Consider the following 56,918-nt stretch of genomic DNA (forward strand, 5'->3'; position numbering starts at 1 on the left):
CTTAGCCCGGCCCGGCGACGCCCGGCGTATGCCATTGGGGCTGCCCGGCGGCACTGTCGCAGCGGGTCGCGGGACGCCGGCCGACTGTCCACAGTCGGCGCGGGCCGGCGGGCGTTCGCGGTCGTCGAAGTGGCGCGGTCGCGGCCTGCGCCGCTCCTACAGGGGCGCCGTGCAGTCCGCGAGGTCCGACTGTAGGAGCGGCGCAAGCCGCGACCGCGAAATCACGCCAACCACGAACCCACCCTACCGCCACGACCCCCGCACCCCGCGGCTTGGCCACCCCACCCGTCGTGCGGCCGCCATACCCGCCGCGATATACTGGCCGCTCAGCCCGCCGAGGGGCGCTGCGACCGTGTATGCCACGGCCAGGCTCGGCGAGGTGTAGGCAGCAACGGCGCCCGGTTTGAGTCCAACGACTCGCCGGACCCGGCATTCCCGCCGGCTCCCCAAAGAACTGGAGCTCCTCCCGATGAACGCAGTACCCAAAACCTTCTCGACCGAAGGCGATTACAAGGTCGCCGACATTTCCCTGGCCGACTGGGGCCGCAAGGAAATCGACATCGCCGAGCACGAGATGCCGGGCCTGATGTCGATCCGCAAGAAGTACGCCGCCGCGCAGTCGCTCAAGGGCGTGCGCGTGACCGGCTCGCTGCACATGACCATCCAGACCGCGGTGCTGATCGAGACCCTGCGCGACCTCGGCGCCGACGTGCGCTGGGCCTCGTGCAACATCTTCTCGACCCAGGACCACGCCGCCGCGGCGATCGCCGTCAGCGGCACCCCGGTGTTCGCCTGGAAGGGCGAATCGCTGGAGGAATACTGGGACTGCACGCTCGAAGCGTTGACCTTCCCGGGCAGCGGCGCGGACAAGCACCTGGGCCCGCAGTTGGTCGTCGACGACGGCGGCGACGTGACCCTGCTGATCCACAAGGGCTATGAGCTCGAAAACGGCGACGGCTGGGTCAACACCCCGTCGGGCAACCACGAAGAACAGGTGATCAAGAACCTGCTCAAGCGCGTGCACGCCGAGCGTCCGGGCTTCTGGCACACCGTCGTGCGCGATTGGAAGGGCGTCTCGGAAGAGACCACCACCGGCGTGCACCGTCTGTATCAGCTGGCCGAGGCCGGCGGCCTGCTGGTCCCGGCGATCAACGTCAACGACTCGGTCACCAAGTCCAAGTTCGACAACCTCTACGGCTGCCGCGAGTCGCTGGCCGATGGCCTCAAGCGCGCGATGGACGTGATGCTGGCCGGCAAGGTCGCGGTCGTGTGCGGTTACGGCGACGTCGGCAAGGGCTCGGCCCATTCGCTGCGCGCCTACGGCGCCCGCGTCGTGGTCACCGAAATCGACCCGATCAACGCCCTGCAGGCGGCGATGGAAGGCTTCGAAGTCAACACTGTCGAGAGCACCCTCGGCCGCGGCGACATCTACGTCACCACCACCGGCAACAAGGACGTGCTGACCCTGGCGCATATGTCGCAGATGAAGGATCAGGCGATCGTCTGCAACATCGGCCACTTCGACAACGAGATCCAAGTCGACGCGCTGGTCGCTTCCGGCGCCAAGCACCTCAACATCAAGCCGCAGGTCGACAAGTACACCTTCCCCGCTTCCAACGGCGCGCCCGGCAACTCGATCTTCCTGCTGGCCGAAGGCCGCTTGGTCAACCTGGGCTGCGCCACCGGCCACCCGAGCTTCGTGATGTCGAACTCGTTCTCCAACCAGACCCTCGCGCAGATCGACCTGTGGGCGAACAAGGACAGCTACGAGCCCAAGGTCTACATCCTGCCGAAGAAGCTCGACGAAGAAGTCGCGCGCCTGCACCTGGAAAAGATCGGGGTGAAGCTGACCACCCTGACCGACGACCAGGCCAAGTACCTGGGCGTGTCGGTGGACGGTCCGTACAAGCCGGATCATTACCGCTACTGATCGGTTCGCCTTCGGGCGATGCGGGTTAAGAAAACGGGCGCCTTCGGGCGCCCGTTTTGTTTGATGGGGCACAGAACCAAGACTTCGCATTGCGTCGGCCGCCGATTGACCGCGTCGCGGCTCGCGCCGCTCCTACAGTCTGCCTTCGATGCTACGACCGCCTCTTGTAGGAGCGGCGCAAGCCGCGACCGCGCCAACCCGAACCACTGCGCAACCGCGATCGTCGACCACAGCCCAACCAGGCGAACACCGTCTCCGCACAACCTCTCTACAACGCCAACCGCTCGCGCAACTCCCGCGACTGCCGCCGCGAGACTTCGATCCGACTGCCGTCCTTGAGTTCCAGTTCGAAGCCGTCGTTGACCGCCAGATCGACCGCCTTGATCGCGCGCAGATTCACCAGGGTGTTGCGGTTGGCGCGGAAGAACAGCGCCGGGTCCAGTCGCGCTTCCAGTGCGCTCAGGCTGCGCGCGAGCAAGGCGCATTCGCCGCGGAACCAGACCCGGACGTAATTGCCGTCGACGACGATGCGGCTGATCTCACGCAAGGCGACGAACCAGCAGCGCTCGCCATCGCGCAAAAACACTTGATCGTCCGCGCCGAGCAGGGCGCGCGGCGCGGCGTTACTCCAGGCGCTTTCGGACAGGCGCGCGCGGGCGCGCTGCAAGGCCTCGGCCAGGCGCGCGGGGTCGACCGGCTTGACCAGGTAATCGAGCGCATTGGATTCGAACGCGCGCACCGCGTACTGGTCGTAGGCGGTGGTGAACACCACCAGCGGCGCGCTGTCCAGGCCCTCGATCACCTCGAAGCCGTTGCCCGACGGCATCTGGATGTCCAGCAGCACCAGGTCAGGACGCAGCCGCTCGATCGCCGCCTGCGCCGCGGGCACGTCGTCGGCCTCGCCCAGCAGTTCGATGTCCGGCAGCGCGCCCAGCAAGGTACGCAATTCCTGCCGCGCCAGACGGGTATCGTCGACGATCAGCACGCGCAACGGCCTACCACTCATTGCGGTATTTCCAAGCGCGCCACGACCCGTCGACCGTGCTGCTTGAGTTCGAAATGTCCGGCGCCGTCACCGCGGGCCAGACGGGCGCGCAGATACGCCAGGCCGACTCCGCGCCGCGCCGGTTCGGGATCGATGCGCCCAGGATTGCCGACCTCGATGCACAAGCGCCCGTCCCGGCTGTGGACCTGCAAGCTCAGTTCGCCGCCGCCGGGCGTGCGCGCGATGCCGTGCTTGACCGCGTTCTCGACCAACAGCTGCAGTGCCATCGGCGGCAACCGCGCGCCGAACGCCGCTTCCTCGATGTCGCGCCGCACGCGCAGGCGATCTTCGTAATGCACCGCTTCCACCGCCAGATAATCCTCCACCACCACCAGTTCCTCGGCCACGCTGGCCTGCTCGCGCTGACTGTGGTCCAGGGCGTGGCGCAAGATGTTCGACAACCGGCTGACTAGTTCGCGCGCGCGCTCGGTGTCCTCATTGATCAGCGCGCGCACGTTGTTGAGCGCGTTGAACACGAAATGCGGGTTCAGGCGCGCGCGCAGCGCATCGAGTTCGAAGGCGTTGCGCAGCGATTCGGCGTTGAGCCGGGCGATCTCGCCCTCGCGATAGCGCTGCATCGCCATGGTCCAGCTCCACAACGCCACCCACAGGCCCAGCATGAAGGCGGTGTTGGCCCAATACACGAACAGCATCGCCGGGCGGAATCCGGTGGAGTTCGGCAGCGAGACCCAACCCTGGCTCAACGCCAATTTCACCGTCGGACTCAGCACCAGTTGCGTCAGCGTCGCGCCGACCAGGATGCACAACAACAGACGCCACGCCAGCCGCACCGGCCCCAGTTCGAACCAGTACCGCCGCAACGCGATGTACCGTATTCCCACGCCGGACAACCACAGCGCCAGCGACAGCATCACGAAGATCAGCACCGTGCCCGAACTCAGACCGCCGAACGCCACGCTCACGCTCAGGTTGAACACGGCCATGCCGGTCCAGAACACGGCGTCGAACAGGACAGTTCGCAATTGAGTTCGCGACATGCAGCGGTCTTCCGTTGGAGAAACTACTGGGCCGCGGCCGTGGTTCAACATCGCCCTGCCGTCGGCTTCAACCGCCGTCGCCGGCTTTGGCGCCGATGAAGCCGCGCACTTGATCCTGCAGCCACGTGGGGTCGTCCCACATCAGGAAATGGTAACCGGCCTGGCTCACTTCGATCGCCACGCCGTTCAATCCGGCGTACTGGGTCTTGAAGATCGCGGTCGTGGTCTCCTTAGTGGCGCCGTAGGTCGCATAGGCCGCCCACGAACCCAACACCAAGGTCGGCGTCTGGATCTTGGTCAGTTGCGGGCGCAGATCGGTGCTCATCATCTCGTACATCGCCTGCGCGGTGGTGGCGCGATCGCTGGCTTTGCCCCATTCGATCAACGTGGCCACGCGCTTTTCGTCCAGGGTCATGCCCTTGACCGCGTTGGCGACACCGCGGTGGTAGCTCTCGGCATCCTGTTCGGTCATCTGCTTGCGCATGGCCTCGGTCCTGGGCCGCATCGACTCGGCGGTCGCGGCCGGGTTCTGCAACGCGCCCAGGAAGGCCAGCGCATCGACGATCACCAGCCGATCGATCGCCTGGGGCTGGGCGATCGCCATTTCCAGCCCGATGAAGCCGCCCAGGCTGTGGCCCATCACCACCGGCCTGGCGAGCTTGCGCGCCTTGATGTAGGCCAGCAGGCGGTCGCGCATCGACTCGCAGAAGTTCTCGGTCTTGATCGGCGCCGCGCCGGCGAAACCGGGGAACTGCACGATATGGCATTGCACCTTGTCGGCCTGCAAAGCCGCGCAGGTCTCGCGCCAGGTTTCGCCGGCGCTGTTGAGGCCGGGAATCATCAGCACCGGCCGGCCGCTGCCGACGACCTCGATCGTCAAGTCCTGGAACTGCTCGGTCTTGGCCTGGGCGGCGCCGGCGGCGACCATCACGACGGCGGCAAGCGCGATACGACGCAGAAAACGCGAGTGGGACAACGGGTTCATGGCGGCTCCGGGCCTGGGTGGTGAACCCACCTTGCCCGGCCGCGGGCGGGCCGCCGGCGGATAAATGACGAGCGGCCGCGGACGATCGCGAGCGGCGCCGTATCGAGAGGAACGGCGCGCTGACGCCGCCGATCGCGACGCCGGCCCGGAACCTAATCGCCGGCGCGGCGCAGCGACCAGAACGCGATGTCCCGGCGCAACCGATAGCCGTTGCGCTCGTACAGTTCCACCGCGCGCGGATTCTCGTGGCTCACGTGCAGGAACGGAACCCGGCCACGGGCGTGGTTATCGTTGGACAGAAAGATCAGCAGCCGGCGCGCGTAGCCGCGTCCGAGAAAATCGGGATGCGTGCAGATCGCGCTGAGTTCGGTGTAGTCGTGCGTGCCCATGCGCTCGCCGGCCATCGCCGCCAGTCGTCCGTCCTGGCAGATGCCGAAGTAACGGCCCAGGTCCATGGTGCGCGCGCGGAAATAATGCGGGTAGACCAGCGCGGTCAGCGCCAGCACCTCCTCGCGCCGGTCGGGGCCGAGTTCGACGATATCGGCGGTGTCGACGGCCGCGACCGGCTCGGGACAGATCATCTGCGCCAGATCGGTCATGTGGCGCAGTTCCCACTGCGGACCGACGCTCGGCGCACGGCCGAGCAGCAAAGCCGTGTCGCCATCCGGGACCAGGGTTCGCAAGGCCGTGTCCATCGCCGCGCCGTGTTCGCGTACGCCCAGGAACGGCGCGATCGGCGCCGGATAACGCGCCGCGTCGTCGTGTTCCATCGCCAGATCGCGATGACGGCTGCGCAGCGATTGCCAGATCGGATTATCGAGGACGTGTTCGTGCATGGATACGCGAGTTGGGGAAGACCGCGCATCTATAACCCAGTCGCGGCGGTTGCGCAGCCATGCCGTCGGCGCGGCCCGAAGCCCGCCCCCGCGGCCCGGCGCAGGAGCCGCGAATCGGCCGCCTTCGGCCGCGTCGCCGGGTATTTTAATTCATCGCGATAAAGAGATATTATCGCCTCACCACCGCCGCGGCCCCGCCCATGCTGCCCATCAGCTTCGAGTTCTACCCGCCCAAGACCGACGACCAGCGCAGCCAGCTCGACAAGACCGCGGCCAAGCTCAAGTCCTATTCGCCCAACTATGTCTCCTGCACCTTCGGCGCCGGCGGCTCGACCTTGAGCTACACGCCCGAGACCATTCGCCGGCTGCGCACCAAGCACAAGCTCGACGCCGCGCCGCATTTGTCCTGCGTCGGCGGCACCCGCAGCGAGATCCGCGAACTGCTGCAGCTCTATCGCGAGATCGGCTGCCGGCGCCTGGTCACCTTGCGCGGCGACCTGCCCTCGGGCATGGCCAGCGCCGGCGATCTGCGCTACGCCAACGAACTGGTCGAATTCATCCGCGCCGAAACCGACGACCACTTCCATATCGAAGTCGCGGCCTACCCGGAAACCCATCCGCAGGCGCGCGACGCGCATTCGGATCTGGAGAATTTCAAGCGCAAGGTCCGCGCCGGCGCGAACGGCGCGATCACCCAATACTTCTACAACCCCGACGCCTACTTCCGTTTCGTCGACGACGTGCGCGCCGCCGGCATCGATATCCCGATCGTGCCCGGCATCATGCCGATCTCCAACTTCAGCCAACTGCGCCGCTTCTCCGACATGTGCGGCGCGGAGATTCCGCGCTGGATCGCCCAGCGCATGCAGGCCTACGGCGACGATGCCGACAGCATCCGCGAATTCGGCGCCGACGTGGTCGCGCAGTTGTGCAGCCGCCTGATCGAGGGCGGCGCGCCGGGCCTGCATTTCTACACGCTCAACCTGGCCAAGCCGACCTTGACGGTGCTGTCCAGAATCGCTTGAGCGGCACCGTCCGAGCCTCGCGAAAAGACCGTTCATGTACATTTGAACTGAAGCCGTTCGTCACAAAATTTGTAACTTTCGTCCACTACTTACGACGAACTGCTAAGCCAGTTCTCACCTTCGGCTTGCCCTCGGACAATTTCGGTCTTGAGCCCTGAGACCGCGCGGTAGCCCACTGCTCACAGGATGCATCGCCGCGACGAGCGATGCCCTCGCGACCGCCGTCGCGCGCCCAGGCCACGGGCGCGCGACGCGCTGCGGTCCTCTAAGGAGAGTGAGTCTCATGTCCGCACGCAATAAATTGCTGCCGCTGAACTTCGCCATTGCTCTGTCGCTCGGCCTCGCCGGCGCCGCCTCGGCCGCCGAACCGGCCCCGCTGTTCTCCTCGCCCGCCAACGCCGTGGTGCGTAGCGCCAACACCGACACCGCCTACAAAGCGGTCAAGGCCGACCGCGCCGCGGTCAAGGTCGATCTGGTCCGCGCCGACGCCGCGCAGATCAGCCAGGACCGCGATGAGCTGCTGCTCAACCTCGCGCCAGGCGTCAATCTCAAGGCCCATAAGCTGCAGGCGGAGAGCAAAGCCGACGGTGTGGTGATCTGGCAGGGCCTGGTCGGCGATCCGAAGACCCAGCTCAAGCGCATCAACCAATTCACCGGCGCCGAGTTGATCAGCGATCCGGAGGAATCGGCCACCATCGTGCGCCAAGGCGACCAGATGTCCGGCACCGTGCGCAGCGGCGGCAAGCTGTATCGCATCGATCCGCTCAAGAACGGCGGCCACACCGTCAGCCTGATCGACGAAGCGCTGATGCCGCCCGATCACCCGGCCGCGGCCTACACCGCCAAGCCGATCGTGCCGTTCCTCAACGATCCCAAGTTCGACGAAGCCGCGGCCAACGAGAAAGCGCCGGTCGTCGTACGGGTCATGGTGGTGTATACCCAGGCTGCCGCGAACGCGGTCGGCAACATCACCACCAAGTCCAATCTGGCGATCACCGAGAGCAACCAGAGCTTCGCCAACAGCGCGGTCAACGTGCAATTCCAGCTGGCCGGCAACTACACCAACAGCTATGTCACCGCCGGCTTCGACACCGACCTGAGCCGCTTCCGCGGCACCACCGACGGTTATCTGGACAACTATCACGCCACCCGCAACTCGATCACGGCCGACGTCAACGTCCTGGTCATCACCGATCCGGCGTACTGCGGCCTGGGCTATCTGAACTCGAACGCCGCCAGCGCCTTCAGCGTGGTCGGCGCCAGCTGCATGACCGGTTACTACAGCTTCGCCCATGAGATCGGCCATAACTTCGGCGCGCACCACGATCCCAGCAACGGCAACAACACCACGTATCCGTACGGCCACGGCTACTGGGGTCCGGGCAACGCCTGGCGCACCATCATGGCCTACAACTGCGGCAGCAACTGTCCGCGCCTGAACTACTGGTCCAACCCCAACGTCACCTACAACGGTGCGCCGATGGGTACCGCGGCCAAGAGCAACAATGCGCGCGTGTTGAACGAACGCGCGGCGACGGTGGGAGCTTTCCGCTAACAGTCGCGATTGCACCCGACGCGGCTGCGGTGGCCGCGTCGGGCGCGATATCGCCGAACCCTGCTCGCCACCGCGATCGCGGTGGCGAGTTCGTTTTGGTGTTCGTATGAGCGGATGCTTTCGCAAGAACTGATAGGAAAGCGTCGGGCCTGAAGGCCCTCCCACAAAAAACCTCGAAGTCGCGAAGTCTATTGTGGGAGGGCCTTCAGGCCCGACGCTTTTCTTTCAGATCGCCATAGACTTCAACAACACACCCGCGCCAAAAACCGATCAGCCCACGACCCTCGCCGCTCACCCGGCCACACCTAAGCGCAAATCCGCACCTTCCGCACTGTCCACGACCGATCCTCGGCGCTAGTCTTCGCCGATGCCTTCGCTCGTCCGACTCTGCCTGTCCCTGCTGCCGCCGCTCGCGTTGACCGCGGCCGCCTTGCATCCCGCCGCCGCCCAGGCGCAGATCCGGCGCTGCACCGATGCGCGCGGCAACTCGGTCTATACCGATCGCGACTGCGCCCAGGTCGGTGGCGTCGACCGCCTGCCGCGCGGCGCCGCGCAGACTCAGAAGCCGCCCTACACCGGCGGTTGCGCGCGCAACCTGCGCGATCTGGTCGGCCAGATCACCAACGCCATCGACGCGCGCGACGGCAACAAACTCGCCGCGGTCTATCACTGGGCCGGCATGTCCGACGATCAGGCCTACTCGGTGATCGAGCGTCTGGACGCGATCGCCCAGCGTCCGCTGCTCGATATCGCGCCGGTGTTGCCGGCCGCCGCGCCAGCCGTCGAACCCGCGCCCGGCGCCTGGACCACGCTGCCGCCGGCCGCGCCGAACGCCGCGCTCGCACCGCTGCCGCCGACCACACCGCCCGCGCCCGCCACCGGCCTGGGCCGCCCCGCCGGCATGGAGGCGCAGGCAGAGGCGGAGGACGCCGCACCTGCTGCTGCGGCCGCACCCACGCCCACACCCGCGCCGGTAGCGCATCGGCGCGCCCCGGTCGCGCTGCGGCTGGAGCAAACCCTGGGCAACGGCATCACGCCTTCGCGCACCGTGTTCGGCCTGACCCGGCATTTCGGCTGCTGGTGGATTAAAGGCTGAACAGGCCCAACCGACGGGCACCGCAAGCTCACCGCTTCCGTGCGGATTGGGACGGAGCCATCGCGCAGGGCACAATAGCGGTTTCCCCACCCGACCATGGAAGCCGACGATGCAATACCCCGAATGGATCTGGCACAACGGTGCGATCAAGCGCTGGGCCGAAGCGACCACCCACGTCATGTCGCACGCGTTGCATTACGGCTCGTCCGTATTCGAGGGCATTCGCACCTACGACACGCCGAGCGGCCCGATCATCTTCCGCTTGAACGACCACAACACGCGTCTGTTCGCCTCGGCCAAGATCTACGACATGGGCATTCCGTATTCGCTCGCGCAGATCAACGACGCCTGCCATGAAGTGATCAAGGCCAACGGCAACACCACCGACTATCTGCGTCCGGTCGCCTACCGCGGTTTGGGCGGTTTCGGTTTGTCGGCCGATACGCCGACCGACGTCGCCGTGGCGACCTGGAAGATGGGCCAGTACCTGGGCGCCAGCGTGCTCGAAGAAGGCATCGACGCCTGCGTATCGAGCTGGCAGCGTTTCGCGCCCAACACCATTCCGGCCGGCGCCAAGGCCGGCGGCAATTACCTGTCGGGCCAGCTGGTCGCGCGCGAAGCGCGTCGCCTGGGCTTCGGCGAAGGCATCGCGCTGGCCTCCACCGGCCTGTTGTCGGAAGGCGCGGGCGAAAACCTGTTCCTGGTCTTCAACGGCACGCTGCACACCACGCCGGTGAGCGCGGCGCTGCTCAACGGCCTGACCCGCAACACCATCATTACCCTGGCGCGCGACGCCGGCATCGAAGTGGTCGAACGCGATCTGCCGCGCGAGTACCTGTATCTGTGCGATGAGCTGTTCATGTGCGGCACCGCCGCCGAGATCACCCCGATCCGTTCGGTCGACGGTCGTCAGGTCGGCACCGGCCGCCGCGGCGCGGTGACCGAACGCATCCAGGAGATGTTCTTCGGTCTGTTCAACGGCAAGACCACCGACAAGTACGGCTGGCTCGAACCGGTCAAGTAAGCACCGCGATGCGTCCAAAACGAGTCCCCTCTTTTTCGGAAGAGGGGATTTTTTTTGTATGGTTCGGAAGCGAGGGGGTTTTCGGCGGGAAGAATATACGTGAAGGACGTTTACATCCCGCCAGAACCAGGACCATGGCCGCTCCGACCCCGCAGGGGCGGAGCCAGGAAAGCGTCCACCGACGACGGCTCCAGCCTGCTACGCCGACACCTGCGAGAACGTCAGCGTCGCCACCACGCCGCGCTCCTCGCCAGGCTTCACCCGCACATCCCAGCCGTACAGCTCGCACAGCCGGCGCACGATCGACAAGCCGATGCCGCCGCCCTGCGAATGCCCGGCATGGGTGCCGCGGTAGCCGCGTTCGAACAGCTTGGCCGCATCCTCCGCGCTCAGGCCGGGGCCGGAATCGATCACTTCCACGTAATTCGGATGCAGCCGCACCACCACCTCGCCTTCGGTGGTGTACTTGACCGCATTACCGATCAGATTGCCCAGCGCCACCGCCACCGCGGCTTCCGGCGCGTCCACCGTCAGGCCGCGCTCGCCCTGCACGCGCAGGGCCAGGTTCTTGTTGCCCAGCTGCGCGCGATGCGCGTCGAGCAATTGTTCCGAGAGTTTGGCGATGTCGGTCGAGCCATGGCCGCGCTCGTTGCGCGAGAGCAACAACAAGGCGCTGATCAGGTCGGTGCACTGCTGTTCGGCGCGCTGGATACGCAACAACCGGTTGCGAGTCTTGTCTTCCAGCTCCGGCCGCGACAGCAGCAGCTCGACCGCGCCCTTGATCACCGCCAGCGGCGTGCGCAGCTCATGGCTGACGTCGGCGTTGAATTCGCGATCGCGCTGGACCACGTCGGTCAACCGTTCGGCGTAATCGTCGAGGGCCTCGGCCAACTGGCCCACTTCGTCATCGGGGAAGTGCGAGGCCAAGGCCTCGGCCTGCGCGCTGCGGCCGGAACGCTTGATCCGCAGGGCCAGCTCCGACACCGGGCTCATCACCCGCGACGCCGCCCACAAACCCACCAGCAACGAGAACAGGGTGAACACCAGCACCGACAGATACAGCGCACGGTTGAATTGCGCTTCGCTGCGCGCCGAGGGGGTCATCTCGTAGGCGAGGAAGAACCACGCGCCCGGCGTCTTGCGCACGGCCAGCTTGTAGGCGAACGGCTTGCCGTCCTCGCCGATGCCGTTCATGCCGACGATGCCGTCCTTCAGGCCGTACCACTCCGGCCGGTTGATCCGCACCGATTCGAACTTGTCCGGCGTGTAGACGAAGGCGCGCACCTGATCGAAAGCGAACTGCGGATTGCTCTGGTCCACTTCGAACTGGCGCGCGGCCTTGTCGATGTTGCGGTTCATCACGTCCTCGACCAACTGGTTTTCCACCCGCGTGCGGGTCCAGTTGGTGGCGAAGGCGAACATCGCGGTCAGGCCGAAGCCCAACAATACGAAGGACAGGATGATGCGGCTGCGCAACCGCCGGCGGAAGCGCTTCTTCTTTCTCAGCCGCGATGCGGACGGGTCCCCTGAGGCCACGCGATCAACCGTTTTCGGGCGCTGCGATGCGATAGCCGATGCCGTGACGGGTCTGGATCAGCGGCGTATCGAAAGGCTTGTCGACCACCGCGCGCAAACCGTGGATGTGCACGCGCAGACTGTCGGAGTCGGGCAGTTCCTCGCCCCACACGCGGGTTTCCAGTTCCTGGCGCGTGACCACCGCCGGCGAGGCTTCCATCAGCGCCTGCAGAATCTTCAGCGCGGTCGGGTTGAGCTGCAGCAGCTTGCCCTGGCGCCGCACTTCCAGCGTATCGAGGTTGTATTCCAGATCGGCGGCGTTGAGCACGCGGGTCTGCACGCCGCGGCCGCGACGCGACAGCGCGTTGAGCCGCACTTCCACTTCCTGCAGCGCGAACGGCTTGATCAGGTAATCGTCGGCGCCGGAATCGAATCCGGCCAGCTTGTTGTCGAGGCTGTCGCGCGCGGTCAGCATCAGCACCGGCGTCTGCTTGCGCGCTTCGTTGCGCAGCTTGCGGCAGACCTCCAGGCCGTCGAGGCCGGGCAGGTTCAGATCCAGCACGATGGCGTCGAAGTCGTGCACGACCGCCAGATGCAGGCCGGTGATGCCGTCGGCGGCGAAATCCACCGTGTGGCCTCGGTCCTCGAGAAAATCGCCGAGATTGGCGGCGATGTCCTGGTTGTCTTCGATCACGAGTATGCGCATGTGCTCATCCCATTAGGTGGGCGTTCGACCGCGATCGCGCGCCTGGGTTCCATCGGGCCGCTGCGCGAGAGCGCAACGGCGGCAAGCGGAGGATTCTGCCAGAGCGTTTGTAAAATGAACGGGAAGTGGGAAGTTCGGATAAGCGGCGTTCAACGCGCGCGCCGGCGAATAGGCCGGAAGTCATGGGTGAAGTCATGGGCGCCGCGAACGGCTTATCCAGGCCTGCGAGCAGTGTCGCATCGCTTCGGCGCCGCCTGGTCCCGGGCCGGCCGCGCACCCGCGGCCCGATTCGCGCCCGGCCGCGACGGCGATCGCCGGAAACGGCGCAAACCCCTCAAAAACAAGGGCCCAGACGCGGGGCCACCGCGCCTGGGCCAAAAGGGTATTGCCCCGATTACCGTAACCTGCGTTCCACCAGATCCCTATCCATAACGTTCTGACGAGGAGCGTGACTTGGAAGATCGACAGTGCTTCGGTCCGGGTAACGCTACGCGGATTTCGATTAAACCGTCGTTAAAAACGATGTTAAATAAAAGTTAACAGCAACTGGAAATTGCGATACGACCGGCCCAGCCCTTCCGCGCCGGGAACCTGCCGTTCGGCGGGTCGCCGGCAGATGACCTGCCCGGCTTGCCATTTGCCGGAAATCGGGCAAGCCCGGACCCCGTCGAGGGCCCCGTTCAGCGTCTCGCGGCGGTCCGACGCGCCGGTTTTTGCTTCACCCGGCCGGCCACGTAATCGATGATTTCCCCGGCCACGTCCACTCCGCTGGCCTCCTCGATGCCCTCCAGGCCCGGCGAGGCGTTGACCTCCAGGACCAGGGGGCCGCGGGCCGAGCGGATCAGGTCCACGCCGGCCACGCCCAGGCCCAGCACCTGGGCGGCGTGGACGGCGACCTCCTGCTCGGCGGCGCTGGCGCGCACGCCTTTGGCGGTGCCGCCGCGGTGCAGGTTGGAACGGAAATCGCCCTTGGGGGCCTGGCGCTTCATCGCCGCCACCACCCGGCCGCCGACCACGAAGCAGCGCAGGTCCGCGCCCTTGGCTTCGGCGACGAACTCCTGCACCAGGAAATTCGCGTACAGCCCGCGCAGCGCCTCGATCACGCCCTTCGACGCGGACAGCTTCTCGGTCAGCATCACCCCGGCGCCCTGGGTGCCTTCGTTGAGCTTGATCACGTGCGGCGGCGGGCCGAGCATCGACAACAGGTCGGCGGTGTCGTCGGGGTTGTCGCCGAACACCGTCGCCGGCAAACCGATGCCGTCGGCGGCCAGCAACTGATGGCTGCGCAGCTTGTCGCGCGCGCGCAAGATCGCGTCGGAGGTGTTCGGCGTGTAGGTGTTCATCAGCTCGAACTGGCGCAGCACCGCCGAGCCGTAACGGGTGACCGATGCGCCGATGCGCGGAATCACCGCTTGATAACCGGCGATTTCGCGGCCCTTGTAGTGCATCTGGAAACCGTCGGAGGCGATGCGCATGTAGCAGCGCAGCGGATCGAGCACGCGCACGCTGTGGCCGTGTTCGCGCGCGGCCTCCACCAGCCGGCGTGTCGAGTAGAGCTTGGTGTTGCGCGACAGGATCGCGAGCTTCATGAGGGCGGTCGGCTGGAAAGTGGAAGGTGGCGACGCGCGGGATCGCTGCGCGCCGGCTCAGCTGCGGTGGGTCCGTCGTCGCGCGCGTCCATGCAGGAACGAGCGCGCGGGGTCGATCGTGAATGCGTGCGCCACCGCTGTGCGGCCCAGCAACATCGGGAAACGCATCCCGCGACGATCCGACAGGTTTATTTCAATTTCGCGTTCGCTGCCGGCCAGACTCAGCACGGTCCGGATGAACACGCGCCGGGTGCGGTGGCCGCCGGAGTCGGTGACCTCGCGTTCGTCGAACACCGGTGCGGCCGCTTCGATCGCGCCGGCGCCGACCGCGCCGGGACTGAGGCGAAAACCGACCCAGTCCTGGCCATCCTGCATGTAGCGCCAATACGCGTCTACGTGCAGCGCCGAACTGCGCGCGCCGGTGTCGATCTTGGCGCGGATCGCGACGATGCCCAGCGCCGGCAGCACCGCCAGCTCGCGCCAGCCCAGGAGGATCTTGGATGACATCGCACCTCCGTTGTAGCGACCGCTGATGGCGTGGCTGCGACCCGGCCTTGGACCGCGCCACGCGAACGCGGTTCCGTCCAGGCCGTCGCCGTGGCGACGAAAAACGGCGACCTCGCGGCCGCCGTACGTATCGAGTCGCGGCGGGGCGCGGATCGATCCGGCCCGAGGCGGCGATGCGATACGCGACGGTCCGCGCGGAACCGGGCGCGCAGTCTAACTCGCTGACGGCGCGAGCGTCGATGCATCCGCGGCGATGTGCGTATCCGGCCTGGAACAATGATTTTTTTACATCGCGACCGATGCTTTTCCGGCGGCATGTTCGCGGCCCGCAGCGCCCGTGAAGGATTCAGATTCGCAGCGGCGAGGAACGCGCGGCGCGCGCTCAATTGCCGCAGTTGCGCCGCTCCTCTTCCACTTCCTGCGCGACCGCTTCGGCGCCGAGCACGGCCAGGTCGCGGATGTTCTTGCGGGTTTCCTCGCAATCGTTCGGACCGCCGCCGCCGAACATGCGGCCGATCCGCCGCACGGTCGAGGCGATCGAACTCGGCGGCTGCATCTTGAAGCGTTGCGCGCCCTGCCCCGGCAACACCGGCTTGCGGCTGGCGAAGGCCTTGCCGACCGGTGCATCCCACGGAGTGAGCGGCGGCGCGGCCGGATCGGGCAGCGAGCGATCGACGACGATCGCGCTCAAACCTTCGGCCGGAGATTCCGTCGCCGCGCGCGGCGCGGCCGACGCGACTTCGGGTTGCGGCGCGACGATCGCGGGCGCGGCTTCGGATCTCGCAGCCTGGCGTCGCTCGCGCGGCAACGGACGCAGCGGTTCGCGTGGCCGCTCGGACACTAGCGGGGTTTCGACTCGCGCCGGCAGCCACACCAGAACCGGATCGTCGTCGACTTCCGATTCGCGCGACGACGGCACCAGCAAGCGCGCGCCGAACCAACCGAAGCCAGCGTGCAGCGCGAACACCAAGACCACGGCGAGTACGCGCTCAATGCCTTCATCCCCAGCAGACCTGCGCTGCGCCACGGGCAACCCAGCCTGCGATAGCACGCCATGCGCGCGCCTTCCCTGCCTCATCCTGTGCGTCCTTACCGAACTTAGGCGCGGCGAGTGTGCGCACAAATCGCGCATGCAGCGAGCCCCTGCGTGACGCGGCACGCGGCGGCGGTCGGCTCGCGTTCAAGCAACTCCGGTCGCGCCGGTTCGGACTAACGAAGCGCTAACGAAATGGCCCGATCCTCACGGATCGGGCCATCGTCGAATCGGATCAGCGCAGCTCGCGGCGGCGCTTGGGAATGTGGAGCGGGTGATGGGAATCGAACCCACGCTAGCAGCTTGGGAAGCTGCAGTTCTACCATTGAACTACACCCGCGTGCCGGGAAGTCTATGCGTCCGGATGGCGGCTTGGCAACGCGTGCCTCGCTCAGGCGCTCGGATCAGCGCCGGCCCGCGCCTGGGCAGTTCGGCGCGGCGGTCATCAACGCCGGCCTGATCGACACGCTGCGCCTGCTGGAAGGCAAGAACGGCGCCAACCAGATCGCCGAACTGGGCGATCCGCGCACTGCCGAGGGGCTCAAGCAATTGGCCGCGATGGATGCTCACCAGAATATCGTCGACGGCAAGCGTTACCCGGCGACGATGTTGACCGTGGGTCTCAACGATCAGCGCGTGGTGCGCTGGCACAGCGGCAAGTTCGGCGCTCGCCTGGCCGCCGCGGGCGAAGGCAGGATGCCGTCTGGTTCCGCACCGATGCGGGCAGCGGCCACTTCGCCACCTCGATGGACGAAGGTGCGTTGCTGTGGTCGGACATCTATGCGTTCTTCGAATCGCAGTTGCGGCCGGCGACCGGGGCTGGCGCGCCGAGTCCGTGAATCGAATGGTGTTGCCCCGGATACGCGCACGGCGATCGGCGGGGCCTTCGGGCCCGACGCTATTGCCTCAAGGCGCGGCGACCTGATCGGAAAGCGTCGGGGCTGAAGCTCCCTCCCACAAAAAACCTCGCACGCTTCGAAGTCTTTTGCGGGAGGGAGCTTCAGCCCCGACGACTTTCGCTCAAACAGCCGGGGCGCTATCACCGCCCCAAACAGTCAGCCTCGAAGGCCCTCCCACAAAAAACCTCGCACGCTTCGAAGTCTTTTGTGGGAGGGAGCTTCAGCCCCGACGCCTTTCGCTCAAACAGCCGGGGCGCTATCACCGCCCCAAACAGTCAGCCTTGAAGGCCCTCCCACAAAAAACCTCGCCGCTTCGAAGTCTTTTGTGGGACGGAGCTTCAGCCCCGACGCCTTTCGCTCAGACAGCCGGGGCGCTATCACCGTCCCAAACAGTCAGCCTCGAAGGCCCTGCCACAAAAAACCTCGCCGCTTCGAAGTCTTTTGTGGGAGGGAGCTTCAGCCCCGACGCCTTTCGATCAAACAGCCACACGCCATCACCACTCCAAATCGTAGACCTTGAAGGTCATCCCACAAAAAACGCGGCGATCGCTCGCCGCGTTTTTCGCTTACATCGCAACGTTGAATCAAGCGGCCACAGCGCGAACGCGGCGGCCGCGACGGCTCAGAAACCGCTGCCGATCTGCGCGAACACCGTGGTGTTGTTGCCCGAGCCCTGGCCGACGGTGACGCTGGCGCCCATGTTGGCGTCCAGGCCGAACAGCTTGGTGCGCACGCCGAGCAGCGCAGTGCCGTAGTTCTGGTCGAACTCGCGGCCTTTGACCGCGTAGTAGCCCAGGCCCGGCACGGTCTGCAGACGCGCGTAGGCGCTCTTCGGCGCGTCCTCGAACTCGCGGTCGACGGTCAAGCGCGCGTACGGACGGAAGCTCTCGCTGTGGGTGTAGTTGACCTGCCAGCCCACGCTGCCGATCAGCGAATCGAAGCTTTGGTCCGGATAGGCCAGCGAGGTCGCCAGGTTCGCATCGCTTTCGGCGAAGCCGTCCACGTCGATGCGCTGGGCCAACACGCCGATCACCGGGCCGTGGCGCAAGGCTTCGCCGAACTCCCAACCGCCGTTGATCGCGGCGGTGACGTTCTTGCCGTCGGCCGATCCGCTGTGCACGCGGGTCGCCGGGCCCAGATTGGCCTTGCGGTCGATATCGAAGTCCAGCTTGGTGTAGCTCAGCTGGCCGTTGACCCAGGCGCGCTCGCCGTACCAGCCGATGAACCCGCCGATGCTGGCGTCCTTCTGCTCGAACTCGCCGTTGCGCAGGCCGAAGTCCTGCTTCTGCTGGCCGTAGCCCAGGAACGCGCCGAACACCAGCTTGCCGCGGGTCCAGTCGACGCCGCCGGTCAGCGCCGGACCGGCGCCGTCGTACAGATCACCGTGGCCGTAGCGCTGGAAGTCACCGCGCACGCTGCCCCACCAGCGCATGCCTTCGCCGTCCGGACGGTCGCCGACGTGAGCGGCGACCTGGTCGGCGCGGGCGCGGCCGGTCATCGATGCCGAATTCGGTAGTACCGCGATCAGGCGCGGCGCTTCCAGCACCGACAACGCATAGTCGGCCAGGATGCGATGCGAGCGGCTCGACGGATGCACGCCATCGGCGAAGGCGTAGCTGTCTGCAGCGCCCGGTATCGTGTTGGTCGGGCTGCAGGTCACCGACGAGGCGGTGATCTGCGGATTGCAGGCGGTGCCGGTGACGTTGCTGATGCCGTACGGCGCCGGGTTGGCGGTGATTTCGCGCAGCAGGTTGAAGGTGTCCAACGGAATCACCCGCAAACCGGCCGAGGCCAGGCCGCCGTACAAGGCGTTGTTGTAGGTGGTGGCCAATTGGGTGCCCGCCGCCTGCTGAGCCGCGCCGCCGGCGCGGAACTGCGGGGTCACGCCCAGATCGGGAACGGTCGGCACCAGGATGTACTCGGCGCCGGCGTTGCGCAGCGCGCCGACGACGCCGATCTGCGCAGTCACCGCGCTGCCGATGGTGGCCTGCGCCGGAGCGCCGGCAGCGACCGCGAACAGATCGTTGGCGCCGCCCCATACGGTGTACAGCGCATTGGGATCGGCGCGGCCGCCGTTGGCGGCGAGATAACTGGTGGTCTGCGTGGCCAGCGAGGGAATCGCGCCCAGCGCGCCGCTGGTGTTGGTGCCGGTGCGCGCACCGCCGACGGCGTAGTTGGTGCCGCCCTGGTTGGCGCTGGTGGCGTTGGTGCCGTAGTACTCGGCCACCCATTCCGACCAGACCAGGCCCGGGTTGGTGGTGAAGCGGCCGATCAGCGCGCCGCTCGGGCCGACCGCCTGGACCAGCGCCGGACGGAAGTGACCCGAGTCGGTGAGGCTGTCGCCGATGAAGACGGTCTGCGAATAGGTGTCGCCGGCGAAGGCCGGGGCGGCGGCCAGCGCCAGGGCGGCGGCTAGCACGGTACGAACGGGTTTCATCATGAACTTCCCTGCTTTGAAGTAACGGTGGCGGCGGCCGCAAGGCCCGCTGGGCGGGACTTCGAGCGCCGATTGAAGAATGCCGTCCGACGACATACGCCGGCGGATGGCCGAATCGAAACACGCGCCCGGCAAGCAAGCAAGGCGCAGCGCGGCAAACGCGGGTGGCCGCCGAGCGGCCGCGGCGGCCCGCGACCGCGCGATTATCGCCGCCATGGGGCCGCGGCGCCGGGGCCAGACGTCACAGGTCGCGGGAGGCGACGCGGGCGCGGCGGCGTGATGGCCGGTCGGGAGGTGACGCGATCCTGAGGTGTCGACATCGCGTTTGCCGCCGTCCGCGCGCAGGCGGCGCAGAATCGTCGCCGCGATAGGCCATATCCGCGCAGCCCGCCCCACATCGCGCAGCGACTGGCCGCGCGACATCGCAGCGGCGACAATGGCGGCATGAATATTCTGCTCAACGGCGAACCGCGCGCACTCGCGGCGCCCACCAATCTGATCGAGCTGCTGGATGCCGAAGGCCTGGGCGAACGCCGGGTCGCGGTGGAGATCAACGGCGAGATCGTGCCGCGCGGCCGACACGCCGATACCGCGTTGAACGAAGGCGACAAGGTCGAGATCGTGCACGCGCTGGGCGGCGGCTGAAGCGCCTTTCGCAGTATCGCTCGGCCGGTCGGAGCAAGAACCCGCTGCGCGTCGCGCTGCGCGAGGTCCGAGGTCTCTTGTGGGAGGAAGCTTCAGCCCCGACGCCTTCCGGCCGGTTCGCTGCGGCATAACGAAAAACGTCGGGGCTGAAGCCCCTGCCACAAAAGACCTCGCCGCCTCAACGCGGGTTGAAGTAGATCGGGTTGCCGACCAGCGCCAGACGTCCTTGCGCGTCACGCACGTCCACGCGCAGCCAATGGCGCGCGCCGTCGCTGCGCCAGCGGAAGTCGAAACGCTGCTGGGCGCTCGCGACCGCCGGCTGCGCGATCAACGCGACCGGCAAACCGTCGACGACGACCTCGATGCGTCCGCCCGCGACGTTCCCGACCTTGGCCGACACCTCCACGTCCGCGCCGGCCCGCACTTCGAGTTCGCCGCCCATCGCGACCTCGCGACCCCCGTAACGGGCCCACAGCTCCAAAGCGCGATCCTTCGAACCGCGCACATCGACGAACACATTGCCCGCGCGCAATCCGTCCAGGATGGCGGGCATCGACAGTTCGCGCGCGTGCACGGCCGTGGTCGGCCGGCCGATGCGGCTGGCGCCGAACGGCTCTTCGGCCTGGGTCGGCGCATCGTGATTGTCGCTGCCGCCGACGCCGGTCAGGCGATGTCCGGCGTTGAGTTCACGCTGCCAGAACGCGATACCCGAGCCGGGCGTGTCGGCGTCGCCGCCGTTGACGACTTCGACCATCTGCACCCGCGACAGATCCGCGGCCGGACTCGGCGTCCAACCGCAGCCCATGCAGCGCTCATCGGACGGGCGGATCGGGTGATTGATCGACACCAACGGACCACCGGCCGGAGTGCCGCGCGCCTGAATCGCGCGCAGCACCGCATTCCAGTCCGGCACGGCGGCGCTGCCGACGCGGAAATCCACCGGCGCATAGGTTCCGAACACGTTGGCGTGGCCTTGGAAGGTGGTGATCTCGATTCCCGGCATCAACAACAAGCGATCGAAATGCGGTTGCAGCGCGCGCAGTTCGGGCAGATGCGAGACGGTGTTGTGCTCGGTCACCGCGATGAAATCCAGCCCTTGCCGGCTGGCCGCTTGCGCGGTCAGAAACAACGGACACGGCGCTTTCGCGCCCGACTGGGTGGCGCAACTGCCGTCGCTGTGGCCGCTGTGCATATGCAGGTCGCCGCGATACCAGCCCGCTTGCGCGCGCAGCGGTTTGCCGGCTAGCGCCTCGGGAATCGCATCGGGCGCATCGTTTCGACCGAGGCGAATGCGCGCGGTGTAAGCCGCGCTGCTGTCGGCGCGGATGTTGGGGATGCCCAACAGCAATTTCCATTCGCCCGCCGGCAACGCGCCGGGTAAGTACGACGCGGTGGCGTCGTTCGCGCTGACGGTGAATACGCGCTTGTTGCCGCCGCTCCAACCGCGGAAGCCGTCGGGCGCGAGGAAATCGCCCGGACCGATCAGGCCCAGGTCGATGGTGGTTTTGTCGGCGCGGTCGTAATCGAACTCGACGGTGATGCGCGCCGTACCGGCGGGGACTTGGAACGGAAGTTCGCGATAGCTGCGGTTATCGCGGCCGGTGATGCGGCCTTGCAGGACGATGTCGGCTGGGTCGGTGGAGGGCGCCGCGGTGGCGATGGGCGCTCGGGCGCTGGCCGTGACGGGCGTGGATTGGGCGGACGCGGCCAAGGGGATGACCAGCAGGATCAGGGGCCATATCCATCTGCGCAAGCGCGAGCTGCTGGATGAGGTTACTCCATGCGCAGGACGTGTCCGCTTTTGCTCGTCATCCCCGCGAAGGCGGGCTCTGCCTTTAATCGGCGGTAGCCGAGCATCCAGCGCCTTTCGTGCGAAAACACATGAAGTCGCCGGATTCCCGCCTTCGCGGGAATGACGAGCAAAAAGAGAATCATCGGACGTCATGAAATTACCTCAGCGAATCCTGGATTCGAGCCGCTCAATCGTGTTTCTCCGGCGCCTCAACAGCCCGCTGATCGCACCGCTCCGGCGCGCGCAACGGGTTGCAGCGCACCACTTCGCTGCGCGGAAACGTCACCCGATAGCGGCTCAGGCGCAGGTCGGGCTTGAGGTAATCGGTGGAGATGTACTGAGCGCCGCTGGCGAAGGCCGCTTCGCGCCTGCGCGAGTCGTTGTGCCGGGCTTCGACGGTGTCGGCATCGGCGCGGGTGCGCACCAGCAGCCCGGCCGCGACCGCGCGGGCGATGCGTTCATCCTGCGCGAGCGGGTCGTTGAGCGTCAGATACGCCGCATCCGGCGCGTTCTCATCGCCGTTGACGAACATCGCCCGGCCTTCCAGCGACTTCCGCTTGCCGCGGTACAACGCGACTTTGCGCGGGTCTTCGTCCAGGGCGAACAGCAGCTTGCCGCGAGACTGACCGATGCTGGGCCAACCGCCGGCCAGCACCGCATCGCGCAAGGTCTTGGCGCCGCCGCGCACGCGATCGGGCGTGATCAATTCCTCGTCGCCGAACACCGAGCGCACTTCGGCGTCGAGCGCGTCGAAGGCCGCCGCATCGAACGCCAACGGCGCGGTCGCGCCGGGGCCGCCCGGGCCATCCTTGGCATTGATCAGGATCAGAATCGGCGCGTGCTCGCGATGATTCCGCGACCAGCCGCGGATCTGCCGCAGGCATTGCACGAAGACCATGCACTGGCTGCGGAAATCGATATCGGCCAAGTGCATGACCTTGAATCCCGGCTGCGCCATCTGCGCGGCGATCGCCGGTGACCACGGGCCCGCATCGCCATAGCCCTGGCGCAAGGCGCCCGGCGGATGCGCATAACGACCGCCCTTGGGGTCGTAGTACACGTCCAGTTCCAGCACCCGCGCGCCGAACTCCAGTTGCTGCTGCAAAGGCTCGTGCGCGTAGTCGAGCGAATCCGCGCCGGCCGGGTCGCGGGCGCGGTGCGCGGCCAGTTCCTCGGCCGGAATCGCCAGTTTGTAGCTGTTGTGGGTACCGATGGCCTGCACATCGTTGAGGTGCAGGTTGCGATCGATCCAGGCCGCGGCGCAGTCCGGTCCAGCCTGCGCCGCGGCGGCGTCGTCGAGCTTGCATGCGCTGTCGGCCGGCCGCGGCGGCGCGGGCGCGTCGTGCGCGCCCGCCGCACCGGCGAAGGCCGCCGACAACAATCCCAGCACCCACCACACATTGCGCATAGTCATCGCCCTGCTCCGCGTCGAATCCACCACGATACGCTCAGAACCGATACATCAGCGCGGCGCGGAACGCCCGGCCCAGCAACGGACGGGCGATGAAGGTGTTGTTGCCCGCATCGGCATTCTGCAACTCGCCGGCGCGCGGATTGCCTTCGGTCAGGCCGCGCGAGTTGGTCAGGTTGTCGGCATACAGGAACAGGCTCAGGCCCGGGGTGAACTCGTAGCGCGCGCTGGCATTGAGTACGTCGTAGGACGGCAGCCGCACCGAATTGGCGGTGTCGACGAAACGTTCGCCCTGGTACTCGTAGGCCAGTTGCAGACGCAGACGGTCGTCGAGCAGATTCAGCCCCGGCACGATGCGGAAGCTGTTCTTGGGCACCCGGATCAGCTGATTGCCGACGAAATCGCGCAACACCGGCGCCCCGTTGACGTTCTCGAGGTAGCGCAACCCCTTGTATTGCGGGTCCTGCACCGTCGCGGTCAGCTGCACGTCGAACCAGCGCACCGGGAACCACGAGGCCTCCAGTTCCAGGCCGGTGGTCTTGGTGTCGGCGTAACCTTGCTGCACGGTCGAGGTGTTGCCGTTGAGGTTGAACACCGCATTGCTGAAGCCGACATTTTCGTACTTGGTGTAGAACACGGTCGCGAACACATCGAAGGTTTCGTTGCTGAACTTGTAACCCACCTCGCCGAGCTGCATGGTCTGGATCACCGGTTGCGCGGCGGTATCCTTGCTCACGCAGTCCTGGGCCACGGCCTGGGTGCAGTTGGAATAACGAGTGATGAAGCTCGACAGGTTCGGCAGTCGGAACGTCGGAGTCCAGCGCGCGAACAGTCCCGAGTGTTTGTCGAATTGCCAGTTGGCGCCGACGGTCCAGCCGAGCTTGTCGTAATCGCGGTCGTAGCTGACGAACCGGCCCGAGCCGGTCAGGATCTGGGAATTGGCCGGATTGCCGCCCAGATTCACCTGCTTGCGGATCTCGGTCCAGCCCTTGGCGTTGACCTTCTCCCAGCGCACGCCAGCGTCGATGCGCAAGCGCTCGTTGACCTGCCATTCGTCCGACAGATACACGGCCTGGGTGGTGGAACGGCCGCTGGCGTTTTCCCACTCGTAGCCAAAACGATAGACGCCATTGTCCGTCAGCGTCGCCAATGGGAGTCCAGCGGCATTGACCGCAACCAAGTCCAGCAACCGCGCGTTGTCGCGAACGTCCAGCAATACATTGGACGAGTAACGATCGAAGTCCTGATCGAAGCGCGCGTAGTAATAGCCCAGGGTGACGTCGTGGCTTTGCCCGCCGAAATCGAAACGCCGCATCAGCCGGGTGTCGCTGATGAGTTCATCGACCGGCATGGTCACGCCGCGCAGACCGCCGACCGTCATCAGGCCGTTGCCGTTCTGATTGGCGTTGTCGAATACCTGCCCCGGCGAATTGACGTACTGCAGCTGCGCGCGGGTCGCGCCGGGAACGGCGGCGAGCAATTTCTGCACGTCGGCCGAGGCCAGGAACTTGTTCGCGCTTTGCAACACCAGCGGGAACATGCCGTTGCGCTGGGTTTCGGTACGGTCGTAGCGCAGCGATTGGGCCAGCTTGAAGCCGGCGCCCAGGTCGTAATCGAACTTGGCCGTGTACTGGTTGCGCTTGACCTCGGTGCCGCGCGCGTTGTCGAAGTCGTAGTAGCTGCCGTCGCCCATGCGCATCCGCGAGTAACGCGTTTCCGGGCCGGCCAGGGTGCCGTAATTATCGTCGAAGCCGGGCACGCCGCGGATCTCGCCGTCGGGGTAGCTGCGCATCGGGATGCCCAGGTACAACGCGACGTTGTCGTCGAGGTGCTTGAAGTCGAAGGAGAAATTGCCGCGTTCGAAGGCCTTGCTCAGATTGATCCGATACTGGCCGCCGTCGTTGGCCTGAAAACCGGGATCGCGGATGCCGTCGTCGAAGCGGTAGAAGCCGCCCAGGCCGAGCTTCCAACCGGCGCCGATCGGGGTGCCGAAGAAGAAGTCGTAACGGTTCAGGCCGTAATCGCCGGCGGTGTACTTGATCACGCCCTCGGCGCTGTCGCCGACCACGCGCGGGATGAAGTTGATCGCGCCGGCCGGCGCGTTGGAATAGAACACCGACGACGGGCCGCCGCGCACCACTTCGATGCGTTCGATGGTTTCGTCCAGGCGGAAGGCCTGGTCGCCGTTGAGGAAGCCCAGGGCCGGATCGTGCTGCACCGGGATGCCGTCTTCGAGCAGGGTCACCGAACCGAACCCGTCGACCGGAATGCCGCGCGCGCGGATGTTGCCGCTGGCTTCGCCGCCGGTGGCCTCGACCCAGAAACCCGGCACCGACTTCATCGCCTCGGTGACCGAGGTCGGCGCCTGCATGCGCAGCCGGTCTTCGTCGATGGCGGTGATCGAGTAGCTGGTCTCGGCCTTGCTGCGCTGGCGGGTGCCGGAGCGGCCGGTGACGATCACGGTATCCAGGTTGGTGGCTTTCGCGGCGGCGGCTTCGCCGGTCTGGGCGGCGGCGGGCGTGGCGTCCTGGGCGTGGGCCTGGGCGGCGGCGAGCAGGCTGGCGGCCAGGGCGATACGGATCGCCCGGCTGAGCTGGCGGGAACAAAGGGTCATGGCGGTGTCGTTCGGAAGGAAGGGATCGCTGCCGTCGGTTCCGTCCGAAGCCGTGCATGGCGCCCGGCAGCCGCAACGAATGCTGAACGTTATCGCTTAAAGATTCGTGACAACCGACCACAAATCGCCCGCCAAGCCCCTGTGGGAGCGGCGCGAGCCGCGAAGGCCCGGAGCGAGGTACGCAAGCGCCCGCTCAGAAACCCGTACACCCGAGCCGGTTCCCGGCATCGGCCCAATGGCCACCCACCGCTGGCCACTACGCTCACGCACACCGCTTCGGGCTGTCGCGGCTCGCGCCGCTCCTACAGAGGGCCTGCGGCGTCAGAGCACGAAACGCCAGCCCCGGCATGAAGCCGAACACCCGCGCCGCCCCACGCGTCGGCCCCATCGTCCATAATTGCGCGATGACTGATACCGCCCTCTCCGACCCGCTGGTCATCGCCGGCAAGACCTATCGTTCCCGCCTGTTGACCGGCACCGGCAAGTTCAAGGACCTGGACGAAACCCGCCGCGCCACCGAGGCCGCGGGGGCGCAAATCGTCACCGTCGCGATCCGCCGCACCCCGCTCTTCACAAACGCGGGCGGGCAAAACCCGGGCGAGCCGAACCTGCTCGACGTGCTGCCGCCGGACCGCTACACCCTGCTGCCCAACACCGCCGGCTGCTACACCGCCGACGATGCGGTGCGCACCTGCCGGCTGGCGCGCGAGCTGCTCGACGGCCACAAGCTGGTCAAGCTGGAGGTGCTCGGCGACCAGCGCACTCTGTTCCCCGACGTGGTCCAGACCCTGGCCGCGGCCGAAATCCTGGTCAAGGACGGCTTCGACGTGATGGTCTACACCTCCGACGACCCGATCCTGGCCAAGCGCCTGGAGGAAATCGGCTGCGTGGCGGTGATGCCGCTGGCCGCGCCGATCGGCTCGGGCCTGGGCGTGCAGAACAAGTACAACCTGCTGGAAATCATCGAAAACGCCAAGGTGCCGATCCTGGTCGACGCCGGCGTGGGCACCGCTTCCGACGCCGCCATCGCCATGGAACTGGGCTGCGACGGCGTGCTGATGAACACCGCCATCGCCGGCGCGCGCGATCCGATCCTGATGGCGCACGCGATGAAGCTGGCGATCGAAGCCGGCCGCGCCGCGTTCAAGGCCGGGCGGATTCCGCGCAAGCGCTACGCCAGTGCGTCTTCGCCCGTGGACGGATTGATCGGCTGAAATGACCGATCCGTTCTCCAGCGACGGCCACAAGGCCCCGCCCAAACCGTTCACGGTCGAAGAAGGCCGTCGGCAAGTGCGCAGCTTCGTGCTGCGCCAGGGCCGCTTCACCCCGGCCCAGCAGCGCGCCTTCGACGAGCTGTGGCCGCGCTTCGGTATCGACTATCAAGGCTCGCCGCGCGACTACGACGCGGTCTTCGGACGCAGCGCCAAACGCGTGCTTGAAATCGGTTTCGGCAACGGCGAGGCCTTGCGTTTCGCCGCCCAGAACGACAAAGACCGCGACCTGATCGGCATCGAAGTGCACGCGCCCGGCGTGGGCCGGCTGCTGAACGCCTTGGCCGAAGACGGCAGCGACCATGTGCGCCTGTACCACCACGACGCGGTGGAGGTGCTCAACAACGAAGTCGCCGACGGCTCGCTCGACGAGGTCCGTATCTACTTCCCCGATCCGTGGCATAAGAAGCGCCATAACAAGCGCCGGCTGGTCCAGCCCGCGTTCGCCGATCTGCTGGTCCGCAAGCTCGCCGAAAATGGCCGGTTGCACTTGGCCACCGATTGGCAGGACTATGCCGAACAGATGTGGGACGTCCTGGACGCAACAGGGGGCATCGTCAACCGCGCGGGCAAGCGCGGCAGCGTGCCGCGTCCGGATTGGCGCCCGCAGACGCATTTCGAGACGCGCGGCCAGAAACTCGGCCACGGCGTCTGGGATTTGCTGTACGACAAGAACCGGGATTAGGGATTCGGGATCAGGGATGCGAGCCACCGGACATCCGCGACACGTTGCTGACGCCGAATCCGGTAGTGATGCCTTACCGCGCTCGCGCTGTTCCCGATCCCCAATTCCCAATCCCCAATCCCGGCCCTGATGGACACCGCCCTCGCGCTCACCACCGACATGAAGCTCGTTCTCGGGCTGGTGGTCTTCACGATGGCGATGTTCCTGTTCGAGCGCATCCGCGCCGACGTGGTCGCCCTGGTGGTGCTGGTGCTGCTGGGCTTGTCGGGCCTGGTCGAACCGGACGAATTGTTCAACGGCTTCTCCGGCAACGCGGTCATCAGCATCATCGCGACCATGATCCTCGGCGCCGGCCTGGACCGCACCGGCGCGCTCAATCGCCTGGCCGGCTGGTTGCTGCGGCGCGCGCACGGCATCGAGCAGCGATTGCTGCTGCTGACCACCGCGGTGGCGGGCCTCAATTCCTCGTTCATGCAGAACCCCTCGGTGATGGCGCTGTACATGCCGGTCGCCGCGCGTCTGTCCTCGCGCACCGGTTTGTCGCTGCCGCGGTTGCTGCTGCCGATCGCCGCGGCCATCGTGATGGGCGGCGCGCTGACCATGGTCGGCAACTCGCCGCTGATCCTGCTCAACGACTTGCTGCTCAACGCCAACAGCAACCTGCCCTCGGGCGCGGCGACCATCGAGCCGTTGAAGATGTTCGCGCCGCTGCCGATCGGCGTGGCCTTGCTCGCCGCGTCGCTGGCCTACTTCCATTTTTTCGGCGACAAGCTGCTCAAGGACGACACCGAGAAAGGCGCCACGCCGGCGCGCACGCAGAGTTACTTCGCTAAGGCCTACGGCATCGACGGCGACGTTTACGAACTCACCGTGACCGCCGACAGCCCGCTGGTCGGCATGTCGCTGGGCGAGGCCGAAGCGCTGCGCGGCGCGCCGCTGCTGTTGGCGCTCAAGAGCGACAACGATTCGCGCCTGGCGCCGCCGGCCGACACCCGCATCTGGGTCGGCAGCGTGCTCGGCGCGATGGGGCCCAAGCAGCAGGTCGCCGATTTCGCCCAGAACCACTTCTTGCGTCTGTCCTCGCGGCTGCGCAACTTCGCCGATCTGTTCAATCCCAGCCGCGCCGGCATTTCCGAAGCGGTGGTGCCGGCGACCTCCGGCTACATCGGCAAGACCGCCGGCGACCTGCACCTGCGCAAGCAATCCGGCCTGAGCCTGCTGGCGATCAACCGCGACAAGAGCGTGCTGCGCGAGAACGTGCGCAGCGTTCCGATGCGCGCCGGCGACATGCTGGTGTTCCACAGCATCTGGACCGATCTGGCCAGCGCCGCGGCGAGCAAGGACCTGGTCGTGGTCACCGACTATCCCAAGGGCGAGCAACGCCCGCACAAGCTCAAGATCGCACTGGCGATTTTCGCCGTGGCGATGCTGCTGGCGCTGTCTTCGCGCCTGCCGGTGTCGATCGCGCTGATGACCGGCGTGGCCGGCATGCTGATCGCCGGGGTGATCAACATCGACGAAGCCTATTCGGCGATCAACTGGAAAACCGTGTTCCTGATGGCCTGCCTGATTCCGCTGGGCTGGGCGATGGATTCCAGCGGCGCTGCGGCGTGGATCGCCGGGCATACGATCGAGCGATTGCCACGCGGGACGCCGGTGTGGTTGCTGGAAATATTCGTCGGACTTCTGACGACTGCCTTTTCCTTGGTCATCAGCCACGTCGGCGCGACCATCGTGGTGGTGCCGCTCGCGGTCAACCTGGCGCTGGCGGCCGGCGGCAATCCGACCGCGTTCGCACTGATCGTGGCGCTGTCGGCGTCGAACAATTTCATGACCGCGTCCAACCCGGTCATCTCGATGATCACCGGCCCGGCCGGTTACAGCGGCAAGGACCTGTGGAAGATCGGCGGGCCGTTGTCGCTGATCTACACCGTGGTGACGGTGTTGATGGTCAACATCCTGTTCTGGGGAAAGTGAACTCGCAGAAGAAGCAAAGGCGAGGCATCCATCAGAAGCCCGAAAACAGCCCCTGTGGGAGCGGCGCAAGCCGCGACCGCGAAACCGCAGTTACGTCGTATGTGCGATGCCGCGATCGCGGCTCGCGCCGGCTCCTACAGGGGCGATTGAAAACCCGCCGAAACCGGTAAGAGATCGCAAGAATGTCGGATACCTTTCACTCCACGCTCGACGTGTTCCACAAGGCTTTCATAACCAATCGCCTGGGCGATGAAGTCAGCGAACTTTTGACGGGGGAAAAGGTTCCCCGCGCCCCACAGATCAAGGACGGCGCGAGTGGCACATACAGAATGCTGCTCATCGCCACGAGAAACGAGTGGTTGTATCTGCGGCTGAAGGAACTGCTTCATATATCTGGCATACAAGGCCTGCAATTCCTGTCCGGTGAGATTTGCACCCATCAACACAAGAGAGTCACGGAACACAACGGCGAAGTGGTATGGGAAGAGACGGACGCGTTCACCGTGCTTAGCCCTCATTACGACGAAGTGATCTCGTCCATCGATCGACTGCAGCAATGGTGCCTTTCCAACCCGGACCTTGCAGCTCCAATCCTGGGCACCCACCCCGAGGACCTGGGAAAATCAATCGAATCGGCGTTTTTCACGCTGAATACAAGCGATGACGGGTTCGATGGAGGAGAGGGCGCAGACTTCATGTTCTGCGTGCTGAGGACCATCGGGGATTTGATGCGCCATGCCAAATCCCAGCAATGCTTCGCGGTGTATCGGTCCACTGTGTACGACTTTGCCATGGTCAAGCCACAGTGCCTCGCCGGATAGCCGCACGCGGCATGACGCTTGGATGAAGTACGGGAGGAAGGCGACGACTTGCCGACTTGCCGATACGAACACGAAAGAAATCGAACATTCCGCGTTCGCTTCCGAGTCTTTCCTGCGCCGTCGCCGAAGCGCTGCAACTTCCTGCCAGTATCGCCTTGCCATCGCATCCACGGCGATCTCAATAACGACTGTGTGCGAATCGGAGTTGAACTTGCCGCCCCCATGTGTCGCTCAGGCCAGCCAGACCGACCCGTCGCGCACGCTCACCGGCACCGCGCGCAAGGCTTCGCCGCGACACGGCCCGGCCACGCATTCGCCGCCGACCAGCTCGAAGCTGGCGCCGTGCGCCGCACACACCAGCAGCCCGTCCTTGCTCTTGAGAAATTGGCCCGGGGCCCAATCTAATCGGCGTCCGGCGTGCGGGCAGATGTTGAGCCAGGCGCGTACCGCGTCGCCGTCGCGGTAAAGCAACAGCGACTCGGCGTCGCCGTCGATGGTCGCTTCGACCTCGGCGAAGGCGCCGTCGACCAAGCCTTTGAGTTCGATCAAAGGTTGACCGGCCACGTCGCCGCCACCCGGGTGATTTAACGAAGTTCTCACACCCTCGTCCATGCCTGGAACGATACTCATGTGTCCGGCTCAGGCCACATTGTCTCACGACACCTGAAATGTTTGCTCAGACCTTTCGATTCACCGATCACCGTTCGCAATGGAATGCATTCCAGTCGCGCGTGCGCAACGCTTTCGAGCCGCGCAAGCCGCGTCACCGCCTCCTGCGTTTCGTGCTCGGCGTGGTCGGGCTGGGCCTGCTCGCGCTGCTGGTGTTCTTCAGCGTGTTCGTCGGCGCGGCGATGATCGTCGTCGGCCTGGCGTACAAGCTGTGGCAGCGCCGCGGCAAGCCGATGACGCGCGCAGCGCGCGCCAAGCATCGGCCCGAAGTGGTCGAGGGCGAGTTCCGCGTCGTCGAGCCGTCGACGATCGAACACCGTTCGACCTCGGCGCGCTGAACGCATGGGCGACGTGATCGAGGCCGCGCAGGCCACCCGCATTCCGGTTCGCGGCCGAAATCTCGCCGCGGAAGCCACCTTCCCCGTCCGCCGCGTCTACTGCGTCGGCCGCAACTTCGCCGAACACGCGCGCGAAATGGGCGCGGCGTTGCCGACCTCCAACGCCGACCGCGGCCGGCCGGTGTTCTTCCTCAAGCCCGCCGACGCGCTGGCGCTGGGCGAAGCGGTCCCCTACCCACCGGGCACGACCGACCTGCACCATGAGGTCGAACTCGTAGTAGCCATCGGCCGCGACGCGCCCGCCGGCGAGCTGCCGGTCGAAGCCGCCTCCGCGCTGATCTACGGCTACGCGGTCGGCCTGGACCTGACCCGCCGCGACCTGCAGGCGCAGGCCAAGGCCAAGGGCCTGCCCTGGGATACCGGTAAGTCCTTCGATTTCGCCGCGCCGATCAGCGCGATCGTGCCGGTCGCCGAGGTCGGCGAATTGGGTTCGCGCGCGCTGAGCCTGGAGGTCAACGGCGAGGTTCGCCAGAAGGGCTCGCTCGACGACCTGGTCTGGAACGTGCCGGAAATCCTGCACGAACTCTCGCGTCTGTACGCCTTGCGCGCCGGCGATCTGGTCTATATGGGCACGCCTTCGGGCGTGGGCCCGCTGCAGCCGGGCGACCGCTACCGCGCGGTGCTCGAAGGCGTGGCCGAACTGCACGGACACATCACCTCGGCGTCGGTATAGTCCGGCTCCGGCGCGCTGCCAAGCGCGTCCAAGGCCCGGTCCGTACCGGTCGTCGACAACCAGGGAGAGCATGCGATGGGCATGATCAGCGAGTTCAAAGAGTTCATTGCGCGCGGCAACGTGGTCGATCTGGCCGTCGGTGTCGTGATCGGCGCCGCGTTCGGCAAGATCGTCACCGCTCTGGTCGACGGCATCGTCATGCCGGTGATCGGCTACTTTTCCGGCGGGGTCAGCGTCAGCGACTGGAAGTACGTGCTCAAGCCTTCGCAGCTCGACGCGGCGGGCAAGGAAGTGGCCGCCGAGGTCGCGGTCAAGTACGGCATGTTCCTGCAGACCGCGATCGATTTCGTGCTGATCGCCTTCGTGATCTTCATCGTCCTCAAGGGCTACAACAAGCTGCGCAAGCCCGCCGATGCCGCGCCCGCCGCGACGCCGGAAGACGTGCTGCTGCTGCGCGAGATTCGCGATTCGCTGAAGAAGTAAGCGCGCTTGCTTGAGCCCTGGAACGGCCGCCTCGCGCGGCCGTTCCTTTTTGAAGCCGCCAGTTGAAGCGATCGTTGCAGCGTCTTCCTTGTAGGAGCGGCGCAAGCCGCGACCGCGGCATCCGGCTTATGTCGTATACGCGATGTCGCGGTCGCGGCTTGCGCCGCTCCTACAGGGAGCACCAAACCACCGGAACAGCAAAGTCGCCGCCTCAAGCCCCGCGATAGCCAGCAACAAAAAACACGCAAGGCCGGTATGACTTTTCTCAGGTAGCAGCCCGGTTGCGGGTTGCTAAGCTCGCTGCCTCGCCTTCGCCGCCGACCTCCCGCGCGGCAGGCTCGCTTGAGGAGATGGGGAATGCGCGCACGGTTAGGGGCAGCGATGGCTGCCGTATTGTTCACCGGCTCGAGCTTGGTCGGTTCGATCCTGGCCGGACCGGCCTCGGCCGCCACGCGCGAAACCCGCATCCCCGATGCGGCGATCCAGGCCGCCGCCGAGCTGCGCGAACGCGCGCTGGCCAGCGACCTGGGCTACAAGATCACCGAATCGCTGACCACCGAAGTCGGCCCGCGCCTGGCCGGCAGCGAGGCCGACGCGCGCGCGGTGGCCTGGGCGGAAGCGAAATTCCGCAGCCTGGGCTTCGACAAGGTCTGGCTGGAACCGGTCAGCTTTCCCAAGTGGGAACGCCGCAGCGAACACGCCCAGGTGCTCGGCGCGCACGCGCAGCCGTTGACGCTGACCGCACTCGGCGGCAGCCCGGGCGGCACGGTCGAGGGCGAGGTCGTGCGCTTCGCCGATCTGGCTGCGCTGGAAGCCGCGCCGGCCGGTTCGCTGGCCGGCAAGATCGCCTTCGTCGATTTCGCCATGCCGCGGGCGAAGGACGGCGCCGGTTACGGCCCGGGCGGCCGCGTGCGCAGCCGCGGTCCGTCGGCGGCGATCCGCGCCGGCGCGGTCGCATTCCTGATGCGCTCGGCCGGCACCGACTCGCACCGCATGCCGCACACCGGCATCACCCGCTTCGACGACGGCCTCAAGCCGGTGCCGTCGGCGGCGCTGGCGGCGCCCGATGCCGCGCAGCTCGCGCGCCTGGTCGCCGCCACCGCCAACGGCGGCGCGCCGGTGCGCGTGCGGCTGGCGCTGGATTGCGGCTGGGACGGCCAAGCGAGCTCGCACAACGTGATCGGCGAAATCCGCGGCAAGAGCAAGCCCGATGAAGTGGTCGTCATCGGCGGCCATCTGGATTCCTGGGATCTGGGCACCGGCGCGATCGACGACGGCGCCGGCGTCGGCCTGACCATGGCCGCGGCCAAGCTGATCGGGCAGACCAAACTGCGTCCGGCGCGCACGATCCGGGTGATCGCTTTCGCCAACGAAGAACAGGGGCTGTACGGCGGCAGGGCGTACGCGGCCAAGCACGCGGCCGATGTGCGCAAGCATCAGATCGGCGCCGAGAGCGATTTCGGCGCGGGCCGCATCTACGCCTATTCCAGTTCCGCGCCCGACTACGCCAAGACCGCCGATCAGCAGATCGCGCAGGCATTGGCGCCGCTGGGCATCGAACACACGCCCGGCAAGGGCGGCCCAGGCCCGGACATTTCGCCGTTCGCCGCCGGCGGTCTGGCCTGGGCGCGCCTGGCCCAGGACGGTACCGACTACTTCGATTACCACCACACGCCCGACGACACGCTCGACAAGATCGATCCCAAGGCGCTCGCGCAGAACGTCGCCGCCTACGCGGTGTTCGCCTATCTGGCCGCGTCGGCCGACGGCGATTTCGGCAGCGCGCCCAAGCAGGTCACGCCGCCGGAGGAGTGAGGCCGGCGCGATCCGGCGCGGGATGGCCGGATCGGAGCGTAAGCGTCGAGCCGAACGGATCGGGAGCCACTCCCGATCCGTTTTTCGTTCGTGCGCCGAGCGCGGCGCTCTTGTGGGGGCTTGAGTCGCGATATTTTTCGAACGGATCGCTGCGAGCGGAACGCAAAGCGTCGGGGCTCAAGCCCCTCCCACAAAAAACCTCGCATATCCGGTCCGGCCAGGCAGTCGGCCTCGCTCGCTCATCGCCTCGCGCAAGACACGAGGCCGCGCCGCACCTCGGCCGCCGACTCCTTGATCGATCGGACGGACAAGCCACAGCGCAAGGCCATCGACTTTTGTGGGAGGGGCTTCAGCCCCGACCCTTTTCGGACCGATCGCTGCCAACTGAAGGAACAGCGTCGGGGCTCAAGCCCCTCCCACAAAAGACCTCGCGCATCCGGTCCGGTCAGGCAGTCGGCCAAGCTCGTTCACCACCTCGCGCAAGACACGACGCCGCGCCGCACCTCGGCCGCCGACTGCTTGATCGATCGGACAGGCAAGCCACAGCGCAAGGCCATCGACTTTTGTCGGAGGGGCTTCAGCCCCGACGCTTTTCGGACCGGTCGCTGCCAACTGAAGGAACAGCGTCGGGGCTCAAGCCCCTCCCACAAAAAACCTCGCGCATCCGGCCCGGCCGGGCGTTGCACAAGTCCCCTCGCCAATGAACCGAACCTCGCCCTGTTTTGGCCGCCGATTGCGTTATTCCGTGGACGGACTGGGCAACCTGCCGCGTCGCTGGCCGGAAGCTCCCATGCCCGACGACACGAGCTGTTGCCGGCGATCAAGCGCCTGGTCTGAAACAACCCGCGCCTCAGCGTCGCGCGCGCCAGGCCGCCAGCAACACCGCGGTCGCCGCGGCGACGTTGAGGCTTTCGACCTTGCCGCTACCGGGAATCGACAGGCGCAGATCGCAGGCCGCGGCCAGATCACGGTCCATCCCCGCGCCTTCTGCGCCGAGCACGTAGATCAAGCGCTGCGGCAGGGTCGCGGCGAACACGTCCTCGCCGCCGCCGACGACGGTCGCCGCGAGGGTGAAGCCGGAGCCGCGCAACTGCGCCAGGGCGTTGTCGGTGCGGCCCATGCGCACCATCGGCACGGCCTCGGCGCCGCCCTCGGCCACGCGCGCGGCGGCGCCGGACAAGGCCAGGTTGGAATCCTTGGTCAGCAGCACCGCGCTTACGCCGAAATGCGCCGATGAACGCAGGATCGCGCCGAGGTTGTGCGGATTGCCGACGCCGTCGAGCCAGATCGCCAGTTGCGGGCCCGGCGCCAGATCGCGCAGCCATTCCGACAACGACACAGGTTCTTCGCGCAGCACATCGGCGACCACGCCTTCGTGATGGCCGCTGGCGGCGAGCTTGTCCAGATCCTGCGGCTCGACCACGCGATAGCCGACCCGATTGGCCACGCACCAGGCCAACATCGGCTGCAGTTGCGGAATGCGCGGCGCATCCAGGTACAGCTTGCGAATCGCCTCGGGGCGGCGCGCGAACACCGCGCGGATCGCGTTGATGCCGTACAGGCGCACCTCCGCGTCGCGGCGCGCGCGCTGCGGCGACGGTGCGTCGAAGCCCGCGTCGTCGAAACCTGCCTGACCTACGCCGGCCTGACCTAAGCCGGCCTGATCGAAGCCGCCCGCCAGTTCGTCGTCGCGTTCGCGGTGCGCGCGCACCGGACGTTCGCCGCGCTCGCGTTCACGCAGATCGCGCGCGTCGTCGCCGTGACGATGACGCTGCTCGCGCCGTTCCGATCGCGAATGCGGGTGCGAATGACCGCTGGGATACGGCGAGGGCGGTTCTTCGCGCACACCCTCGCGTGGGCGCGATTCGCCGCCGCGATACGGGCCGCGGCCTTCGCCGGGCACGTTGTGCGGATCGTCGCGACGCTCGCCGGGACCGCGTCCGCCCTGCGGCGGCGGGCCGCCCGGACGCGGCGATGCCCCTTGCCGCGCGGGACGCTCGTCGTCGCGGCGCGGACCGCTGCGCCATGGCCCCTGCCCCGCGCCTTGCCCCGCGCCCTGCCCTGCGCCTCGCCCTGCGCCCTGTCCCGCGCCTTGGCCGGTGCCGGAGGCCGGTCCCTGCCCGCTGTACGGCTTGCGCGGACCGCGCGGCGGATCGTCATGTCGCATCGTTCAGACTCCTTCTCACTCTCGCGAACACCCGCAAATCGTGCACCTGACCGCGCTTGACCACCGCGCAGCGCTGCACGCCTTCTTCGATGAAACCATTCTTCGACAACACCCGCGCCGAGGCCGGGTTATGGTCGTAGACCGTCGCGAACAATCGATACAACGACATCTCGCGCATCGCCCAGGGCACGAACGCGGCGACCACCTGGGTCATCAGGCCGCTGCCCCAGCGCGAACGCCCGAGCCAGTAACCCAGCTCGGCCGAATGCACGCGCTCATCCCGACCCGGCTGCGCGCTGATGCCGCCGCAGGCGCGGCCGTCGATCTCGATGGCGAACAACGCGGCGGCCGGATCGATCACCTGCCCCGACAGGAAGGCTTCGCCGTCGGCGCGCGTGTACGGAGAGGGAAAGCGATCGCTGAGTCCGCGCGAAACTTGCTCGTCGTCGGCGTGCGCGAGCAGGCTGTCGAGGTCGCTCGGACGCCACGGGCGCAGCACGAAACCATCGCCCCGCGGCGGCGGGCTGGCGGCTGACAGGGGAAGATCCATAGGATTAGCCTAATTACGCGGCCGCCGGCCTGCAAATGTCGGGGCCGGGACGCTGCCGGCGCAAGGGAGCACATGAAGACCTATCGGATCGAAGAAGTCCATTGCGGCGAGGAGGAGGACGAGTACCTGTGGGTCACCCTGGGTTTCGTCTCGGAAGAAAACGACCTCGACGTGCTGCATATCGTCTGCGCTTGCCAGGTCGGACCGCAGGACCGCGCCGGCGCCATGGACCGCATCTACCTGGAGCGCGACGACCAGAGCCGGGGCGGCTACGGCGGCGCCGAGCGCATCGTGGCCGGCGAGAACTCCGTCGAAGTCCTGTTCAACGCCGCCGGGCTCGATCAATTGGAATTCGGCGGCTCACTGAGCCTGCAGTGGCCGCCGGACCTTGCCGGCAAAGCCGAGGCGTTACGGATTCTGGCGCGGATGCGCGAGTACGAATGCGGCGGGGTCGTCGAATCGGCCTGACCTGCCCGGACGGCGTCGGGGCTGAAGCCCCTCCCACAAAAGACCTCGTAGGCCACACCACGCTGGCTTTCTCCCTCTCCCGCTTGCGGGAGAGGGCCGGGGTGAGGGCCCGCGCCATCGATCAGGCGTGACCGCCCGCCTGCGGAGTTTCCTTCTCCAGCTTGTCCAGTTCGTGCGCGACCGCTTCGGGCGATTTGGTGAAGCGCGCCAGCAGCACGTAGAACGCCGGCACGATGAACAGCGAGAGCAAGGTCGAGAACGAAACGCCGAAGATCACCACGATGCCGATGGTCGCGCGGCTGGCCGAACCCGGGCCGCCGGCCAGCACCAACGGCACCGCGCCGACCACGGTGGCGATCGAGGTCATCAGGATCGGCCGCAAGCGCACCGCCGAGGATTCGACGATCGCCTGATGGATGCTGCGCCCTTCATCGCGCAACTGATTGGCGAACTCGACGATCAGAATCCCGTTCTTCGCCGCCAGTCCCACCAACATGACGATGCCGATCTGACTGAACAAATTCAGCGTGCCGCCGGTCATCCACAGGCCGATCAACGCGCCGAGCACGCCCAAGGGCACGGTCAACATGATCACGAACGGGTGGATGAAGCTCTCGAACTGCGCAGCCAGCACCAGATACACCACCAGCAAGGCCAGGGTGAAGGTCATCAACACCGCGCCGCCGGCCTTCTGGTACTCGCGCGACTCGCCCTTCCAGTCGATCTGCGCCTGATCGGGCAGTTCTTCGGCCACCGCCTGATTCAACCAGGTGATCGCCTCGCCCATGGTGTAACCGGGCGCGAGGCCGGCGCTGATGGTGATCGCGCGCAGACGGTTGAAGCGGTTCAGGCTGCCGGCCTCGGCCAGCTCGTTGAGCGTGACCAGATTCGACAGCGGCACCAGGCCGCCGTCGCGCGCGCGCACCTGGATCGCCGACAGATCGGCCGGCGATGCGCGCAGATCGCGATCGGCCTGCACGATCACGTCGTACTCCTCGCCGTTCTGCACGAAGGTGGTGACCCGGCGCGAACCCATCATGGTTTCCAGCGCATGGCCGATGTCGGTGACGCTCACGCCCAGATCGGCGGCGCGCTGGCGGTCGATCTCCACCCGCATCTGCGGCCGGGTTTCCTTGTAATCCGAATCGGCCGAGAACAGGCCCTTGTTCTGCTCGATGCGCGCCAACAGGCGGTCGCGCCACTGCGCCAGTTCGGCGTATTCCGGGCCGCCCAGCACGATCTGGATCGGCTGACCGCGGGTACGCACCAGACCGCCGCCGACCTGCGGCAAGGCGCGCACGCCGGTCAGCCCGCCCAGTTCGGCGCGCAACCCTTCGGCGACTTGCGCGGTGCTCTGCTCGCGCTTGTCCCAGTCCTGCAGGAACACCGCGATGCGGCCGGTATGCATTTCCTCGCTGACGCCGAAACCGCCTGGCACGCGCGGGTTGTAGCGCTGGATGGTCTCGTTGGGGCCGGTATGCGAGGCGACGATCTTCTCGACCTGCTGCACTTGCTTGACCGTGTAGTCGTAACCGGCGCCTTCCGGGCCGAGGATCGAGATCTGGAACGAGCCGCGGTCTTCCTGCGGCGCCAGTTCGGAGGGCACGAACTTGAACAGCACGAAGCTCATCGCCAGCGCGATCAGCATCAAGATGCCGAACAGCCACGGCCGTTCGACGGTGTGATCGAGCAGTCCCTTGTAACGCCGGCTGACCCCGTCCAGACGCGCATTGACCCAGCGATTGACGAAGTTGGATTTCTCCTCGCTGTGCGGACGCACGAACTTGGACGACATCATCGGCGTCAGCGTGAGCGCGACGAACGCCGACAGCGCCACCGCGCCGGCCAAGGCCACCGACAACTCGCGGAACAAACGCCCGGTATTGCCTTCCATGAAACCGACCGGCAGGAACACCGCCACCAGCACCGCGGTCGTGGCGATCACCGCGAAGGCGACCTGCTTGGTGCCGCGCGCGGCCGCAACCAGCTTGGGTTCGCCCAGATCGGCGCGGCGCTGGATGTTCTCCAGCACCACGATCGCATCGTCCACCACCAGGCCGATGCACAGCACCAGCGCCAGCAAGGTCAACAGATTGATCGAGAAGCCGAACGCGTACAGCGGAATGAACGCGGCGATCAGGCACACCGGCACGGTCACCGCCGGAATCAGCGCGGCGCGGAAGCTGCCCAGGAACAGCCAGATCACGATCAGCACCAGCACCATCGCTTCGAACAAGGTGTGGTAGACGCGCTCCACCGCCGATTCGATGAACACGGTGGTGTCGAAGGCGACGAAGATGTCCGTGCCTTGCGGCAGGCCGGGGCGGATCTTGTCGGCTTCCGCCCGCACCGCGCGGGCCACGTCCAGGCTGTTGGCGGTGGAGGTCTTGACGATGCCCAGGCCGATGTTGGGCTCGCCGTTGCTGCGGTAGTACGCGCGGCGTTCGGCCGATTGCAGCTCGATCTTGGCCACGTCGCCCAGGCGCACCACGTAGCCGTCGGCGCCCTTTTTCAGCGGAATCTGGGCGAAGTCCGCCGGCTTCTGGTAACTGCGCGCCACGCGCAGGGTGAAATCGCGCGAGGCGGACTCGATACGGCCGGCCGGCAGTTCGACGTTTTCCGCGCGCAGCGCGGCCTCGATCTCGTTGACGGTGATGTCGCGCGCGGCCAGTTCGTCCTGGTTCAACCAGATCCGCATCGCGTAACGCTGCTGGCCGCCGATGCGCACCTGGGCTACGCCGTCGACCGAGGACAAACGGTCGACCACGTAACGCTCGGCGTAGTCGGACAACTGCAGCGTGTCCATCTGCTTGGAGCTCATGTTGAGCCACAAGATGGGGTCGGCGTCGCTTTCGACTTTTTCGATCTGCGGCGGATCGGCCTCTTCCGGCATGCGGTTGGACACGCGGCTGACCGCGTCGCGCACGTCGTTGGCGGCGGCTTCGATCTCGCGCTGCAGGGTGAACTCGATGCTGATCGACGCGCGGCCGTTGACGCTGCGCGATTCGATGGTCTCGATGCCCTCGATGCCGGCCAGCGCATCTTCCAGCACCTGGGTGATGCGGGTTTCCACCACCGAGGCCGAGGCGCCGGGATAGGTCACATCGACCGAGACGATCGGCGGATCGATCGCCGGCAGTTCGCGCAGGGTCAGGCGCGAGAACGCCATCACGCCCAAGGTGATCAGCAGCAGGCTCATCACGGTGGCGAACACCGGACGGCGGATCGACAGATCGGAAATATTCATCGACCGCCACCTTGTCCATCGCGGCGCTTGGCGGCGATGTAGACCGGGGTTTTGTCCACGCCGTCGGTAGCGCGGGACCGCTTTTGCTCGTCATTCCCGCGAAGGCGGGAATCCAGAGACTTCAAACGTTCTCGCACGAAAGACCCTGGATTCCCGCCTTCGCGGGAATGACGGGATGAGGGTTCGCCATCGCTCGAACCGCTGAGCGCTCGTTGCGTCACCGACGAAACGAGCGAGCGCAACCGCTGCAGCAAGCGCCGGGACTCAGCCATTGCGGCCGTCCTTGCCCGGGGCCGCAGCGGAGCCGGGAACGACCGCCGGCGCCGGCGCCTCGGATTCGGCCTCGCGCGTCTGCGCGGGAACCGCCGGGGATGCCGCCGCCGACACCTGAACCTTACTGCCGACCCGCAGCTTGCCGGTGCCGTCGATCACGATCTGTTCGCCGACCTTCAGGCCTTCGACGATCTCGGCCAGACCTTCGCGGCGGGTGCCGACCTTCACGTCGGAGCGCTCCACGGTGTTGTCCGGCTTGAGCCGGAACACATAGGAGTCGGTGCCGACCTGGACCACCGATATCTCCGGCACCAGCAGCGCCTGGCGCTCGGGCTGCAGCAAGGTCATCTGGACCAGCATGCCCGGACGCAGCAAGCGATCGGGATTGGGGAAATCGCCGCGCACGGTCACCGCGCGCGTGGCCGGATCGATGCGCGCATCGACCGTGCTGACCTCGCCCTCGAAGCGCCGGCCCGGATAGGCCGCGCTGGTGCCGCTCACGCTCTGGCCCTTGCCCACGCGCGCCAGCAGCGTCTCGGGCACCGGGAAGTCGATATAGACCCGCTCGGTGTCGTCGAGCGTGGCGATCGGCGTGCCCGGGGTGATCAACGAACCGGGGCTGACCTGGCGGATGCCGAGCACGCCGGCGAACGGTGCGCGCACCTCGCGATCGCCGATGTCGGCCTTCATCTGCTCCACGCGGGCGCGGGTGGCATCGCGGGTGGCGCGCTGAGTGTCGAGCGCGGAACGCGCGATCAGCTGTTGCGCGGCCAGTTCGGTCTGCCGCTTGAGCAATTGATCGGCTTCCTTGGCGGTCGCCTCGGCCTGGACCAACGCGGCCTGCTGCGCCTTGCCGCTGAGGGTGACCAGCGATGCACCCGCGGCGACATGATCGCCGCTGTCGAAATGCACGCTCTGTACGATCTCGCTGACCTTGGCGGTGACCGTGATCGATTCGCGCGCCTTGACGTTGCCCAGCGCCTGCACGGTGTCGTTCCAGGGCCGCAGGTGCACGCGTTCGGCGGTGACCGGGATCGGGCGATCGCCCTGCCCGCCCGGGCCCGCGGGCCCGCCCTGCGTCTTGCCGCCTTTGCCGCAAGCGGCCACAGCGATGGCGAAGACGAGGATGCAGCAGGAGCGAAGTCCGGAACGTGGTCGCATGCGGTTCTCTTGGCGGGGCCCGGCGAGGGCGTTGGCGCGATTCGGGCGGGCGATGAAGCGGGCACGGCCTTCGGGACGCGCAGCGGACGCAGGCCGCGCGGCGAAGGAGTCAAACGGCTCCAGCGGCGCTGCTCCGACCCGGCACGATTCTAGCGGTCGATCATTAACGCTTGCGTGGGCCATTGGTTGACCACCGTATCCGCAAAGCCGGGACGGCGGCGTATGGACGGCCCGCCGCCATCGGCCGTCGCGCGCACCGGCCGGGCCTGCGGACGTCGCCGCGGCCACGGATGATGCAACGCAGTAAGCGGCGCGACACGGCCGCCGCCGGGCCCGAGGTTCATACTCGGCGCTTCCCCCAGGAGTCCGCCTCATGATCCACGACAGCATTCTCGACACCATCGGCCGTACCCCGATCGTGCGCCTGCATCGTCTGACGCCGGAGCACGTGACCCTCTACGCCAAGGTCGAAGCCTTCAACCCCGGCGGCTCGGTCAAGGACCGGCTGGCGCTGGCGATCATTCTCGACGCCGAACAGCGCGGCCTGCTCAAGCCCGGCGATACCGTGGTCGAGGCGACCTCGGGCAATACCGGGGTGGCCCTGGCGATGGTCTGCGCGGCGCGCGGCTACAAATTCGTGGCGACCATGAGCGAGACCTTCTCGATCGAGCGCCGCAAGCTGATGCGCGCTTACGGTGCCAAGGTGATCCTCACGCCCGCCGCCGAACGCGGCAGTGGCATGGTGCGCAAGGCCGCCGAACTGGCGCAGAAACACGGCTGGTTCCTGGCCCGGCAGTTCGAGAATCCGGCCAATCCGGCTTATCACCGCAGCACCACCGCGGCGGAAATCCTGCAGGACTTCGCCGGCCGCCGGCTCGATCATTTCGTCACCGGCTGGGGCACCGGCGGCACCCTCACCGGCGTCGGCGAGGTGCTGCGCGTGGCCCGCCCCGAAGTGCGCATGACCGCCTGCGAACCGGCCGGAGCCTCGCTGCTGGCCGGCAATCAATGGCAGCCGCACAAGATCCAGGGCTGGACCCCGGACTTCGTGCCGGCGGTGCTCAACCGCGACGCCGCGCATGCGATCGTCCCGGTCGACGACGTGCTGGCCCGCGACACCGCGCGCCGGCTGGCCGCCGAAGAAGGCCTGTTCGTCGGCATTTCCGCCGGCGCGACCGCGGCCGCGGCGCTGCAGATCGCGGCCGGGGCGGAACCCGGATCGGTGATTCTGGCGATGCTGCCCGACACCGGCGAGCGCTACCTCAGCACCTTCTTGTTCGAAGAGGTCAACGAGGGCAGCGATGAGGAGTGGTTGAACTCTCTGGGTTGAATTCGCTGGGTTGAATTCGTTCGGTCGAATCGGCGGATCGGTCGCGGCGATGTTTGGTTGTGCCGCTTCTTTGGGCGATCGCGAGCGCGAATCTGCGTTTTCGTCGCCGGCGTGGTGGCGCGGTCGCGGCTTGCGCCGCTCCTACAAAGAGTCAACGACGTTCCAATGCCCTTGTAGGAGCGGCGCAAGCCGCGACCGCGAATCCGCAACCACGCCGCCCGTGCGATATCGAGGCGGGCGCACACGATCGAAGCCAGCGCGTGAGGACGCAACGCTCACGACTCCATCCACGGCAACCGCCATCGACGCGGACCGGCCGCCCGGATCAGCCGCCAGCGAAATACAAAACCAACGCCAACACCACGACGCCGGCCACCAACGCGAGCAACCATCCGCTCTCGCGATCGCCCGGGCCGACGGTGCGGCCACTGTCACTGATTCGGCTGCGTTTCTTCCGTCCCACCTCGAAGTCGGCGATGCGGGCCAGCGATTCCTGCGCGGACAAGCCGTGCTGGCTTTGCAGCAGTTGCGCGGCGCGGGTGCGTTCGCCGCCGAGGATCAGCGCGACCACTTCGCCGGGCAGATCGGCCGCGCGATCCGGACCGGCGTGCGCCAGACCGGTCAACGCGGCATCGCCGCGGTCGATATACGCCTCGACCAGATCCTTCGCCTCGCGCAAGCCCAGTCCGTAGGCTTCGCGCACAATCTTGATCGCGACGATGGTCTGGCCGCGCTGGATCGCGATCCGCGCGGCTTCGGGAAATCCGGCGTTCGCCGCCGGCCCGGCCGCGGAACTCGCCGCGGCCGTCGTCGAGCCCGAGGCCGTCGATTGCCGCTCGTAAGCCTCGACCGCGTCCCGCGCCTGGCGCAGATCCAGGCCCGGATTGCTGTCGAGCACCAGCTTGATCGCCTGGATCTTACGATCGGACTTCAGCAGCGTCGCCACCTGCGGCGGCACGAAGGGCGCTTTGTTGTCCGTCATCGCGATGTACTCCTGGCAGGCAACCTGCCGCTGCAGACTAACCGCCCCGACCGGGTCGGTCACCCGCGTACAGCCCGCGTCAGCGCGAAGACCACGCCAATTTCACCCCGAAGCCCAGCATCAGGCCGCCGACGATACCGTCGAGCGTGCGCGCCACCCGCGCGCTGCGCATCGCTCCGGCCATGCGCGCCGCGCCGAACGCCAGCAAGCTCAGCCAGACTGTGCCCATCGCGTAATGCAGGCCGATCATCAGCACCGACTGCCGCGCCATATCGTCGCCCGGCGCGAGGAACTGCGGCAGGAAGGCCAGATAGAAGATCGCGATCTTCGGATTGAGCGTATTGGTCAGCACGCCCTGGGCATAGCCGCGCCACAACGAGACCTGCGCCGACGCCGCGCCGTCGATGTCAGCATCGGCGCGCGGGCGCCAGGCCGAGCGCAAGGCTTTCACGCCCAGATACACCAGATAGGCCGCGCCGAGCATCTTCACCGTCCAGAACGCGTGCTCGGAATACATCAGCAACCGGGCCACGCCGAAGGCGAACAAGGACACATGGAACAACCCGCCGGTGAGGATGCCGGCGACCGTCGCCAGTCCGCGCCGCACGCCGCCGCTGAGCGCGTTGCCGATCACCAGAAACGTATCCGGCCCCGGCGCCACGGTCACCATCAGCGCCGCGATGGAGAAGGCCAGCCATTGGGTTTCCATATCGTCTCCGTTCGCTGCGATGAGATGGGTGAGGGTTCAGGCCTGCGTATTCGGTTCGCGGCGTCCGACCGATCGCCGATGCGGTCGCGCCCCGGCCGATTCTGCGCAAGCGCGACCACCGCCGGAAGTGCCGGCTCGCCCAACGAAAAACGCCGGCGCGAGGCCGGCGTTTTCGAAAACCCGGTACAGCGTGCGGCTTACGCCGACTGCCACTGACCCAGGGCGGCCAGGCCATTGGCCTTGGCGCGCTCGAACACGGTCTGCTGAGCCTTGGCGTAGTTGCCGACCAAGTCCTGCGACCACAGCTTCAGCGCCGCCGACTGCATGGCGCGGCCGTAGGAGAACGACAGCGGCCACGGGTTCGGGCCCATCTGGTTCATCGCATTGAGGTGCGCGGTGGCGTCCTCGTCGGACTGGCCGCCGGACAGGAACACGATGCCCGGCAGGGTCGCCGGCACGGTCGACTTCAGGCACTGCAGGGTCGCGGCGGCGACGTCGTCGACGCTGGCTTGTTCGACCGCAGTCGTGCCCGGAACCACCATCGAGGCCTTCAGGATCGTGCCTTCGAGCAGCACGCTGTTCTCATACAGCGCGCCGAACAGCGAACGCAGGGTGACTTCGGTGACTTCGAAGCAGGTGTCGATATCGTGGCTGCCGTCCATGATCACTTCCGGCTCGACCATCGGCACCAGACCCTGTTCCTGGCACAGCGCGGCGTAACGGGCCAGCGCGTGGTTGTTGGCTTCGATGCAGGTCCCCGACGGAATGTCGTCGCCGATATTGATCACCGCACGCCACTTGGCGAAGCGGGCGCCGAGCTTGTAGTACTCCTCCAGGCGCGCGCGCAGGCCGTCCAGGCCCTCGGTAACGACCTCGCCCGGGAAGCCGGCCAGCGCCTGCGGGCCCTTGTCGACCTTGATGCCCGGGATGATGCCGTTTTCGGCCATGTGCTTGGCGAACGGCACGCCGGCCTTGGTCGACTGGCGCAGGGTTTCGTCGTACAGGATCGCGCCGGAGATGTACTGGCTCAGATTCGGCGTGGTCAGCAGCAGCTCGCGGTAAGCGCGGCGATTCTCTTCGGTGTTGTCGATACCGACGCCGGCGAAACGCTTGGCGATGGTGGCGGTCGACTCGTCGATCGCGATGATGCCCTTGCCCGCGGCGACCATGGCCTGGGCGGTTTCGGCAAGCTGTTCGATGCTCATGGAGATCCTGCGGCAGCGGTGGGAAGCCCGCGATTATAGCGGCTGCTGGTGAACCTTGCCCTCTCGCGCGGCCTGTCGAATCAGGCACTTGCGCAAGATTTGACGCACGTCCGCGGGTAACCGTTTACATCCGCCGGCCCGCGCATCTCGGCCGGCGGACCGCATCGGGCATCCGCCGCCACCGCGGCGACGGCTCGCCGACATGCCGCCACGCCGCCACGCCGCCGACGATGCGGGTTGACAGGGCATTCAAGCGCGCCACAGCATCGCTCGGGCTGACGGACACGGGGTTCGCGGCTGAATCGCTCAAGATCAACATGGAGGTTTACGATGAAATCCGACCCGCTGCGCATCGGCGCCTTGCTCGCCCTGACCTGGTTTTGCACGTTGACCGCGTTCGCCGCCGAGCCATCCGGCGACGCGCTGAGCGCCGTGGTGGAACGCACCGGCAAGAACGCCAGCGCCGAGCAGAAACGGCAGATCGACGCCGCGCTGGCCGCCGCTCCCTCGGTACGCAAGCAACTCGCGCAGCTGGCCGCGTCGGGCGAGCTGACCGCCATCGATATCGTGCCCGACGATCAGGCGCCGAAGCTGCGCAATCAGACGTTCGCCGGCGCGACCCAGGACCGTCGCATCGTGCTGACCTCCGGATTGCTGGACGCATTGCGCGACAACCGCATCAGCGACGTGGTCCAGGCCGAGGACCTGCTGCCGGACAACACCGTCTTCGTGCTCGCCCATTTCGGCCATCATCTGGCTCGGCGCAAGCAGGTCGAACACGACGACGCCGAACTCAAGCGCGAGATCGAAAAAGGGCTGGCTGCGGCCAAGGCGGCATCGACCCCGTTCGACGCGACCCCGATCGTCGGCGCGAGCATCGACAAGGCGATAGCGCGCGAGGCCGAAGCGATGATCGTAGGCTGGAACGCGGTGGTCGAAGCCGGCACCCAGGCCAACGGCGGCAAGCAGATCAGCGCGTACCAGATGTTCACGCTGCTGCGGAATCTGCGTTATGGCAGCGTGTTCATCAAGGCATTGGATCGCAAGCCCACGACGCTGCAATTGATGTCCGACGGCGTGCCGGTGGACGAGCGCAACATCGGCGCGATCGTCGAAGCGCTGAAGCAATCCAAGCTTTACGACATCGAATAGGCATCGCCGATCTCACTTGCACGTCTCACCGGCACGTCCCGCCGGCATGGCGAATCCACACCGTCGGCCACAACCGTCGGAACCGGGTTCCGGCGGCGCCGCTGTCAGCGCTGCGGCACTTCGCCCTTGCGCTTGTCGACCACGAATTCGTCGGCGGGCATCAGGTGCGCGCCGACCATCAGGCTCAACAACGCCTTGTGATCGGCCGGCGTGCCCTGCCCGACCAACACCGGGCGACCCTCGAACTGCCCGCGCAATCCCAGCGGCAGCGGCGCCTCGAACGCCGGATTCAACGGCCAACTCGACACCAACGCCGACTCGACCGGCCCCGTCTGGCGGCGCGCTTCGGCATTGAACAGGCGCAGCAGCTGCGCGGTCGCCTGCTCGGTTTCGGCGACGAAAGCGCGGGTCTGCTCCTCGCTGCGTCCGGCCTGAAACTGTTCGAACGACACCGGCGCGTAGTGATAGCTGTAACGGCCGGTCCAGCCGGCGTAGTCGATATCCAGCGACAGCCGGCCATAGACCTGATCGCTTTTCTTCGGCCGCACGTAGACGAAATAAGGCGTGATCTTGGCTACCGCCGCGCCCTTGGCGGCGGCGTTGTAGGCGCCGATCGGCGCGCTCAGCAAGGCCCGCACATCGGGCGGACCGGCGCTGGCGCCCGCGGCTTCGCGCTCGGTGCGCTTCTTGACGTTATGCATGTTCATCGCCACACCGGCCGGGCCGAGCAGCAGTCCGGTGAGCAACGATCCCCCGCCTACTTGAATATAGAACGTCGAGTCGTTGCCCAACGCGACCATGCCCGAGCGGCGCACGCGTTTCTGCTCGACCGCCACGGTGGCGATTTCCACCGGCACGTCTTCGCTGTGTTGCGCTTGCGGCGGCAGCGGCGAGGGTTCGAACCCGGCCAGCGCGTTCAACGGCGTGACGAACACGGCCGCGACCATCACGGCGCGACCAATCTGCTTCACCCATCCGATCATGACATCCCCCTGATGTCTTGCATGCAGTGCGGCACTGTATCGGATGTCGGCGCGTAGCGCCTCGCCCGCGAACACGATTGCGCGCGCCATCGCCAGACTCTAGCCTTTGCATCGGTAATCACCGCAAAGGACAGCGACCATGCCGCGACACCGCGCCCACCCGACACCTACCGCCCTGCTGCGCCATCGCGGCCTGCTCGCAGCAGCGCTCGCGCTGAGCGCCGCTGCCGGCTTCGCCCACGCCGCCGACACCGATGCCGAGTACCAGGCCGCGATCGCCTCGTGCAAGGCCGCGCCCAAAACCGGCAGCCGCTACGTTTCGGTCACCGCCGCACTGATGCGGCCGGTGCCGCGCAGCGACGGCGGTCTGGTAACCCGGGTACCGATCGCGACCGAAGTGAAGGTGGAATGCGAGCTCGACGGCTGGGTCCGCGGGCATACCGACGGCAACGCACCGGCGGTCGGCTGGATCCGCGCCGATCTGCTACAGGCCAAGCCGCCGACGGTCGAATCGCTGGCCGCCGATTACGCGCACGCCGCCGCGGATCAGCGCAAGACCCTGGCCGAACGGCTGGTGGCGTTGGCGCCGTACCAGGCGCGCGGCCATCAGGCCTTGATCGAAACGCTGCAGGCCGCCGGCGACACCGAAGGCGCGCGTCGGGCGAGCCAAGTGCGCGATCAATTGCTCTATCCCAAAGGCGAGCGCTTGAACGGCGAACCCAGGCTGCTGTTCGCGGTCGATCGCGGCCGGGTCGTCGCGCTGGCGCGGGTGGAGGACGGCGGAACGTATCGGGCGACCGATCTGGAGGCTGAAGCCGGCTATTACCCGCCACGGCGCGGCTTGCACTTCTACCGCCGCGGCCGCGCCGATGGCGCGGTGCAAGTGCTGGAATCGGGAGAGAGCGTCAGCATAGGTCTGGAAGCGCCGGTGCGCCATTCCTCGATGACGGCGCGCAGCGACACGGTCGTCGGCCTGGCCGCCAACTTCGCGCTCGACGCGAAATCCGCCGGCGCCGAAGCCGTGGTTTCGCCGGCCGCGCGCAAGGCGATCGAGAGCGAACTTCGCGCGGTGTTGCAAGCCGAGAAGATCGAGCGCGCGCAAATCGATAAAGCGCTCAAGGCGCGCCCCGGCGACGAAGACCGCGGCGGCGTGCAGATCGCCGCATTCGATGCCGGCAAGCTCGGCACGCTGCACGTGGCGACCCTGATCTGGGACTTGCCGCCCAAGAGCAAGAACGCGCTGGAAACCACCGTCGATGTGGCGTTGATTCTGGAAAGCGACGGCAAGGGCGACCTGAAGACGGCAGGCCGGCTGATCCAGCAGACCGGCGGCGACGTGGTGGAAAGCCACCACTACTTCGATCGCCTGGATATCGACGGCGACGGCGTCCCGGAACTGATCTTCCAAGTCGGCCGCTACGAAGGCGTCGAGTATCAAATCTGGACGCGCGGATCCGGGCAGTGGAAATCGGCGCTCACCGGCGGTTACGTGGGGGCGTAACCCTCGAACCGGAACGACCGTGGTCGACTTCGAAGTCTCTGTGGGAGGGGCTTCAGCCCCGACGCTGTTCGGTCCGGTCGCCGCTATCTGAAACGAAAGCATCGGGGCTGAAGCTCCTCCCACAGAGACTTCGAGGATCGCGGCGATCCTGATCTGCGATGCGCAGCAGCCGGCGAATGCATCTGTCGACGATTCGCACCGCCAGCGGTGAGACACGGGCGGTGCGTTTGCCGGGCGAAGCGAGGCCTACAACTCGCCCAATCCCTGCGCGACGCCGTCGTCGGAGACCTCCAACAGACGCAGCGTATTGGTCGCGCCGTGCTGTTCCATGGTGTCGCCGCTGGTGAAGATCACCCGCTCGCCGCCGGCCAGACGGCCAGAGTCGAACAACTGCTTGACCACGTTGCGCGCGGCATCGCGCGAGGCCATGCCGCGGCTGTCGAAATCGATCGGGTAGACATCGCGCATCAGCGCCATGCGACGGCGCGCGCCGCCGTGGCGCGAGAACGCGTAGATCGGCGCATTGGAACGGAACCGCGACAAGAACCGCACGGTGCCGCCGGATTCGGTCATCGCCACGATCGCGCGCACGCCGATGTGTTCGGACAGGAACATCGCCGCCATCGCGATCGCCTGGTCGGCGCGTTCGAGATTGCGCGGCGCGGCTTCGAAATCGGTGTCGTGATTGAACTGCCGCTCGGCGCCCAGGCAAATGCGCGACATCGCCTCGACCGACTTGACGGGATAGCGGCCGGCGGCCGATTCCTGCGACAGCATGACCGCATCGGTGCCGTCGATGACCGCGTTGGCCACGTCGAGCACTTCGGCGCGGGTCGGGATCGGATTGTCGACCATCGACTGCAGCATCTGGGTGGCGGTGATGACCACGCGATTGCGCGCCAACGACTCGCGGATGATCTTCTTCTGCAGGCCCGGCAGCTCGGCGTCGCCGATCTCCACGCCCAGATCGCCGCGCGCGACCATGACCACGTCGCTGGCGTCGACGATCTCGGCCAGGTTCTCGATGGCCTCGGCGCGCTCGATCTTCGACACCAGCGCGGCGTCGCTGCCGGCTTCGCGGGCGATCCGGCGCGCCTCGTTCATGTCGGCGGCGTTGCGGCAGAACGAGACCGCGATGAAATCCGCGCCGAGTTCGGCCGCGACCAGGATCAGTTCCTTGTCGCGTTCGGTCAGCGCGCCCAGCGACAAACCACCGCCGAGCTTGTTCAGGCCCTTGCGGTCCGACAATGCGCCGTCGTTGAGCACGGTGGTGATGATGCGCTCGCCGTCGACCGCGCCCACGCGCAGTTGCAGCAGGCCGTCGTCGAGCAGCAGCACGTCGCCGGGTGCGACGTCGCCGGGCAGGCCGAGATAGCTCACTCCGACTTCGCGCAGGTTGCCCGGCGGCGGCGTGGCGCTGGCGATCAGGTCGAAACGGTCGCCGGCCTTGAGCAGCACCCGGCCTTCGGCGAAGCGCTCGATGCGGATCTTCGGGCCGGGCAGATCGGCGAGGATGCCGACCTCCACGCCGACCCGCGCCGCGGCTTCGCGCACGGCTTTGGCGCGGGCGATCTGCGAGGCCGGATCGCCGTGGGAAAAATTGAGACGGACCACATCGACGCCGGCGTTGAGCAGGGCATCGAGCACGCCCGGCGGATCGGTGGCCGGGCCCAGGGTGGCGAGGATCTTGGTGCGACGCGGAGTGGAGGACATGGCAGACTCTCTGGACTGCCGGCCACGCTAGCACAGCTTGGCCGCACGTCGAACCGCACGCGCGCCGATCGCGCGCGCCCACCGCCGAGGCCGCCGTCGCATGTCTCAGAACAGCCAGACCATCGCCGCCACGCTGTCCGCACTCGACGGATGGCCGCTGCTGCAAGGCCCGCGGGTGCGCCTGCGCGGCCCGCGCGAGGAGGATGCGGAGGCGTTTTTCGCGCTGTTCGGCGATCCGCGGGTGATGCGCTACTGGAGCCGGCCGCCGCTGACCGAACGCACCGAGGCCGAGCAATTGCTGACCCGCTGCCGCGACGAATTCGCCGCGCGCACCGCGCTGGAATGGATCATCGCCGATGAAAACGACACGGCGATCGGCAGTTGCAAGCTGTTCCGCCTCAGTCCGCCCCACCGCCGCGCCGAACTGGGATATGCCTTGCACCCGGACCACTGGGGCCGCGGCGTGGCGCGCGAGGCGACGACGCTGGCGCTGGACTGGGCGTTCTGCCACCTCGGCCTGCATCGCTGCGATGCGGGCATCGATCCGGACAACCAGGCGTCGCGCGCGCTGCTGCATCGCCTGGGGTTCGTGACCGAGGGCCGGCAGCGGGAGAGTTTCTTCGTCGGCGATCAGGTTACCGACAGCGAATTGCTGGGGTTGCTGGCGAGCGATTGGCGGGGCGGGCGTTGAGGCGGCCCGCGGTCGCGCATTGAGCCTGCGATGCGATGGCGCGGTCGCGCAGCAGCCGAAAGTTCGCGGTCGCGGCTCGCGCCGCTCCTACAGGTAGCGAATGCCACAACGTAGCGACGGTAGGAGCGGCGCGAGCCGCGACCGCGACATCACAACAACGACGCAACCGGTTCGCAGCATCGAACCCGCAGACTCGACGCGGCGAGATCGAATCAAATCAATCGCAAATCCAGGTGCGCTTTTGGAACACCGGCGTGCGCTCGCCCCACGAGCTGTACTGCCCGCCGCAGTTCGCGGTGGCGCCGCCGACCACTTCGCCGGCCGAATCGAAATACGTGTACGAATAACCTTGCCCCGCTGGTCCGGCCTGGACGCTGCCGGCCACGGTGGTGGCGATGAATGCGGCGGTGAACGCCGCGATAGCCAGATTACGCATGCTGTGTTTCCCCTTTCGTCGATGGATGCCGTCGATACATGGAAAACCTGCGGCCGACGCGTAGAACGAAAGGTCCCGCGATCGCGGGACCTTTCGCGCGACGCCAGCCGTTACGGCGCGACCGGATCGATGCTCCGAGCGAAGACGCCGATCGCGGCATCGCCGCGGTGGCGTCATGAAGCATCGGCCGATTGCCGCCGTCTCCGCACGGGCCGCCTCGTCGCGGCGGCCCGCATGCGGATCCGTACTGGCCCGACTCAGCTTTCCGAGGCGCAGCCCTGCACGAAGCGCTTGTTCGGGTTGCTGTGATCGGTATTGCCGATGCGGCCGTCGGCCGCGCCGCAGCCTCCGGTCCACTTGCCGATCTGCGCGCCTTCGGCGTTGTAGTAATGCCAGGTGCCCTGCCAGCTGGCGATCGCGCTGAACGACACGCTGCTCACCAGCGCTACCGTGAATACCGCGGTGAATAATCCGATACGACGCATGCGATTGATCTCCCGAGTCACGCGGCGCACATTCGCCGCTCGGGCACCCTAACCAACTGTTGTCATCTTGGGATGCTGAACAGAAGACAGGGTTGTCATCACTTTGCGCAAACGTGATTGGCTTCGCTTTTACCCTTTTTGCCATGCGTAAACGCAGGCGCCATCGCAACCGGCGCGACGCGGCGCGGCGAGGATGGCCGTCGCTTGCACGCGGGGGCGATTGCGGTCGTTGGCTAAGGTATGGGATGAAGCGATCGTGCGCTGCAACATCGCGTTGCGATGGGCAATGCTACGCGGCGGCATGTGCATCGGTGTGATCGATGCTGACGATGCTGACGATGCGAGATTGTGGAATCGCGGTCGCGGCTCGCGCCGCTCCTACATGGCCTACCTGTAGGAGCGGCGCGAGCCGCGACCGCACTGCTTCAAACCGCGGCGCAACCGTCGCACGGCTCCGGCAATCCGATTCACACCGCCAGCAAGCCCGGCAACTGACCCGGCGCTTCGGCCAGGCGCTGCGCTCCAGCCTCGCGCAATTCCCGCTCGCTGCCGAAACCCCACAGCACGCCGATATTGCCCATGCCGTGCTGTAACGCGCCCTCGATGTCCATGCGCCGGTCACCGATCATCAGGCATTGCGCGGCCTGCAGACCGAAACGGCGCAGCGCTTCGGCGATCAGATCGACCTTGTGCGTCAGCCGCCCGTCCAGGGTGGAACCGATCACGTCCTCGAAGTACCCGCCGAACGGCAGATGCGCGAGGATCTTGCGCGCATTGTCCTCGCTCTTGGCGGTGACCACGGCCATGCGATAGCCGGCCGCACGCGCGGCGTCGAGCATGTCGCCGACGCCGTCGTAGACCTGGTGTTCGGTCCAGCCGTCGCGGCCATAACGCTCCAGATACAACGCCACCGCCTGTTCGACCCGCGCCTCATCGCCCAACAGCGGCAGAAAGCTGGTGCGCAGCGCCGGGCCGATCCACGAACGCAGCGCGTCCGGGTCCGGCACCGGGTGATCCAGGCGCTCCAGCGCATAGGCGATGGAGCGGGTGATGCCGATCGAGGAATCGATCAACGTGCCGTCGAGATCGAAGAACAAGATCGGCTTGGCGGCGGCGTCGGACATCGCGCTCAACCCGCGCGCTGCCTGAGCGCGGCGACCGCCGGCAGTTCCTTGCCTTCCAGGAATTCCAGGAACGCGCCGCCGCCGGTGGAGATGTAGCTCACTTCGCTTTCGATGCCGTACTTGTCGACCGCGGCCAGGGTGTCGCCGCCGCCGGCGATCGAGAACGCCTTGGACGCGGCGATCGCGCGCGCCAACGTCTCGGTGCCCTTGCCGAAGGCGTCGAATTCGAACACGCCGACCGGGCCGTTCCAGACCACGGTGCCCGCGTTCTTGATCAACTCGGCGTAGCGCGCGGCGGTGTCCGGGCCGATGTCGAGGATCATCTCGTCTGCGGCGACCGCGTCGACCGGCTTGACCGTGGCCGGCGCATCGGCGGCGAACGCCGGCGCGACCACCACGTCGGTCGGCACCGGAATGTCGGCGCCGCGCGCCTTGGCGTCGGCCATGATCTTTTTCGCGGTGTCGATCAGATCGTTCTCGACCAGCGACTTGCCCACGCCATGGCCCATCGCGGCGATGAAGGTATTGGCGATGCCGCCGCCGACGATCAGCTGATCGACCTTGCTCACCAAGGACGCCAGCAGTTCCAGCTTGGTCGATACCTTGGAGCCGGCGACGATGGCCAGCAGCGGCCGCGCCGGATTGTCGAGCGCCTTGGCCAGCGCATCGAGTTCGGCCATCAGCAGCGGGCCGCCGGCGGCGACCTTGGCGTGGCGGATCGCGCCGTGAGTGGAGGCCTGCGCGCGGTGCGCGGTACCGAAGGCGTCCATGACGAACACATCGCACAGCGCAGCGTATTTCTTCGACAGGGCCTCATCGTCCTTGCCCTCACCGACGTTCATGCGGCAGTTCTCCAGCAGCACCAGTTGACCCGGCTGCACCTCGACGCCATCGACCCAATCCTTGACCAGCGGCACGTCGATGCCGAGCAGCTCGGACAAACGCTTGGCGACCGGCGCCAGCGAATCGGCCTGGCTCCACTGCCCTTCCTTCGGCCGGCCCAGGTGCGAGGTAACCATGACCGCGGCGCCCTTCTCCAGCGCCAGCTTGAGCGTGGGCAGCGCGGCGAGGATGCGTTGTTCGGAGGTGACGCGGCCATCGTCGATGGGGACGTTGAGATCTTCGCGGATCAGCACTCGTTTACCGGCGAGATCGAGATCGGTCATGCGGACGATGGACACGGTGCCTCCTGGGGCGATGCATAGGAATACGATTGGAATCACGGCCGGCGCGGAGCGCGGCTTGAGGGTGGCTATTGTCGCGGGGCGGGAGCGCGAAATAAACCTTGCGGGCTGAATGGAGGATCGCCGACGCATTCCGCTGTCCCGGCAAAGTCCCGATTCCACCGAATCTCGTCGAAAAGTCCCGAGACCGTGATGCAGTTGCTTGCGCACGCCGCCGCTTTGATGGTGCTGACCCTATCGCGAAGCAAAACGGTTACCCGCCGTTGCCGTTGCCGTTGCCGTTGCCGTTGCCGTTGCCGTTGCCAAGATTTTGCTCTGGCTGGGCGGCGCAAGTAACTCGCGATAGCAAACGGACACCCGGAGGGCGGCGCACAGGACGTGCGCCGGGTCCCGTCGCGGGCAGGATGCCCGCTACGGGACCTGCCGGCGAAAGCTACGCACTCGTGGCTTTTGACTCGAAACAGGGAGAGCATTTTTCTTTGGTGACTTTCTTTTGTTGCTCTGGACAAAAGAAAGTTACCCGCCGCTTTAGTGGCGGAAGCTCTTGATCCTGATCTTAGATCTCTAAAAAGTTTGTAACGCGACGGCTGGATTGCGCACCGCCGACACATGGTCTGCGCAAGCCCTCCAACCCCGGTAAAACCATCCTTTTAGTCGGCCCGGTCTTAGCCCGCCGCCGCCCGGTGACCCGGTGACCCGGTAGCCCTAGGCCCCAGTCCGAGGCCGGCCTGGGAGCCGCTGCCGGGCCGGGGGCGGCTTGGCGGCCCGCCCATCTCCAGACCGAGGCGCGGGCCGCCATAGCCTCCGCAGGCCACGCTAGGGAGACTCCGGTCACTATCCCGGCGTCGCAGATGCTGGCATTTCTTGACCCACAGCAGGGGCTCTTACAGGATGAGGCCGCGAGTGACAGGGCCCACGCACGAGAGCCGTCACGCGCTCTTGCAACGACCGGACAGTATCGTCGGGCGCTCGCTCGGGGGCATTCGGATGCCGCCGCGAAATAGACATGGAGAAAGGCACATGCCCGCGTTCAAGTTTGACCTTCTAGCGACCAGACTGGCCCCCGTGGTCTGCATCGTTACTGCCTGTGCCTGTGCCTGTGCCTGCGCCTCCACCGCAGGCC

49 protein-coding genes, 1 tRNA gene, 2 pseudogenes and 1 riboswitch are annotated in these 56,918 nt (G+C 66.8%); of the genes and pseudogenes, 21 read left to right on the forward strand and 31 right to left on the reverse strand.

The genetic code is table 11. The features are described 5' to 3' along the window. Positions 1 to 330 precede the first annotated feature (330 nt). Positions 331 to 407, forward strand: a riboswitch (S-adenosyl-L-homocysteine riboswitch). A 62-nt stretch (positions 408 to 469) separates the two neighbouring features. Further along, the gene (gene ahcY / locus ACTOWJ_RS19060; RefSeq protein ID WP_441336200.1) at positions 470 to 1,930 is read left to right on the forward strand and encodes an adenosylhomocysteinase; all 1,461 of its coding nucleotides are present in this window, start codon (positions 470 to 472) and stop codon (positions 1,928 to 1,930) included. Positions 1,931 to 2,198: 268 nt separating this feature from the next. On the opposite strand, the gene ACTOWJ_RS19065 is transcribed toward ahcY, so the two are convergent. From ACTOWJ_RS19065 to ACTOWJ_RS19080, 4 genes are all read right to left on the reverse strand, one after another. Next, positions 2,199 to 2,936 (reverse strand): LytR/AlgR family response regulator transcription factor, encoded by a 738-nt coding sequence (locus ACTOWJ_RS19065; RefSeq protein ID WP_441336201.1) that lies wholly within the window; start codon positions 2,934 to 2,936, stop codon positions 2,199 to 2,201. Beyond that, the gene (locus ACTOWJ_RS19070) at positions 2,933 to 3,973 is read right to left on the reverse strand and encodes a sensor histidine kinase (RefSeq protein WP_441336202.1); all 1,041 of its coding nucleotides are present in this window, start codon (positions 3,971 to 3,973) and stop codon (positions 2,933 to 2,935) included. The genes ACTOWJ_RS19065 and ACTOWJ_RS19070 overlap by 4 nt, the downstream gene beginning before the upstream one ends. Before the next feature lie 67 nt (positions 3,974 to 4,040). After that, on the reverse strand, positions 4,041 to 4,958 hold the full coding sequence (locus ACTOWJ_RS19075) for an alpha/beta fold hydrolase (RefSeq protein ID WP_441336203.1): 918 nt from the start codon (positions 4,956 to 4,958) through the stop codon (positions 4,041 to 4,043). A gap of 152 nt (positions 4,959 to 5,110) precedes the next feature. Beyond that, the gene (locus tag ACTOWJ_RS19080; protein WP_441336204.1) at positions 5,111 to 5,794 is read right to left on the reverse strand and encodes a GNAT family N-acetyltransferase; all 684 of its coding nucleotides are present in this window, start codon (positions 5,792 to 5,794) and stop codon (positions 5,111 to 5,113) included. A 200-nt stretch (positions 5,795 to 5,994) separates the two neighbouring features. On the opposite strand from ACTOWJ_RS19080, the gene metF reads away from it, so the two are divergent. The 4 genes from metF to ACTOWJ_RS19100 all read left to right on the forward strand — a co-directional run bounded on the left by metF (position 5,995) and on the right by ACTOWJ_RS19100 (position 10,494). Then, a complete protein-coding gene (metF, locus tag ACTOWJ_RS19085) occupies positions 5,995 to 6,819 on the forward strand; it encodes a methylenetetrahydrofolate reductase [NAD(P)H] (RefSeq protein WP_441336205.1) in 825 nt (274 codons plus the stop codon). A 283-nt stretch (positions 6,820 to 7,102) separates the two neighbouring features. After that, positions 7,103 to 8,374, forward strand: a complete 1,272-nt coding sequence (locus tag ACTOWJ_RS19090; protein WP_441336206.1) for a M12 family metallo-peptidase — start codon at positions 7,103 to 7,105, stop codon at positions 8,372 to 8,374. Between the two features lie 367 nt (positions 8,375 to 8,741). Next, complete coding sequence (locus ACTOWJ_RS19095; protein WP_441336207.1) at positions 8,742 to 9,470, forward strand: hypothetical protein; 729 nt, start codon at positions 8,742 to 8,744, stop codon at positions 9,468 to 9,470. Between the two features lie 109 nt (positions 9,471 to 9,579). Beyond that, entirely contained in the window at positions 9,580 to 10,494 is a 915-nt protein-coding gene (locus tag ACTOWJ_RS19100; protein WP_441336208.1) for a branched-chain amino acid transaminase, read from the forward strand. A 198-nt stretch (positions 10,495 to 10,692) separates the two neighbouring features. On the opposite strand, the gene ACTOWJ_RS19105 is transcribed toward ACTOWJ_RS19100, so the two are convergent. From ACTOWJ_RS19105 to ACTOWJ_RS19130, 6 genes are all read right to left on the reverse strand, one after another. After that, positions 10,693 to 12,030: a sensor histidine kinase gene (locus tag ACTOWJ_RS19105; RefSeq protein WP_441336209.1), complete on the reverse strand. Its 1,338-nt coding sequence runs from the start codon at positions 12,028 to 12,030 to the stop codon at positions 10,693 to 10,695. 4 nt (positions 12,031 to 12,034) lie between these two features. Continuing rightward, on the reverse strand, positions 12,035 to 12,715 hold the full coding sequence (locus tag ACTOWJ_RS19110; protein WP_056179494.1) for a response regulator transcription factor: 681 nt from the start codon (positions 12,713 to 12,715) through the stop codon (positions 12,035 to 12,037). Positions 12,716 to 13,395: 680 nt separating this feature from the next. Then, entirely contained in the window at positions 13,396 to 14,304 is a 909-nt protein-coding gene (rimK, locus tag ACTOWJ_RS19115; protein WP_441336210.1) for a 30S ribosomal protein S6--L-glutamate ligase, read from the reverse strand. A 57-nt stretch (positions 14,305 to 14,361) separates the two neighbouring features. Then, a complete protein-coding gene (locus tag ACTOWJ_RS19120; RefSeq protein ID WP_441336211.1) occupies positions 14,362 to 14,811 on the reverse strand; it encodes an ATP-dependent zinc protease family protein in 450 nt (149 codons plus the stop codon). Between the two features lie 382 nt (positions 14,812 to 15,193). Further along, positions 15,194 to 15,889: a hypothetical protein gene (locus ACTOWJ_RS19125; RefSeq protein WP_441336212.1), complete on the reverse strand. Its 696-nt coding sequence runs from the start codon at positions 15,887 to 15,889 to the stop codon at positions 15,194 to 15,196. Between the two features lie 221 nt (positions 15,890 to 16,110). Further along, a tRNA-Gly gene (locus ACTOWJ_RS19130) sits at positions 16,111 to 16,184 on the reverse strand. A 32-nt stretch (positions 16,185 to 16,216) separates the two neighbouring features. Here ACTOWJ_RS19130 and ACTOWJ_RS19135 point away from each other — a divergent pair. Continuing rightward, a complete protein-coding gene (locus tag ACTOWJ_RS19135) occupies positions 16,217 to 16,789 on the forward strand; it encodes a prolyl oligopeptidase family serine peptidase (protein WP_441336213.1) in 573 nt (190 codons plus the stop codon). A 576-nt stretch (positions 16,790 to 17,365) separates the two neighbouring features. Here the strand turns inward: ACTOWJ_RS19135 and ACTOWJ_RS19140 are convergent. After that, on the reverse strand, positions 17,366 to 19,180 hold the full coding sequence (locus ACTOWJ_RS19140; protein WP_441336214.1) for an autotransporter outer membrane beta-barrel domain-containing protein: 1,815 nt from the start codon (positions 19,178 to 19,180) through the stop codon (positions 17,366 to 17,368). 444 nt (positions 19,181 to 19,624) lie between these two features. On the opposite strand from ACTOWJ_RS19140, the gene thiS reads away from it, so the two are divergent. After that, positions 19,625 to 19,825 carry a sulfur carrier protein ThiS gene (gene thiS / locus ACTOWJ_RS19145; protein ID WP_441336215.1) on the forward strand — a complete coding sequence of 67 codons (201 nt, stop codon included), beginning with the start codon at positions 19,625 to 19,627 and terminating at the stop codon, positions 19,823 to 19,825. Between the two features lie 178 nt (positions 19,826 to 20,003). Here thiS and ACTOWJ_RS19150 read toward each other — a convergent pair whose 3' ends face one another. The 3 genes from ACTOWJ_RS19150 to ACTOWJ_RS19160 all read right to left on the reverse strand — a co-directional run bounded on the left by ACTOWJ_RS19150 (position 20,004) and on the right by ACTOWJ_RS19160 (position 25,642). Next, entirely contained in the window at positions 20,004 to 21,578 is a 1,575-nt protein-coding gene (locus ACTOWJ_RS19150; protein ID WP_441336216.1) for a CehA/McbA family metallohydrolase, read from the reverse strand. A gap of 226 nt (positions 21,579 to 21,804) precedes the next feature. Then, complete coding sequence (locus ACTOWJ_RS19155; protein ID WP_441336217.1) at positions 21,805 to 23,031, reverse strand: phosphatidylinositol-specific phospholipase C1-like protein; 1,227 nt, start codon at positions 23,029 to 23,031, stop codon at positions 21,805 to 21,807. A 34-nt stretch (positions 23,032 to 23,065) separates the two neighbouring features. After that, positions 23,066 to 25,642 carry a TonB-dependent receptor gene (locus ACTOWJ_RS19160; protein WP_441336218.1) on the reverse strand — a complete coding sequence of 859 codons (2,577 nt, stop codon included), beginning with the start codon at positions 25,640 to 25,642 and terminating at the stop codon, positions 23,066 to 23,068. 404 nt (positions 25,643 to 26,046) lie between these two features. Here ACTOWJ_RS19160 and ACTOWJ_RS19165 point away from each other — a divergent pair, with 404 nt between their 5' ends. From ACTOWJ_RS19165 to ACTOWJ_RS19180, 4 genes are all read left to right on the forward strand, one after another. Continuing rightward, a complete protein-coding gene (locus tag ACTOWJ_RS19165) occupies positions 26,047 to 26,856 on the forward strand; it encodes a thiazole synthase (protein ID WP_441336219.1) in 810 nt (269 codons plus the stop codon). A gap of 1 nt (position 26,857) precedes the next feature. Further along, positions 26,858 to 27,598: a tRNA (guanosine(46)-N7)-methyltransferase TrmB gene (trmB, locus tag ACTOWJ_RS19170; RefSeq protein ID WP_441336220.1), complete on the forward strand. Its 741-nt coding sequence runs from the start codon at positions 26,858 to 26,860 to the stop codon at positions 27,596 to 27,598. 129 nt (positions 27,599 to 27,727) lie between these two features. After that, entirely contained in the window at positions 27,728 to 29,575 is a 1,848-nt protein-coding gene (locus ACTOWJ_RS19175; RefSeq protein ID WP_441336221.1) for an SLC13 family permease, read from the forward strand. Between the two features lie 182 nt (positions 29,576 to 29,757). Then, positions 29,758 to 30,396 (forward strand): hypothetical protein, encoded by a 639-nt coding sequence (locus tag ACTOWJ_RS19180; protein WP_441336222.1) that lies wholly within the window; start codon positions 29,758 to 29,760, stop codon positions 30,394 to 30,396. Between the two features lie 231 nt (positions 30,397 to 30,627). Here the strand turns inward: ACTOWJ_RS19180 and ACTOWJ_RS19185 are convergent, their stop codons facing one another. Beyond that, a complete protein-coding gene (locus ACTOWJ_RS19185; RefSeq protein ID WP_441336223.1) occupies positions 30,628 to 31,026 on the reverse strand; it encodes a Rieske (2Fe-2S) protein in 399 nt (132 codons plus the stop codon). A gap of 38 nt (positions 31,027 to 31,064) precedes the next feature. Between ACTOWJ_RS19185 and ACTOWJ_RS19190 the strand changes: the two genes are divergently transcribed. The 5 genes from ACTOWJ_RS19190 to ACTOWJ_RS19210 all read left to right on the forward strand — a co-directional run bounded on the left by ACTOWJ_RS19190 (position 31,065) and on the right by ACTOWJ_RS19210 (position 34,729). Beyond that, positions 31,065 to 31,403 carry a hypothetical protein gene (locus tag ACTOWJ_RS19190; protein WP_441336224.1) on the forward strand — a complete coding sequence of 113 codons (339 nt, stop codon included), beginning with the start codon at positions 31,065 to 31,067 and terminating at the stop codon, positions 31,401 to 31,403. A 4-nt stretch (positions 31,404 to 31,407) separates the two neighbouring features. After that, the gene (locus ACTOWJ_RS19195) at positions 31,408 to 32,136 is read left to right on the forward strand and encodes a fumarylacetoacetate hydrolase family protein (RefSeq protein WP_441336225.1); all 729 of its coding nucleotides are present in this window, start codon (positions 31,408 to 31,410) and stop codon (positions 32,134 to 32,136) included. A 75-nt stretch (positions 32,137 to 32,211) separates the two neighbouring features. Beyond that, positions 32,212 to 32,619: a large-conductance mechanosensitive channel protein MscL gene (gene mscL / locus ACTOWJ_RS19200; protein ID WP_441336226.1), complete on the forward strand. Its 408-nt coding sequence runs from the start codon at positions 32,212 to 32,214 to the stop codon at positions 32,617 to 32,619. Positions 32,620 to 33,000: 381 nt separating this feature from the next. Then, positions 33,001 to 34,434, forward strand: a complete 1,434-nt coding sequence (locus ACTOWJ_RS19205; RefSeq protein WP_441336227.1) for a M28 family peptidase — start codon at positions 33,001 to 33,003, stop codon at positions 34,432 to 34,434. 130 nt (positions 34,435 to 34,564) lie between these two features. After that, a complete protein-coding gene (locus ACTOWJ_RS19210; protein WP_441336334.1) occupies positions 34,565 to 34,729 on the forward strand; it encodes a DUF6053 domain-containing protein in 165 nt (54 codons plus the stop codon). 47 nt (positions 34,730 to 34,776) lie between these two features. Here ACTOWJ_RS19210 and ACTOWJ_RS19215 read toward each other — a convergent pair. The 4 genes and pseudogenes from ACTOWJ_RS19215 to ACTOWJ_RS19230 all read right to left on the reverse strand — a co-directional run. Continuing rightward, positions 34,777 to 34,830: pseudogene (locus ACTOWJ_RS19215) on the reverse strand (hypothetical protein); the annotation flags it as partial. A 9-nt stretch (positions 34,831 to 34,839) separates the two neighbouring features. Then, complete coding sequence (locus tag ACTOWJ_RS19220; protein WP_441336335.1) at positions 34,840 to 35,058, reverse strand: DUF6053 domain-containing protein; 219 nt, start codon at positions 35,056 to 35,058, stop codon at positions 34,840 to 34,842. A 226-nt stretch (positions 35,059 to 35,284) separates the two neighbouring features. Further along, positions 35,285 to 36,175, reverse strand: coding sequence for a TrmH family RNA methyltransferase (locus tag ACTOWJ_RS19225; RefSeq protein WP_441336336.1), 891 nt, complete (start codon positions 36,173 to 36,175; stop codon positions 35,285 to 35,287). Between the two features lie 415 nt (positions 36,176 to 36,590). Further along, the gene (locus ACTOWJ_RS19230) at positions 36,591 to 37,151 is read right to left on the reverse strand and encodes a GNAT family N-acetyltransferase (protein WP_441336228.1); all 561 of its coding nucleotides are present in this window, start codon (positions 37,149 to 37,151) and stop codon (positions 36,591 to 36,593) included. A gap of 72 nt (positions 37,152 to 37,223) precedes the next feature. Between ACTOWJ_RS19230 and ACTOWJ_RS19235 the strand changes: the two genes are divergently transcribed. After that, positions 37,224 to 37,619, forward strand: a complete 396-nt coding sequence (locus ACTOWJ_RS19235; RefSeq protein WP_441336229.1) for a hypothetical protein — start codon at positions 37,224 to 37,226, stop codon at positions 37,617 to 37,619. A 121-nt stretch (positions 37,620 to 37,740) separates the two neighbouring features. Here the strand turns inward: ACTOWJ_RS19235 and ACTOWJ_RS19240 are convergent, their stop codons facing one another. Beyond that, positions 37,741 to 40,866: an efflux RND transporter permease subunit gene (locus ACTOWJ_RS19240; protein WP_441336230.1), complete on the reverse strand. Its 3,126-nt coding sequence runs from the start codon at positions 40,864 to 40,866 to the stop codon at positions 37,741 to 37,743. A gap of 264 nt (positions 40,867 to 41,130) precedes the next feature. Next, positions 41,131 to 42,300, reverse strand: a complete 1,170-nt coding sequence (locus ACTOWJ_RS19245) for an efflux RND transporter periplasmic adaptor subunit (protein WP_441336231.1) — start codon at positions 42,298 to 42,300, stop codon at positions 41,131 to 41,133. A gap of 373 nt (positions 42,301 to 42,673) precedes the next feature. Between ACTOWJ_RS19245 and cysK the strand changes: the two genes are divergently transcribed. Beyond that, complete coding sequence (gene cysK, locus ACTOWJ_RS19250; protein ID WP_441336232.1) at positions 42,674 to 43,630, forward strand: cysteine synthase A; 957 nt, start codon at positions 42,674 to 42,676, stop codon at positions 43,628 to 43,630. 325 nt (positions 43,631 to 43,955) lie between these two features. On the opposite strand, the gene ACTOWJ_RS19255 is transcribed toward cysK, so the two are convergent. From ACTOWJ_RS19255 to ACTOWJ_RS19265, 3 genes are all read right to left on the reverse strand, one after another. After that, complete coding sequence (locus ACTOWJ_RS19255) at positions 43,956 to 44,612, reverse strand: ribosomal protein L7/L12 (protein ID WP_441336233.1); 657 nt, start codon at positions 44,610 to 44,612, stop codon at positions 43,956 to 43,958. 79 nt (positions 44,613 to 44,691) lie between these two features. Then, positions 44,692 to 45,321, reverse strand: a complete 630-nt coding sequence (locus ACTOWJ_RS19260; protein WP_441336234.1) for a LysE family translocator — start codon at positions 45,319 to 45,321, stop codon at positions 44,692 to 44,694. Between the two features lie 197 nt (positions 45,322 to 45,518). Next, a complete protein-coding gene (locus tag ACTOWJ_RS19265; RefSeq protein WP_441336235.1) occupies positions 45,519 to 46,526 on the reverse strand; it encodes a class I fructose-bisphosphate aldolase in 1,008 nt (335 codons plus the stop codon). 330 nt (positions 46,527 to 46,856) lie between these two features. Between ACTOWJ_RS19265 and ACTOWJ_RS19270 the strand changes: the two genes are divergently transcribed. Further along, positions 46,857 to 47,678 carry a hypothetical protein gene (locus tag ACTOWJ_RS19270; RefSeq protein WP_441336236.1) on the forward strand — a complete coding sequence of 274 codons (822 nt, stop codon included), beginning with the start codon at positions 46,857 to 46,859 and terminating at the stop codon, positions 47,676 to 47,678. A gap of 104 nt (positions 47,679 to 47,782) precedes the next feature. On the opposite strand, the gene ACTOWJ_RS19275 is transcribed toward ACTOWJ_RS19270, so the two are convergent. Then, positions 47,783 to 48,649: a hypothetical protein gene (locus ACTOWJ_RS19275; RefSeq protein WP_441336237.1), complete on the reverse strand. Its 867-nt coding sequence runs from the start codon at positions 48,647 to 48,649 to the stop codon at positions 47,783 to 47,785. A gap of 151 nt (positions 48,650 to 48,800) precedes the next feature. Here ACTOWJ_RS19275 and ACTOWJ_RS19280 point away from each other — a divergent pair, with 151 nt between their 5' ends. Then, positions 48,801 to 50,162 (forward strand): hypothetical protein, encoded by a 1,362-nt coding sequence (locus tag ACTOWJ_RS19280; protein WP_441336238.1) that lies wholly within the window; start codon positions 48,801 to 48,803, stop codon positions 50,160 to 50,162. A gap of 42 nt (positions 50,163 to 50,204) precedes the next feature. Here the strand turns inward: ACTOWJ_RS19280 and ACTOWJ_RS19285 are convergent. Continuing rightward, positions 50,205 to 50,378, reverse strand: a pseudogene (locus ACTOWJ_RS19285) (DUF6053 domain-containing protein); the annotation flags it as partial. Between the two features lie 30 nt (positions 50,379 to 50,408). After that, entirely contained in the window at positions 50,409 to 51,875 is a 1,467-nt protein-coding gene (pyk, locus tag ACTOWJ_RS19290; RefSeq protein WP_441336239.1) for a pyruvate kinase, read from the reverse strand. 100 nt (positions 51,876 to 51,975) lie between these two features. Here pyk and ACTOWJ_RS19295 point away from each other — a divergent pair, with 100 nt between their 5' ends. Then, positions 51,976 to 52,566: a GNAT family N-acetyltransferase gene (locus ACTOWJ_RS19295; protein WP_441336240.1), complete on the forward strand. Its 591-nt coding sequence runs from the start codon at positions 51,976 to 51,978 to the stop codon at positions 52,564 to 52,566. Between the two features lie 217 nt (positions 52,567 to 52,783). On the opposite strand, the gene ACTOWJ_RS19300 is transcribed toward ACTOWJ_RS19295, so the two are convergent. The 4 genes from ACTOWJ_RS19300 to ACTOWJ_RS19315 all read right to left on the reverse strand — a co-directional run bounded on the left by ACTOWJ_RS19300 (position 52,784) and on the right by ACTOWJ_RS19315 (position 55,792). Beyond that, complete coding sequence (locus ACTOWJ_RS19300) at positions 52,784 to 53,002, reverse strand: DUF6289 family protein (RefSeq protein WP_441336241.1); 219 nt, start codon at positions 53,000 to 53,002, stop codon at positions 52,784 to 52,786. A 257-nt stretch (positions 53,003 to 53,259) separates the two neighbouring features. After that, positions 53,260 to 53,487 (reverse strand): hypothetical protein, encoded by a 228-nt coding sequence (locus ACTOWJ_RS19305; protein WP_441336242.1) that lies wholly within the window; start codon positions 53,485 to 53,487, stop codon positions 53,260 to 53,262. A gap of 467 nt (positions 53,488 to 53,954) precedes the next feature. Beyond that, positions 53,955 to 54,611 carry an HAD hydrolase-like protein gene (locus tag ACTOWJ_RS19310; protein ID WP_441336243.1) on the reverse strand — a complete coding sequence of 219 codons (657 nt, stop codon included), beginning with the start codon at positions 54,609 to 54,611 and terminating at the stop codon, positions 53,955 to 53,957. 5 nt (positions 54,612 to 54,616) lie between these two features. Further along, the gene (locus ACTOWJ_RS19315) at positions 54,617 to 55,792 is read right to left on the reverse strand and encodes a phosphoglycerate kinase (RefSeq protein ID WP_441336244.1); all 1,176 of its coding nucleotides are present in this window, start codon (positions 55,790 to 55,792) and stop codon (positions 54,617 to 54,619) included. Positions 55,793 to 56,918 lie beyond the last annotated feature (1,126 nt).

The organism is Lysobacter sp. CA199, assembly GCF_052078715.1.
Taxonomy (GTDB): domain Bacteria; phylum Pseudomonadota; class Gammaproteobacteria; order Xanthomonadales; family Xanthomonadaceae; genus Lysobacter.

Coding starts and splice junctions, on each gene's coding strand:
- ACTOWJ_RS19240 (WP_441336230.1), bottom strand. CDS start 40,866: ATGAATATTTCCGATCTGTCGATCCGCCGTCCGGTGTTCGCCACCGTG.
- ACTOWJ_RS19245 (WP_441336231.1), bottom strand. CDS start 42,300: ATGCGACCACGTTCCGGACTTCGCTCCTGCTGCATCCTCGTCTTCGCC.
- ACTOWJ_RS19165 (WP_441336219.1), top strand. CDS start 26,047: ATGACTGATACCGCCCTCTCCGACCCGCTGGTCATCGCCGGCAAGACC.
- ACTOWJ_RS19230 (WP_441336228.1), bottom strand. CDS start 37,151: ATGGATCTTCCCCTGTCAGCCGCCAGCCCGCCGCCGCGGGGCGATGGT.
- ACTOWJ_RS19260 (WP_441336234.1), bottom strand. CDS start 45,321: ATGGAAACCCAATGGCTGGCCTTCTCCATCGCGGCGCTGATGGTGACC.
- ACTOWJ_RS19280 (WP_441336238.1), top strand. CDS start 48,801: ATGCCGCGACACCGCGCCCACCCGACACCTACCGCCCTGCTGCGCCAT.
- trmB (WP_441336220.1), top strand. CDS start 26,858: ATGACCGATCCGTTCTCCAGCGACGGCCACAAGGCCCCGCCCAAACCG.
- ACTOWJ_RS19125 (WP_441336212.1), bottom strand. CDS start 15,889: ATGAGGCAGGGAAGGCGCGCGCATGGCGTGCTATCGCAGGCTGGGTTG.
- ACTOWJ_RS19100 (WP_441336208.1), top strand. CDS start 9,580: ATGCAATACCCCGAATGGATCTGGCACAACGGTGCGATCAAGCGCTGG.
- ACTOWJ_RS19255 (WP_441336233.1), bottom strand. CDS start 44,612: ATGACGGACAACAAAGCGCCCTTCGTGCCGCCGCAGGTGGCGACGCTG.
- mscL (WP_441336226.1), top strand. CDS start 32,212: ATGGGCATGATCAGCGAGTTCAAAGAGTTCATTGCGCGCGGCAACGTG.
- ACTOWJ_RS19195 (WP_441336225.1), top strand. CDS start 31,408: ATGGGCGACGTGATCGAGGCCGCGCAGGCCACCCGCATTCCGGTTCGC.
- ACTOWJ_RS19180 (WP_441336222.1), top strand. CDS start 29,758: ATGTCGGATACCTTTCACTCCACGCTCGACGTGTTCCACAAGGCTTTC.
- ACTOWJ_RS19295 (WP_441336240.1), top strand. CDS start 51,976: ATGTCTCAGAACAGCCAGACCATCGCCGCCACGCTGTCCGCACTCGAC.
- ACTOWJ_RS19300 (WP_441336241.1), bottom strand. CDS start 53,002: ATGCGTAATCTGGCTATCGCGGCGTTCACCGCCGCATTCATCGCCACC.
- ACTOWJ_RS19305 (WP_441336242.1), bottom strand. CDS start 53,487: ATGCGTCGTATCGGATTATTCACCGCGGTATTCACGGTAGCGCTGGTG.
- metF (WP_441336205.1), top strand. CDS start 5,995: ATGCTGCCCATCAGCTTCGAGTTCTACCCGCCCAAGACCGACGACCAG.
- ACTOWJ_RS19265 (WP_441336235.1), bottom strand. CDS start 46,526: ATGAGCATCGAACAGCTTGCCGAAACCGCCCAGGCCATGGTCGCCGCG.
- ACTOWJ_RS19110 (WP_056179494.1), bottom strand. CDS start 12,715: ATGCGCATACTCGTGATCGAAGACAACCAGGACATCGCCGCCAATCTC.
- ACTOWJ_RS19270 (WP_441336236.1), top strand. CDS start 46,857: ATGAAATCCGACCCGCTGCGCATCGGCGCCTTGCTCGCCCTGACCTGG.
- cysK (WP_441336232.1), top strand. CDS start 42,674: ATGATCCACGACAGCATTCTCGACACCATCGGCCGTACCCCGATCGTG.
- pyk (WP_441336239.1), bottom strand. CDS start 51,875: ATGTCCTCCACTCCGCGTCGCACCAAGATCCTCGCCACCCTGGGCCCG.
- ACTOWJ_RS19185 (WP_441336223.1), bottom strand. CDS start 31,026: ATGAGTATCGTTCCAGGCATGGACGAGGGTGTGAGAACTTCGTTAAAT.
- ACTOWJ_RS19235 (WP_441336229.1), top strand. CDS start 37,224: ATGAAGACCTATCGGATCGAAGAAGTCCATTGCGGCGAGGAGGAGGAC.
- ACTOWJ_RS19120 (WP_441336211.1), bottom strand. CDS start 14,811: ATGTCATCCAAGATCCTCCTGGGCTGGCGCGAGCTGGCGGTGCTGCCG.
- ACTOWJ_RS19065 (WP_441336201.1), bottom strand. CDS start 2,936: ATGAGTGGTAGGCCGTTGCGCGTGCTGATCGTCGACGATACCCGTCTG.
- ahcY (WP_441336200.1), top strand. CDS start 470: ATGAACGCAGTACCCAAAACCTTCTCGACCGAAGGCGATTACAAGGTC.
- ACTOWJ_RS19080 (WP_441336204.1), bottom strand. CDS start 5,794: ATGCACGAACACGTCCTCGATAATCCGATCTGGCAATCGCTGCGCAGC.
- ACTOWJ_RS19140 (WP_441336214.1), bottom strand. CDS start 19,180: ATGAAACCCGTTCGTACCGTGCTAGCCGCCGCCCTGGCGCTGGCCGCC.
- ACTOWJ_RS19090 (WP_441336206.1), top strand. CDS start 7,103: ATGTCCGCACGCAATAAATTGCTGCCGCTGAACTTCGCCATTGCTCTG.
- thiS (WP_441336215.1), top strand. CDS start 19,625: ATGAATATTCTGCTCAACGGCGAACCGCGCGCACTCGCGGCGCCCACC.
- ACTOWJ_RS19160 (WP_441336218.1), bottom strand. CDS start 25,642: ATGACCCTTTGTTCCCGCCAGCTCAGCCGGGCGATCCGTATCGCCCTG.
- ACTOWJ_RS19310 (WP_441336243.1), bottom strand. CDS start 54,611: ATGTCCGACGCCGCCGCCAAGCCGATCTTGTTCTTCGATCTCGACGGC.
- ACTOWJ_RS19095 (WP_441336207.1), top strand. CDS start 8,742: ATGCCTTCGCTCGTCCGACTCTGCCTGTCCCTGCTGCCGCCGCTCGCG.
- rimK (WP_441336210.1), bottom strand. CDS start 14,304: ATGAAGCTCGCGATCCTGTCGCGCAACACCAAGCTCTACTCGACACGC.
- ACTOWJ_RS19175 (WP_441336221.1), top strand. CDS start 27,728: ATGGACACCGCCCTCGCGCTCACCACCGACATGAAGCTCGTTCTCGGG.
- ACTOWJ_RS19205 (WP_441336227.1), top strand. CDS start 33,001: ATGGCTGCCGTATTGTTCACCGGCTCGAGCTTGGTCGGTTCGATCCTG.
- ACTOWJ_RS19075 (WP_441336203.1), bottom strand. CDS start 4,958: ATGAACCCGTTGTCCCACTCGCGTTTTCTGCGTCGTATCGCGCTTGCC.
- ACTOWJ_RS19155 (WP_441336217.1), bottom strand. CDS start 23,031: ATGACTATGCGCAATGTGTGGTGGGTGCTGGGATTGTTGTCGGCGGCC.
- ACTOWJ_RS19070 (WP_441336202.1), bottom strand. CDS start 3,973: ATGTCGCGAACTCAATTGCGAACTGTCCTGTTCGACGCCGTGTTCTGG.
- ACTOWJ_RS19190 (WP_441336224.1), top strand. CDS start 31,065: ATGTTTGCTCAGACCTTTCGATTCACCGATCACCGTTCGCAATGGAAT.